General features: G+C 66.4%; 45 protein-coding genes and 2 pseudogenes (1 of these 47 running past the window's edge). 13 read left to right on the top strand and 34 right to left on the bottom strand.

What is annotated here, in order from left to right:
• The first annotated feature begins 9 nt into the window (after positions 1-9).
• From GVV77_RS10575 to GVV77_RS10565, 3 genes are all read left to right on the top strand, one after another.
• On the top strand, positions 10-1,569 hold the full coding sequence (locus GVV77_RS10575; RefSeq protein WP_159618116.1) for an APC family permease: 1,560 nt from the start codon (positions 10-12) through the stop codon (positions 1,567-1,569).
• Complete coding sequence (locus tag GVV77_RS10570; protein ID WP_159618115.1) at positions 1,569-2,801, top strand: saccharopine dehydrogenase family protein; 1,233 nt, start codon at positions 1,569-1,571, stop codon at positions 2,799-2,801. Before GVV77_RS10575 ends, GVV77_RS10570 begins: the two co-directional genes overlap by 1 nt.
• Before the next feature lie 169 nt (positions 2,802-2,970).
• Positions 2,971-3,363, top strand: coding sequence for a hypothetical protein (locus GVV77_RS10565; protein WP_159618114.1), 393 nt, complete (start codon positions 2,971-2,973; stop codon positions 3,361-3,363).
• A gap of 267 nt (positions 3,364-3,630) precedes the next feature.
• Here GVV77_RS10565 and GVV77_RS10560 read toward each other — a convergent pair whose 3' ends face one another.
• The 4 genes and pseudogenes from GVV77_RS10560 to GVV77_RS10545 all read right to left on the bottom strand — a co-directional run bounded on the left by GVV77_RS10560 (position 3,631) and on the right by GVV77_RS10545 (position 7,725).
• Positions 3,631-4,749, bottom strand: a complete 1,119-nt coding sequence (locus GVV77_RS10560) for a ComEC/Rec2 family competence protein (RefSeq protein ID WP_159618113.1) — start codon at positions 4,747-4,749, stop codon at positions 3,631-3,633.
• Positions 4,750-5,291: 542 nt separating this feature from the next.
• Positions 5,292-5,750 (bottom strand): annotated as a pseudogene (locus GVV77_RS10555) (ATPase, T2SS/T4P/T4SS family); the annotation flags it as partial.
• A gap of 50 nt (positions 5,751-5,800) precedes the next feature.
• The gene (locus tag GVV77_RS10550; RefSeq protein WP_246199757.1) at positions 5,801-7,204 is read right to left on the bottom strand and encodes an MFS transporter; all 1,404 of its coding nucleotides are present in this window, start codon (positions 7,202-7,204) and stop codon (positions 5,801-5,803) included.
• Positions 7,201-7,725, bottom strand: coding sequence for a winged helix-turn-helix transcriptional regulator (locus tag GVV77_RS10545; RefSeq protein WP_159618112.1), 525 nt, complete (start codon positions 7,723-7,725; stop codon positions 7,201-7,203). Before GVV77_RS10545 ends, GVV77_RS10550 begins: the two co-directional genes overlap by 4 nt.
• A 290-nt stretch (positions 7,726-8,015) precedes the next feature.
• Here GVV77_RS10545 and GVV77_RS10540 point away from each other — a divergent pair, with 290 nt between their 5' ends.
• Positions 8,016-8,378, top strand: a complete 363-nt coding sequence (locus tag GVV77_RS10540; RefSeq protein WP_159618111.1) for a cupin domain-containing protein — start codon at positions 8,016-8,018, stop codon at positions 8,376-8,378.
• Positions 8,379-8,549: 171 nt separating this feature from the next.
• On the opposite strand, the gene GVV77_RS10535 is transcribed toward GVV77_RS10540, so the two are convergent.
• The 13 genes and pseudogenes from GVV77_RS10535 to GVV77_RS10480 form a co-directional block, all read right to left on the bottom strand.
• Positions 8,550-9,845: an FG-GAP-like repeat-containing protein gene (locus GVV77_RS10535; RefSeq protein WP_246199756.1), complete on the bottom strand. Its 1,296-nt coding sequence runs from the start codon at positions 9,843-9,845 to the stop codon at positions 8,550-8,552.
• Between the two features lie 776 nt (positions 9,846-10,621).
• Entirely contained in the window at positions 10,622-11,275 is a 654-nt protein-coding gene (locus tag GVV77_RS10530) for an HNH endonuclease family protein (protein ID WP_159618110.1), read from the bottom strand.
• A gap of 719 nt (positions 11,276-11,994) precedes the next feature.
• Positions 11,995-12,525 carry a cupin domain-containing protein gene (locus tag GVV77_RS10525; RefSeq protein ID WP_201293212.1) on the bottom strand — a complete coding sequence of 177 codons (531 nt, stop codon included), beginning with the start codon at positions 12,523-12,525 and terminating at the stop codon, positions 11,995-11,997.
• An 81-nt stretch (positions 12,526-12,606) separates the two neighbouring features.
• Complete coding sequence (locus tag GVV77_RS10520) at positions 12,607-13,047, bottom strand: DUF5956 family protein (protein ID WP_159618109.1); 441 nt, start codon at positions 13,045-13,047, stop codon at positions 12,607-12,609.
• A gap of 28 nt (positions 13,048-13,075) precedes the next feature.
• The gene (locus GVV77_RS10515; RefSeq protein ID WP_159618108.1) at positions 13,076-13,792 is read right to left on the bottom strand and encodes a hypothetical protein; all 717 of its coding nucleotides are present in this window, start codon (positions 13,790-13,792) and stop codon (positions 13,076-13,078) included.
• 439 nt (positions 13,793-14,231) lie between these two features.
• Positions 14,232-14,472 (bottom strand): annotated as a pseudogene (locus tag GVV77_RS18325) (CpaF family protein); the annotation flags it as partial.
• A gap of 25 nt (positions 14,473-14,497) precedes the next feature.
• Complete coding sequence (locus GVV77_RS10510; RefSeq protein WP_159618107.1) at positions 14,498-14,968, bottom strand: pilus assembly protein TadG-related protein; 471 nt, start codon at positions 14,966-14,968, stop codon at positions 14,498-14,500.
• 7 nt (positions 14,969-14,975) lie between these two features.
• Positions 14,976-15,449, bottom strand: a complete 474-nt coding sequence (locus GVV77_RS10505; RefSeq protein WP_246199755.1) for a hypothetical protein — start codon at positions 15,447-15,449, stop codon at positions 14,976-14,978.
• Positions 15,430-15,828: a TadE family protein gene (locus tag GVV77_RS10500; RefSeq protein WP_159618106.1), complete on the bottom strand. Its 399-nt coding sequence runs from the start codon at positions 15,826-15,828 to the stop codon at positions 15,430-15,432. The genes GVV77_RS10505 and GVV77_RS10500 overlap by 20 nt, the downstream gene beginning before the upstream one ends.
• A complete protein-coding gene (locus GVV77_RS10495; protein WP_246199754.1) occupies positions 15,829-16,041 on the bottom strand; it encodes a hypothetical protein in 213 nt (70 codons plus the stop codon). It abuts the gene before it with no gap.
• 44 nt (positions 16,042-16,085) lie between these two features.
• On the bottom strand, positions 16,086-17,030 hold the full coding sequence (locus tag GVV77_RS10490) for a type II secretion system F family protein (RefSeq protein ID WP_246199753.1): 945 nt from the start codon (positions 17,028-17,030) through the stop codon (positions 16,086-16,088).
• The gene (locus GVV77_RS10485; protein WP_159618103.1) at positions 17,027-17,884 is read right to left on the bottom strand and encodes a type II secretion system F family protein; all 858 of its coding nucleotides are present in this window, start codon (positions 17,882-17,884) and stop codon (positions 17,027-17,029) included. Before GVV77_RS10485 ends, GVV77_RS10490 begins: the two co-directional genes overlap by 4 nt.
• A complete protein-coding gene (locus GVV77_RS10480) occupies positions 17,881-19,107 on the bottom strand; it encodes a TadA family conjugal transfer-associated ATPase (RefSeq protein ID WP_159618101.1) in 1,227 nt (408 codons plus the stop codon). Before GVV77_RS10480 ends, GVV77_RS10485 begins: the two co-directional genes overlap by 4 nt.
• Before the next feature lie 535 nt (positions 19,108-19,642).
• Here GVV77_RS10480 and GVV77_RS10475 point away from each other — a divergent pair.
• From GVV77_RS10475 to GVV77_RS10460, 4 genes are all read left to right on the top strand, one after another.
• Positions 19,643-22,552 (top strand): hypothetical protein, encoded by a 2,910-nt coding sequence (locus GVV77_RS10475; RefSeq protein WP_159618099.1) that lies wholly within the window; start codon positions 19,643-19,645, stop codon positions 22,550-22,552.
• Between the two features lie 315 nt (positions 22,553-22,867).
• On the top strand, positions 22,868-25,864 hold the full coding sequence (locus GVV77_RS10470; RefSeq protein WP_159618097.1) for an FG-GAP-like repeat-containing protein: 2,997 nt from the start codon (positions 22,868-22,870) through the stop codon (positions 25,862-25,864).
• A gap of 101 nt (positions 25,865-25,965) precedes the next feature.
• Entirely contained in the window at positions 25,966-28,872 is a 2,907-nt protein-coding gene (locus GVV77_RS10465; RefSeq protein ID WP_159618095.1) for a GH25 family lysozyme, read from the top strand.
• Between the two features lie 68 nt (positions 28,873-28,940).
• Positions 28,941-30,728: an ABC transporter ATP-binding protein gene (locus tag GVV77_RS10460; protein WP_159618093.1), complete on the top strand. Its 1,788-nt coding sequence runs from the start codon at positions 28,941-28,943 to the stop codon at positions 30,726-30,728.
• A 128-nt stretch (positions 30,729-30,856) separates the two neighbouring features.
• On the opposite strand, the gene GVV77_RS10455 is transcribed toward GVV77_RS10460, so the two are convergent.
• Genes GVV77_RS10455 through GVV77_RS10445 form a run of 3 tightly spaced genes read right to left on the bottom strand, consistent with a single transcriptional unit; the run spans position 30,857 to position 32,926 of the window.
• Positions 30,857-31,900: a glycosyltransferase family 4 protein gene (locus GVV77_RS10455; protein WP_159618091.1), complete on the bottom strand. Its 1,044-nt coding sequence runs from the start codon at positions 31,898-31,900 to the stop codon at positions 30,857-30,859.
• Positions 31,878-32,255, bottom strand: coding sequence for a DUF2304 domain-containing protein (locus tag GVV77_RS10450; RefSeq protein WP_120165098.1), 378 nt, complete (start codon positions 32,253-32,255; stop codon positions 31,878-31,880). The genes GVV77_RS10455 and GVV77_RS10450 overlap by 23 nt, the downstream gene beginning before the upstream one ends.
• A 5-nt stretch (positions 32,256-32,260) precedes the next feature.
• Complete coding sequence (locus GVV77_RS10445) at positions 32,261-32,926, bottom strand: glycosyltransferase family 2 protein (RefSeq protein WP_201293211.1); 666 nt, start codon at positions 32,924-32,926, stop codon at positions 32,261-32,263.
• A 123-nt stretch (positions 32,927-33,049) separates the two neighbouring features.
• Here GVV77_RS10445 and GVV77_RS10440 point away from each other — a divergent pair, with 123 nt between their 5' ends.
• Together GVV77_RS10440 and GVV77_RS10435 are read left to right on the top strand one after the other, a co-directional pair.
• Positions 33,050-34,207 carry a glycosyltransferase family protein gene (locus tag GVV77_RS10440; protein ID WP_246199752.1) on the top strand — a complete coding sequence of 386 codons (1,158 nt, stop codon included), beginning with the start codon at positions 33,050-33,052 and terminating at the stop codon, positions 34,205-34,207.
• Between the two features lie 167 nt (positions 34,208-34,374).
• Complete coding sequence (locus GVV77_RS10435; RefSeq protein WP_159618087.1) at positions 34,375-36,336, top strand: DUF6541 family protein; 1,962 nt, start codon at positions 34,375-34,377, stop codon at positions 36,334-36,336.
• A gap of 130 nt (positions 36,337-36,466) precedes the next feature.
• Here GVV77_RS10435 and GVV77_RS10430 read toward each other — a convergent pair whose 3' ends face one another.
• The 4 genes from GVV77_RS10430 to glf are packed head-to-tail and all read right to left on the bottom strand — an operon-like array spanning position 36,467 to position 41,309.
• Complete coding sequence (locus GVV77_RS10430; protein ID WP_159618085.1) at positions 36,467-37,195, bottom strand: ABC transporter ATP-binding protein; 729 nt, start codon at positions 37,193-37,195, stop codon at positions 36,467-36,469.
• A gap of 3 nt (positions 37,196-37,198) precedes the next feature.
• Entirely contained in the window at positions 37,199-38,098 is a 900-nt protein-coding gene (locus tag GVV77_RS10425; RefSeq protein ID WP_246199751.1) for an ABC transporter permease, read from the bottom strand.
• Complete coding sequence (locus GVV77_RS10420; RefSeq protein ID WP_246199750.1) at positions 38,095-40,125, bottom strand: glycosyltransferase; 2,031 nt, start codon at positions 40,123-40,125, stop codon at positions 38,095-38,097. The genes GVV77_RS10425 and GVV77_RS10420 overlap by 4 nt, the downstream gene beginning before the upstream one ends.
• Positions 40,122-41,309 carry a UDP-galactopyranose mutase gene (gene glf, locus GVV77_RS10415; RefSeq protein ID WP_159618083.1) on the bottom strand — a complete coding sequence of 396 codons (1,188 nt, stop codon included), beginning with the start codon at positions 41,307-41,309 and terminating at the stop codon, positions 40,122-40,124. Before glf ends, GVV77_RS10420 begins: the two co-directional genes overlap by 4 nt.
• Positions 41,310-41,550: 241 nt before the next feature.
• On the opposite strand from glf, the gene wecB reads away from it, so the two are divergent.
• Positions 41,551-42,603 (top strand): non-hydrolyzing UDP-N-acetylglucosamine 2-epimerase, encoded by a 1,053-nt coding sequence (gene wecB, locus GVV77_RS10410; protein WP_159618081.1) that lies wholly within the window; start codon positions 41,551-41,553, stop codon positions 42,601-42,603.
• Here the strand turns inward: wecB and GVV77_RS10405 are convergent.
• Genes GVV77_RS10405 through GVV77_RS10375 form a run of 7 tightly spaced genes read right to left on the bottom strand, consistent with a single transcriptional unit; the run spans position 42,584 to position 50,000 of the window.
• A complete protein-coding gene (locus GVV77_RS10405; protein ID WP_159618079.1) occupies positions 42,584-43,735 on the bottom strand; it encodes a glycosyltransferase family 4 protein in 1,152 nt (383 codons plus the stop codon). The two genes, wecB and GVV77_RS10405, sit on opposite strands and share 20 nt — an antisense overlap.
• Positions 43,732-44,724, bottom strand: coding sequence for a Gfo/Idh/MocA family protein (locus GVV77_RS10400; protein ID WP_159618077.1), 993 nt, complete (start codon positions 44,722-44,724; stop codon positions 43,732-43,734). The genes GVV77_RS10405 and GVV77_RS10400 overlap by 4 nt, the downstream gene beginning before the upstream one ends.
• Position 44,725: 1 nt before the next feature.
• A complete protein-coding gene (locus tag GVV77_RS10395; RefSeq protein ID WP_159618075.1) occupies positions 44,726-45,817 on the bottom strand; it encodes a DegT/DnrJ/EryC1/StrS family aminotransferase in 1,092 nt (363 codons plus the stop codon).
• A complete protein-coding gene (locus tag GVV77_RS10390; RefSeq protein WP_133405022.1) occupies positions 45,814-46,410 on the bottom strand; it encodes an acyltransferase in 597 nt (198 codons plus the stop codon). The genes GVV77_RS10395 and GVV77_RS10390 overlap by 4 nt, the downstream gene beginning before the upstream one ends.
• Entirely contained in the window at positions 46,407-47,783 is a 1,377-nt protein-coding gene (locus tag GVV77_RS10385; protein ID WP_159618073.1) for a hypothetical protein, read from the bottom strand. Before GVV77_RS10385 ends, GVV77_RS10390 begins: the two co-directional genes overlap by 4 nt.
• Positions 47,767-48,705 (bottom strand): glycosyltransferase family 2 protein, encoded by a 939-nt coding sequence (locus GVV77_RS10380; RefSeq protein ID WP_159618071.1) that lies wholly within the window; start codon positions 48,703-48,705, stop codon positions 47,767-47,769. The genes GVV77_RS10385 and GVV77_RS10380 overlap by 17 nt, the downstream gene beginning before the upstream one ends.
• A 5-nt stretch (positions 48,706-48,710) precedes the next feature.
• Positions 48,711-50,000 carry a nucleotide sugar dehydrogenase gene (locus GVV77_RS10375; protein WP_159618069.1) on the bottom strand — a complete coding sequence of 430 codons (1,290 nt, stop codon included), beginning with the start codon at positions 49,998-50,000 and terminating at the stop codon, positions 48,711-48,713.
• A 262-nt stretch (positions 50,001-50,262) separates the two neighbouring features.
• Between GVV77_RS10375 and GVV77_RS10370 the strand changes: the two genes are divergently transcribed.
• Positions 50,263-54,165, top strand: a complete 3,903-nt coding sequence (locus GVV77_RS10370; RefSeq protein ID WP_159618067.1) for a type VII secretion EssC family protein — start codon at positions 50,263-50,265, stop codon at positions 54,163-54,165.
• Positions 54,166-54,169: 4 nt separating this feature from the next.
• Here GVV77_RS10370 and GVV77_RS10365 read toward each other — a convergent pair whose 3' ends face one another.
• Entirely contained in the window at positions 54,170-54,592 is a 423-nt protein-coding gene (locus GVV77_RS10365) for a hypothetical protein (protein WP_159618065.1), read from the bottom strand.
• A 237-nt stretch (positions 54,593-54,829) separates the two neighbouring features.
• On the opposite strand from GVV77_RS10365, the gene GVV77_RS10360 reads away from it, so the two are divergent.
• Entirely contained in the window at positions 54,830-55,078 is a 249-nt protein-coding gene (locus tag GVV77_RS10360; protein ID WP_086994524.1) for a WhiB family transcriptional regulator, read from the top strand.
• Positions 55,079-55,234: 156 nt separating this feature from the next.
• Here GVV77_RS10360 and GVV77_RS10355 read toward each other — a convergent pair whose 3' ends face one another.
• Positions 55,235-56,710, bottom strand: coding sequence for a sensor histidine kinase (locus GVV77_RS10355; protein ID WP_159618063.1), 1,476 nt, complete (start codon positions 56,708-56,710; stop codon positions 55,235-55,237).
• 13 nt (positions 56,711-56,723) lie between these two features.
• A protein-coding gene (locus tag GVV77_RS10350; RefSeq protein ID WP_159618061.1) for an NAD-glutamate dehydrogenase crosses the window boundary here: on the bottom strand, positions 56,724-57,671 show its end. Its footprint extends 3,870 nt past the window's final position; only the last 948 of its 4,818 coding nucleotides appear in the window; the start codon falls outside the window, past its right edge — the gene reads right to left on this strand; its stop codon occupies positions 56,724-56,726.

The following is a 57,671-nucleotide window of genomic DNA, read 5'->3' as shown; positions in this document are numbered from 1 at the left end:
AGGCGCACGATGAGTTCCACAGCGACTGGAAGAGATGCTCAGGGCACGCCGTCGGGTGAGGGGAAGGGACTCGCGGCCGGGACCCTGGGCGTGTGGGGGTCGGTGGTCATTGGGCTGGCATCGACCGCGCCCGCGTACTCGCTGGCGGCATCGCTCGGCTTCGTGGTCCTCGCGGTCGGCGCACAGGCTCCGATCGCCTTCATCCTGGCGTTCATCCCGATGCTGTTCATCGCCTTCGCCTACCGGGAGCTCAACCGGGACGTCCCCGACTGCGGCACCTCCTTCACCTGGGCCACCAAGGCGTTCGGCCCGTGGGTGGGCTGGATGGCGGGCTGGGGGGTGGCGGTAGCCGGCATCATCGTGCTGGCCAATCTTGCCCAGATCGCCGGGCTCTACCTGTGGCTGCTGGTGGGCGACGGCTCACTCGCCGAAAATTCCTTCCTGGTCACCGCCACCGGCGTCTTCTTCATCGCGCTGATGACCCTGGTCAGCTACCGCGGCGTCGAAATCGGCGCGAAGCTGCAGAACGTCCTCCTGGCGGTCCAGTACCTGGCGCTGGCGCTGTTCGTCGTGTTCGCCCTCATCGGGGTGGCCAACGGCACCGCCGAAAACGCCACGGCGCCGTCGCTCGACTGGTTCAACCCCTTCGCGTTCGACAGCGTCGCAGGGTTCACCGAGGCCGTCCTGCTGGCCCTGTTCATCTACTGGGGCTGGGACACCTGCCTGGCGCTGAACGAGGAGACCCGTGATGCCCGCCGCATCCCGGGCCTGGCCGCGCTGGTCACCACGGTGCTGCTGCTCATCACCTACGTCGGGGTCACCGTGGCGGCAATGATGTACGCCGGGGTGGGCGAGGAAGGTACCGGGCTGGGGAACGAAGTCAATGCCGAGGACGTGTTCTTCGCACTCAAGGACGCCGTGCTGGGCCCGGCCGCCTGGCTGCTGGTGGTGGCGGTGCTCGTCTCGGCGGTCTCCTCCACCCAGACCACCATCCTGCCGACCGCGCGCGGCACCCTCTCGATGGCGGTCTACCAGGCGCTCCCCCGCCGGTTCAGCACGGTGCACGACCGTTTCCGGACGCCGTCCTTCTCCACCCTGGTGATGGGGATCGCCGCCGTCGCCTTCTACGTGGTGATGACCATCGTCAGTGAGAACATCCTCGCCGACTCGATCCTGTCCCTCGGCCTGGCCATCGCCTTCTACTACGCCATCACCGGGTACGCGTGCGTCTGGTACTTCCGCCGGGACCTCTTCACCTCCCGGCGCAACTTCGTCTTCCGGTTCCTGCTCCCCCTCCTGGGCGCATTGATGCTGACGGCAGCGTTCATCCGGTCGGCGATCGACATGCTCGACGTCGACTACGGGTACAGCGTGCTCCTCGGCGTCGGAGGCACCTTCGTCGTCGGCATCGGCGCCCTCGCCCTCGGTCTGGTGTTGATGCTGGCCTGGCGGACCCGGAAGGGATCCCAGCCGTTCTTCCGCGGCGAGAGCCTCAACGCCGATACGCCCGTCCTGGTGCCGGACTCCCCCGACACCTATAGGCGCTCGGTCGACGGGGGCCTGGCCTGATGCGCATCCTCATCGTCGGTGCCGGCGGCGTCGGGTCCGCCGCGGTGCGGATCGCCGTCCGGCGCCCATTCTTCGAGCTGCTGGTGGTGGCCGACTACGACCCCGCGCGGCCGCAGGCCCTGGTGGATTCGCTCGACGACGGCCGCCTGATGGCCGCGCAGGTGGACGCGTCGTCGGCGGAGGCGGTCGCCGCGCTGGTGCGTGAGCATGGCATCACCCACGTGCTCAACGCCGTTGATCCCCGGTTCGTCATCCCCATCTTTCACGGCTGCTTCGCGGCGGGAGCCACCTATCTGGACATGGCGATGAGCCTGTCGGTCCGGCACCCGGAGGAGCCGTACGCGAAGACCGGGGTGATGCTCGGCGACGAGCAGTTCGCGTTCGCGCAGCAGTGGGAGGACGCCGGCCGGCTGGCCCTGGTCGGGATGGGGGTGGAGCCGGGGCTGTCGGATGTCTTCGCGCGCTACGCGGAGGACGAGCTGTTCTCCTCGATCGACGAGCTGGCGGTGCGCGACGGCGCCAACCTCGTGGTTGCTGGGGCAGACGGCGAGCCGGCGTTCGCTCCGTCCTTCTCCATCTGGACCACCATCGAGGAGTGCCTGAACCCGCCGGTGGTCTTCGAGCGCGGGGCCGGCTGGTACACCACCGAGCCGTTCAGCGAACCGGAGGTGTTCCGGTTTCCCGAGGGGATCGGGGACGTGGAGTGCGTCAACGTTGAACACGAGGAGGTCATCCTCATGCCGCGCTGGACCAAGGCCCGCAGGGTGACGTTCAAGTACGGACTGGGTGATGAGTTCATCGGCGTGCTGAAGACCCTGCACAAGCTGGGCCTTGATTCCACCGAGCCGCTGATGGTCAAGGGCGTCGCCGTGGCGCCGCGCGACGTCGTCGCCGCGGCGCTCCCCGATCCCGCGACCCTCGGCGACCGGATGACGGGCAAGACCTGCGCCGGCGTGTACGTGACGGGAATCGGCCGGAACGGCGAGCCCCGGGCGGTGTACCTCTACCACGTCGTGGACAACGAGTGGTCGATGGCCGAGTACGGATCGCAGGCGGTGGTGTGGCAGACCGCAGTGAATCCGGTGATCGCACTGGAGCTGCTCGCGAACGGCACCTGGCAGGGCGCGGGCGTGCTCGGGCCCGAGGCCTTCGACGCGCGGCCGTTCCTCGAGCTGCTGGCTGCCGATGAGCCGGCCGGCTACGGGTCGCCGTGGGGGCTCGAGGAGCGCTGAAACCCAAAGGACTTGGTGTGCCAGGACCTTCCGGGCAGCGTGATGTCGAGTTCGCGTATGCGCGGGCGGCCCGGGGAAAACAATTCGTTGACGCAACTGTCCGCGGCCCTTAGGCTTCGGTCACTGGTGCTGGGGGCAGTCCGACAGAGAAGCGGAAGGACCCCCAACCATGAAACATCTGACCCGATTGGTCGTCGCCTCAGGCGCCGGCCTCGTTCTCGCCGTCACTGCCTCGCCGGCCCTGGCCGCGCCGTCCGACCCGGGCAGCAACCGCGCCCAGGTGGAGCACGTCGAATTCAGCAGCCCCGATGGCTCATTCACCTACGAGCGCCGCGGCGTGACCCGAAATGCCGACGGCCACTACACGACCAACACCCGCGAGAAGACGACCATCGGTCAGTCATCGTTCGACTATAAGACCCACTACACCGTGACCGACAAGGTAACGAAGCTCAGCAGCCAGAACACTGTCGCCGAGAATGGCGAGACCTGCCGCACCAACTCTCAGGTTGTCGTCGTGAACGGTGAGACCCGCAGGGAGAACAGCGGTTCGGGCTGCTAGCACGCACGAAGGCAAACCCGCCGTGACCATACCTTCCGGGTCCGGTCTCCCTCGGCCTTCATGCAACCACCATCTCGACGTCGCAGTGCCCATGGAGCCACGCGCATCCGGCCACCAGGTGGACCACATCGACCGACATCGCGATTTAGCAAATATTCGAAACCGCTCCGCAGGTGAAACAGGTCGCACTTGAATCTGGCCTTCATTCCATCCCAGAAATCACCGGTCCATGGAAAGATCGAGCGTGAAGGGACGTTACTCTCCATCTCAGTACCGCAGTGTCTCTCCATGAACCGATTTGAAATGTGCGCCTGATAAACCGCCATGGACATGAAATACTATGCTTTGCCGCTTAGCATCGGAATCTGTATACGTGGCGCGGACGTTTCCTGCATCGGCTGAAAGATTCCAACTGCTGTGATTCCATCCCGTGTGGTCCCATCCCATAGATGCGTGGTCAGATAACGCCTTCACAAAGGGGTGTTTATATCTATTGTTGGGGCCGAACGAGTACACAAGTCGTGACGACAAGCGGGAGGCCGGTCGAGGGAGTTTTGAGGTTCCTTTGGGATCAGCGCCATGGTGGGAAGCAACCAGAAATGCTACCTCGGGGGGAGGTGCATCACACATCTCGTATCTTGCGTCCCCCGGGAAAAACAGCGTGTGAGGAGGGCATGAAAAGTTGCAAGTGAGCGTGAGACTCAATCCTCCATTGTTACGGTCCGCCCCCTTCCCGTATTTCAGGTCGATGCGCTGTCCAGAGGGCAAATTTCTTCCTGGTTTAGAACTTCGTTTCACGACAAATATCGACCCTCCTTGTTGCAGGATCAGTGCTGCAAACTTCGCATGAGTTCCAGCAATTCGCTGGCTCGGAACCACCCAGCGACTCTTTAGCAGGCCCTGCTTGCCGTCTTTAGCGGCAGCCCAGTGGTCTCGGTCCCAGTGGGAAAGAAGCACCAGCGGAGAGTTGCAATCACATAGATCTAAGCCGGCGCGTGCAGACGTCCCCTTCCCGCCTCGGCCGACGTCAAAATAGATGACCGCCTTGCCGGAGGTGTCAAAAAGTGCATTAGCGGAACCCTGGCCAACGTCGTGCACGACTACTCCCTCGACTGAGGGGGTTTCGTCGAGCACTGCACGGAGTTCCGGCGCAGGAACCCGAGGCCAGTTCACCATGTCCAGGACTGCAGACAATTTCCTCGCTATTGTTGCAGGAACGATCTCAAAATCGACCACTTGATAGGCCACTGGTTCCTCTGCGTCGAATGCATTCGCTGGAACTTTCAGCTGCAGCCAGGTATCCTTTGCCATAAGTTCCTGCCAGTGCGCCGCGTTCTCAACCTGCGCAACGACCATAGCCGTAGGAACTTCGCTCAGAATATCCATGGATAGATTCGTTGACCCTTCGGCGAGACGGAAGGAACGCCTCCACCGCTTTCTCAGCTGCTGGTGAGACTCATTCATGAGTTGCAGGAGCGTGGGCGAGCTGGCCGCTGTACAGTCAAGGAGGACTTGATTTGTTCCCGCCTCTACTTCTTCAATTCGGGCGTAAACTTGCTTTGGCTCCATCTTCGCCTCAGATGTCAAGAACTATTCCTCGTTGATTGGGCCCTGTGATTTGTTCCGGACTTAGGGCATTTTCTATTGCGGCCTCATCTTATGAGGAAGCGTCTAAAGCAGCATAGTATGTTCCTTCAGTGTTGATGCAGAAACGATTCCGAAAGTATCCAGTGTGTGGCCGGACCCTCGCTCCTGTAAGTCGAACTAATTCATGCAAGCGCTGCGGCATCTCGCCCGTAAGAAAGGCGTCACCGCGACCAAGTGTCGACCGCGGTATGCCCGATGTGGCCTCCGTTATGTTGCCAACTCAAGCGCGAGCGCCACTACGCGGCGACCCGCAGAGCGAGGAAACTGTTTGATGTAAGTTACGTAAATTTGGAGACGAGGATGTTCAGGCCGGCCCCGACTGCGGCGCCAAGGAACCGGGCCGCTTGAGGGGTCAGCGTCCCCAGCCCGATGAGGTGCTCCAGCCGGGTAGCGCGGGCGATGAACCGGCGGATATTGACCGCCCAGTGCCGACGGGTGACATCCGGGATCACCACATGCAGCCTCGAGCCGTCAGGCAGGGAGGCATCGACAAAGGGCGAGGAGAGATCAAGGCGCCGCCCCGAAGACTTCAGCATCCGCTCCACGAGGTCCCGGACCTGCTGGGCGGTCAGAGTCAGCTACGTCAGCTCGGACTCCCCTCCCCGGGCGACATAGATCTCCGAGGGAGCGTTGATCCACAGCTCCTCGACCGTCGGATCATCAAGGAACGGCTGCAGCACCCCGAACCCGGCGACGGCGTCATACACCTGCCTGCGCGCATTCTCAAGGTGCCCAGCCGGGGCTTGGGCAGTGGCGGTGATGGCGTCCCCGCCGACTTTACCGACTTGGGCTAGGCGGCTGCGCCCTCAGTCGCCTGCTGCCCGATGTTGCGCTGCTTGCGGATCGTGGCGCTGATGACTGCTGCGATGGTGCACATGGCTGCCGCCCCGAACCAGGCGTAGGTGTACTGGCCCGTGGCGTCCCTGATGGCCCCAGCGCCCAGTGCTGCCGCGGCCGCTCCGAGCTGATGGGCCGCGAACACCCAGCCGAAGACAACGCTGCCGTCCGCGCCGAAGGTTTCCCGGCAGATAGCCGCCGTGGGGGGCACCGTGGCCACCCAGTCGAGACCGTAGATGACGACAAAGACGATCATGCTGGGCTGGACTTCGGCGCCCAGGAGCAGCGGGAGCGCCAACAGGCCGAACCCGCGGAACTGGTAGTAGACGGCGAGCAGGATCCTCGGGTTGAACCGGTCCGTCAGCCAGCCGGAGGCGATGGTGCCCACGATGTCGAAGATGCCGACGACGGCGAGCAGGCCGGCGGCGGTGGTTTCGGGCATGCCATGGTCGTGCGCCGAGGGAATGAAGTGGGTGCCGATCAGGCCGTTGGTGGTGGCGCCGCAGATCGCGAACCCGGCCACCAAAGCCCAGAACGTCCGGACGCGGCTGGCCCTCCTGAGGACCTGCAGAGCGCGGACCGCGGCGTTCCTCCGGGGACCGGTCTCGGGCGCCGGGGTATCCATCAGTGTTCCGGCGGCGGGTGCGGTTTCGCCGTATGGCAGCACGCCGGCATCGGCGGGGGAGTTCTTGAGAAACTTCAGCACCAGCGGAACCACAGCCAAGGCGCCGGCGGCGATCAGCAGGGACGCCTGCCGCCAGCCCGGATCCTGGGCGAGCAAAGCGATGAACGGCAGGAAGACCAGTTGGCCGGCCGCGCTGCCCGCCGTGAGGATGCCGATCACCAGCCCCCGGCTCTTGACGAACCAGGTGTTGGCGATGGTGGCGGCGAAGACCAGCGCCATGGACCCGGTGCCCAGCCCGATCAGCAGGCCCCAGGTAAGGAGGATCTGCCATGCCTGGTTCACCAGCACGGTGAGGGCGCTTCCCGCACCGATCAGCACCAGCGCCGTCGCCGTCACCGCCCGAATACCGAACCGCTCCATCAGGGCAGCTGCGAACGGTGCCGTGAGCCCAAAGAGGACGAGGTTGATGCTGACGGCTGCTGACAATACGGTGGTGGACCAGCCGAACTCCTCCTGCAGCGGCACCATCAGGACCCCCGGCGCCGCTCGGAAGCCGGCGGCACCCACCAACGCGAGGAAGGCCACGGCGCCAACAGTCCAGGCGGGGTGGAAGCGGCGGGGACGGGACGGTGCGGGGGCGCCGCCGGCGGCGGGGCTGCGGGTTCCGACCGCCGCGCCCCGGCCGGCTTCCGCGGCCGTTGCGTCGACGTCGACGGAACGGTCCGCACTCATACCGCCGCCGCCTTCGTCGCTTCAGCGGACGGCGCCGTGGCGGTGGCCAGTCCCACCGGCGCATCGGTCCTTGTCTGGCTGTGCCAACTCGTGGTGGCGGCAGTCAGCCGTTCGCCGCACCCGGTGCAGGTGTCGGCGGAGCTGGTGCGCTGGCCGCAGACCGAGTGGATGACGTACATATGCGCCTGCTCCGAAGGCGCAGGGAGGTGTTTCTCGGACCAGATCGTGACCGCATTCAGGACCGGAAGGGCATCCTCGCCCTTGGGGGTGAGGACATATTCGCTTCTGGTGCGGCCGCCGTCGTTGTACGCCCTCTTGGTGAGCAGCCCGGACTCCACGAGATCCGCAAGACGCCTGGTGAGGACGGAATCGGACACTTCCAGCCGGAGCTTCATGGCATCGAAGCGCCCGTTCCCGAAGAACACCTCCCGGAGCACCAGGAGGATCCAGGGATCACCAAGGACGTCAACGCCGCGGGCCATGCTGCAGTCGCGTTCGGACCAGTCTGATCGGAGTGCCATACCGGCACTCTAGCTGACTTTCTTCAAGATAGGCAGGTCATGGCCGAACAGTAGGCAAAACACCCGGCCAGCGACGGGGCCTCCCCGGACCCGGCTGATCCGGGGACCATGTGCCCTAGGCAGCAAGGGGCGACCGGGTCTATACCTTTTGGCATCAGCCCAGTGCATGGGCGGCCCTTCCGCAGCGGGCACCATCAGCTGCATTCCATTCCCATCCGAGGAGGTGAAAATCACCAGAGAGCAGTCACCGCAACCTAAACAACGAGCAGGATCATCCACAGGAGGTCAAGATGCCAGGGCTAGTTCGAAAAAGCCTCGATTCGCCCGAGGAGACGCGCCCCTTCGAGGGCGGTACGGGCCAGCTTCAACTCGTCAACCTGGAGCAGGGCGCCGTGGGCCGCGCCACGTTCCATCCGGGATGGCGCTGGTCCGAACACGTCAAGCCGATCGCCAAAACCGACAGCTGTCAGGCCGCCCACATGGGCTATTTCGTTTCCGGCCGGATGAAGGTCGTAATGAACGACGGCGAAGAAATGGAGTATGGGCCGGGCGACTTCGCCACCATGGCGCCCGGGCACGACGCCTGGGTACTGGGAGACGAACCCTGCGTGATCATTGACTGGCAGGGTTTCGCGGACTACGCCAAACCCTAAAGTCACGTGCGCAGCCCGCCGGAGATGAGAAGTCCGCGTCGGCTCAGGCTCGGACTTCTCACCGGCGGCAGCAACCGCGGCGGTGAAAAGATCCGGAACGCAGGCAAGGCTGCCGGCGTGGCCACCGGTTGGTGCGTTGGGACTCTCTTTGCGTTGGAGCTGCGATGAAGTTCAGAAGATCGAGTTGAGTCCGTTCCACCCGCTGCCGATCTGCACCCGGGGCAGCCACCCGCCTGACCCATTGCCCCGGTAGAGCCACAGATTGCCCTGACGGTCCCGTCCCACCACGTCGGCGGTACGGTCGCCATCAAGATCCCCTGGACTCATCACCGCGGTCAGTGAATTCCAGCCTGTTCCCACCCGGACCCGCGGCAACCATCCACCGGTACCGTTTCCCGGATACAGCCACAGGTATCCCGTCGAAGTTTCGCGTGCCAAGAGGTCCACACGTCCGTCAGCGTTGAAGTCCCCCGGTCCGACAATCGAGTTGAAAGAGTTCCAGCCAGTTCCCGCCCGGACCCGCGGCAACCATCCACCGGTACCGTTACCCCGGTACAGCCACAGGTACCCGGTCGACCGCTCCCTCGCCAGAACATCGACAAACTGGTCTCCGTTGAAATCGCCCGGGCCCACGATGGAATTGAACCCGTTCCAGCCGGTTCCCACCCGGACCCGCGGCAACCATCCGCCGGTACCGTTTCCCCGGTAGAGCCATAAGTACCCAGTGGCGGCTTCACGAGCCAGCACGTCGGCTTTTCCGTCACCGTTGAAATCTCCTGGTGTCTCGAGCGCGTTCAGCGGACCCCAGCCCACTCCGATGCGTGTACCAGCCCATACCGCCCCGTTCCCCTTCCCCCGATACAGCCGGAGATCTCCGGTCGCAGTCACCCGGGCCAGCAGGTCGTTGTTCCAGTCACCGTCGAAGTCGGCGGTGGACCGCGAGAGGGTCGATGCCGGGACGGCCAGGGGCGTGAAGGCGTACGGTTCGCAGGTTAGATCGTAGTCCCGTGTGTCGTCGTACCACTGGGAGAGGTACACCCGGCCGCCGGAGAAGCTGGGCTGCCGGCACCGATCCAGCGCCTCGCCCGGATAATCGAGCCTGCCGGCGGTGGCCCACACCGGCACCCCGGGCAACCGCCACGACCCCGTGATGTCAGCCCACCCCGCCGCATAGGAGTACAGCCCATAGGAGAATCCCGAGTCACGGAGGCCGCGCATCAACCCCTCGATAATGAGCCGATTATCCCGCTGCTGAGCGGCGGTGCTCGTCGGCCAGGGTTGAGCCGGACGCGGCTCGACGTCGATCCATACGACCGCCGGACGGAACCCGACTCGGCTCACGCTGGCGACGGCGAACTTCGCCTCGGCGTAGCCCACGTTGGACAATCGTCCGGCCCGGGTGGTGGCAGACCACGGTCCCCGGGCACCGTGCGTACTCAACTGCGCTGCGGTGGGAAACGCAGCCATTGCGTAACCATGGGCCTTCTTGTTGTTGGTTCTGGCCCAGTTGACCTGGCTCGCCAGACAAGGATTCTCAGTGAAGGGCAGACCCTTCGTCAGCCCAATGATGACGAATTGGGTGGAGACCGGAGGCAGAGGCAAACCAAACCCGCCGACTGAGGACGGACACTGAGGCCAGGACACATCGTGGCCATAGAGGGGCGCGGCGTGAACCGGCGGTGCGACGGTCACGAACCCAGACAAGAGGGCAAGCGATGTTCCAAGTGCTAGAACCATCCGGCGGAGCGAGCCAACCACCATGCCAACCACCTCATCCAAGGTGAATATTTTATCGCCGGCCGCGGGTCTTGGTCGGTTGAAGGCTCATCACAATTGAGGGTGCAATTGGCCCCGAAGACTTCAGCATCCGCTCCACGAACGTGGACCTCACCGTGCCGGGGTCAACCACCGACCGTCGGCTGGCCTCCTCTGCGGAGTCGATGGTGATCCTTGACAGTGGTGGTAGTTCTCATTTGCACCACGACGGACTGAAATTCTCAGGCGCTCGCAGGACGCGCCTGCGCTAGGACCCCGCGCGCCGCCCGCGACCCCATCGCCGTCGACGCCGCATGCGAAGCACCTCGATCCCACTGCGGCGAGCGAACCCGCCGGGACACGCACCCTTCAGGCGGTCTGGCCCGTCCGGGCCACCAAGCGCCCCACTGAGGAGCTGTACTGGACGCCGCTTACATCGCGGTCCGTCGCCGCCAGGCACCGCTCCGCCCGGATGCGGCTGCGGGAGATCAGTACTTGATGATCGTGAGTGAGGCGGCGGGGCACTGGTCGGCCTTCTGGACCAGGAATGCCTTCTCTCGTGAGTCGACGGTCATGCCCCACCGTGTCTTCACCATGACCCACTGGGCGATGTAGGAGCACTGGTTGGCCGGCGGCATCCAGTCCTCGGGGCCCTTGGCCTGCTTCTGCTGGTTGAGCAGGTTCGTCTGCGCGCTCAAGGAGTGAGGGTAGAGGTCGTTGTAGAACGTGACCCTGCGGGCCTGCGTCCAGTTCCGGGCACCGGAGCCCCAGGTCTCGGCCACCGGGACCAGGTGGTCGATCTGCACCGTGGTGGGCGAGGTGTGGACCTTGTTGTCCCAGCTCGTGACCCACCGGCCGGCAGTGACAGTGCACCCGCCGGAACTGTAGGTCGGCGCCACCCTGGTTTCGGAGATGAGGACCTCGGCGCGGGTGTACTGGCAGTCCCTGTTCGTGTCGATCCAGCCGCTGCCAAAGTACCGGGCCCGGTCATAGCCAAGATTGTTCTCTGCGGCGAGGGGCAGGGCGCGGGCCGCAGCCCGCAGATTTGTGGTGTAGGTGGTCCCTGCGTCTGCAGGAACGGTAATTCCAGTGAAGAGGAGCCCCGCGGTGAACGCGGCGATGAGACCAGCTTTAATTTTCATGATTTCCCAGCCTTCGGGCGCCTCCAGCAAGCGCCATATCCAAAATCCTGCGGGCAACCCCGCCTAAGAGGTCCTCCAATGACAGAAATACAGAGGTCAGGCCCGCGCAATACGGTGTCACCACGAGGTCCAGCTGTTCCGCTTATTCCGGGCACCGATCCACTGCCACTGCCTCCGGGATGGTGTCTTAAATCCGCACCGTAGTCGGGGAGATGCGCGCCCTATTGTCCAGGTGATCATCTTCGGGTTCGGCTTCAGCACATGAACATCCGCCACACCGCGCATTCACCGATCCCACATTCCCTCCGGAAACACGATATCCCGTAGCCCGCCACCCGAAACCAAGGAATTACAGAGGTTTTATGCAGTTTTAGCGCACCAACCGATCTGTCACAACCCGCGCGGGAAAGTGAAGCAGCGTTTAGGAGAACGCTGAAAATTTTCGTGCGAATGGGGAAATATGAATAGTCAAGTCTCGCCCCGGTGCATGCTAACACTCGCTTCAAAGGCCGAGACGCCACTGGCGGAATACGGCTTCACGGAGAGCTTCCTACCCAGCGTGGAGAAGCTCCAGGGCGTTGACCGGTCCAAGATCGCCGCCGTCGCCGTGGAGGTCTTCACCAGCATCGCCGAGACCAGTCAAATCGAAAGGCAGAGGCAACCTGTCGTGGACGGGCCTCTACTGAATCCTCGGGACAGAGGCTCGCTCTCGGGCTCCGTCACCTGGGAGCTTCACCGTCCATCTCCAGCGGGCGGGCAAGACCGAACCGCTCAATGAGCACCGGCAGGGAATCGAAGTCCATCTGCAGCCCGTACTTGGCACTCACCTGCGCCATGGCCTTAAGGTCAGGCGGAGCGTTCTCGGGAAAGAGCGGTTCGATCTCCTGGAAGTAGCGTTCAAATCCAGCCGGCGAGATGATCTCCAGGACGCGCGCCGGCTCATTTCCGTCGTTCCAGAATGTGTGCCACTGGTTCCTTGGCTTGCGGACCAGCTCACCGGGACCGGCGGAGAAGACTTCCTCACCCAGCAGGAAGCCGATCCTCCCATGGGTGACAATGGTGAATTCGTCTTCGCGGCTGTGCCTGTGGAGCGGTGCAGCAAGCTCCTTCGGCCCCAGCAGGTGCTCGACGACTGAGAATCCGCCTGCTGAGGACTGGGCGTCGAGCATCATGCGGGCGGTCATTGCTTCACCGAAGCGCACGACGTCGCCGACATCAGAACCGACGGGTCCAAAGCTGGCTTGGCTCATTCCCGAATTGTCCGCCCGCCGGAGTGGCGAGGCAATGTATTGCCACCCATTCGAGCACTGGATCACGCGGCAGGTCGCCGCTCAGCCGTACAGGGAACGCATTACCCCGTCGAGGACCAGCCGGAGCTCGAGCGGGCGGACGGCTTCCGGTGCCGCCTCTTGGACGCCGCGGTTGATGGCGGACCAGAACGCATCGTCGCTGCTGATTCCTGCCGGGCGCCGGATGTACCAGCCGTAGCCGCGCGGCAGCGGCGGGACGTCGGCGTCCGCCAGGTAGGAGTCGATGTCGTCGTCGATCGAGGCCAGGTCAGCATCGCTGAGGACGCTGGGCTGGTGTACTTCCACACCGCCGGTCAGGATGTGCACCTCGATGTGGCGGTCACGGGCAGGCGCCGACCAGCGGCACACGTTCGATGGACCGGCGACCCAGGCCACGAGGGCACCCCAGCCGTTGGCGGTCGCTTCGACCCACCCCTCCGGCTTTTCGCTGTCCCGCACCTGGTTCCACGACCGATCGCTCACCAGTCCAGTCTGGAGCAGGCGGGACCGATCAGTCTCCATCGCCACGCTGGCCCCGGCGGCCGGCGATTCTCCTCCCTGGCACGGTCTCCTGATCGGCTCGAACCTCCGGCGTTTTGGTGCGGTAGGTCAGGGCCAGGGACTGGTCGGAGGTGGAGCGTCCACTGTTGAAGTCCGCCTTGAACTCAAGGCTGTCCGCCGTCGCAATGTTCGTGATGCGGACCAGCTCGCCCAGTTCATCGCCGGCCTCGGTGAAGAAGGTCCGGCCGAAATGGTGGTGCTTGAGGCTCCTGGCCGGCAGCGTAGTCCAGCCCTTCCTGCCGGGGCGCTTGACGATGTGGTCCAGAGTGGGAGCGCAGGTAGGACACGACTGATACCTGCTGAGCGCCTCGACCTGGTGCCGCTTGAGCAGGTGCGGGAATTCAGGTGCGTTGTCGCCGCCGTGCCAGTCGCGGACCCGTTCGAGGTCCTGAAGGTAGGGAGCCCAGGCAGCGTCCCGGTCGACCCTTTGGCGCATGCTTGGGCAGGCCGGGAGATGGATCTTCCCAGACTGGGCCCGGATGAAGAACTCGCCCTCGGCGTGCCAGCGGTCCAGGGTCTGCTTCTCGCTGCGGACCGTCTTGGCCAGCAGGGCCAGCAGATCCGCATCGGACAGGTACTCCTGGCGCCGAAGGTAGTCCTCCTCTTCGTTGAGCCGCTTCACTGAGTCCTGCGCCTTCGCGCGGGCCTCTTCCTCGGTGGTGGTCATGGCCGCCTTTCTGTCGCAGATAATTTATCCCACGCCACCAAGCCCGGTGAGCAGGACCGGCCCCGCCCTACACATGATCGGCCATGACTTCGAACCCACGAGTAGACGCCGTCATCGCCTCCACCGGAGTTACCCGCGAGCACCTCGACAGCGAGGGGAATCAGTGGACTGCGATAGGAGGCCGCATGGGGGCCGCCCTCGCGGATCGCCTCAATGTCGCCGAGCTGGCCGCCGCCGTTCAGAACCTCGCATTCCGGCTCTCTCAGATCCAAACATCGCCGGTCGATACACCTGGGCAGAGGGCGCTCTTGGAAGGGTCGGCCGCCGCATCCTCGCCATCGCATCCAAGGAGGCGCTGGATGTCAGGAATATGGTCCCGCCCAGCGACCACCCTATGGGCCAGTTCACAATCTACGCCCAGCGAGAACGCCTCCTGGTGCGGGAGAGTTACATGGACATGAATGCCCACCGGATGGCTGCGCCGACCACATCGTCCACCCCGCCTCATAGAGGCATCGACAAAGGGCGAGGAAAGATCAAGGCGCCGCCGCGGACTTCAGCATCCGCTCTCCGAGGTCCCGGACCTGCTGGGCGGTCAGGGTCAGCGAGGTCAAGGTGGGTCTGCCGCCGCGGGCGACATAGATCGCCGGGGAAGCGTTGATCCACTGCTCCTCGACCGTTGTTCTACGCGTCTTCGCGGTGCCATCAGCGGGTGAGTTCGGAGCGGGCGTCTGCGGTGGCCGAGATGGGAATCCCGTCGGGCACCAGGACGGTGACCAAAGGCGGATGGACCACGGCGGTGAGCACCACCTGCGCCGTCCTGCCATCAGGTGTGCCGGTCCCCGGATCCACGGCCAGGGACGGAAACCGCTGCCCGGCGGCGGTGCGCTGCAGATACCCCTCGGCCGTGGACCGCACGGTGCCGGGGTCGAGCACCGGCTGCGGGCCGGCCTCCACTGAGGAGTCGATGGTGAAGGTGTCCGCGGCGGCCAGGGCGGCGCCGTCGGCCGCCGACAACAGGCGGGAGTGGCCGAGGTAGACCGCCGAGGCCGCAAGCACCACCGCCAGGACCAGCAAGAGCAGCAGGAGGTAGCCGATGATCAGCACCCCCACCTGACCGTCCTCGCCCGCCCAGTCGATCCCGCGTCCGGGTCCGGCCTTTCCTCCTGCCTTCATGCCGGGCTCATCCGAACCGCTCCACCGACTGGGTGGCACTCGAATCCACCGTGACGGCTGAGTCATTCACCCCGGGCATGGTGGCAATCAGCGGCAACGGCACCGCCAGGCGGACCACGACCGTGACGGTGGATCCCGGTGAAAGACAGACACCGTCGCAGGACATCTCGACCTGAGCCTGCTCCGGGGAGAAGCCGAAGTTCTCCAGCGCCACCAGGGCTGCCTGCCGCGCCCGGGCCTGACCCTGTTCCGGAGTCTCGGCCTCCACGAAGACCTTGGCCGCGTGGTCGGCCGCCCCCACTACGGCGAACGATCCGCCCTGCAGCTGCCCCGCGGACAGGATCAGGTACACCACCGGGACCAGCAGGATCAAGCCGAGGAACGTGAACTCAAGCACCGCGCTGCCCGCCTCATCCCCCAGCCGGAAGCGTGCCCGGCGGACCCGCCCGAACCGGGCGGGCTTACGAAGGAAGGACCGCACGGCCCTGCACCTCCAGCATCCCGGCCGGACCGAGCAGACCTACCACCGGAAGCGGGGCCCGAACCACGACCTCCACGAACTGCGCCCCCGCGGCCCCCGAGCGGTGGACCGTCACATCCGAAGCGAAGTCCTCCCCCACCCCCGCGGTGATCAGCTCGGTGGTGCGCTGCCCGGCATCCTCGGGACTCCGGTCGGCGAGGGTTCCGTACCGGGCACCGGAGGCCGCCGCGTCGATCAGGGTGTTGCGCACGTGCAGGACCAGCATCAGCTGGACCACCGCCAGGAAAATCACGGTGAGCAGCCCGCCGATCAGCGCGAAGTCGACAACCGCCGATCCCGCCTCACCGCCCAGGCTCCGGCGCCCTCGTGACCAGAGCACCTACGGGGACACCTGGTTCATTGCCGCCTCGAACAGGCCCTGCAGCGCGGGCCCCGCCAGTGCCAGCAGCCCAGCGACAAGCACCGCCGACATCAGCGTGATCATCACCCAGCCGGGCACGTCCCCGCGCTCGGCGTCGGGGTCGGAGACCACCCGCCGATAGATGGCGGCGAGGGCCAGCCAGACGCGGGCACCGTTTCGATCTCTTGCCATTGTCGTCTCCATTCTCTGAGCGGTCGGCTGTCCGGTCGTGCGGTTCAGAATCCAAGGTTGATCAGCGCAATGCCGGGATACACGGCGAAGAGGACGGTCAGGGGAAGCACTCCGAAGACCAGCGGCACCATCATGGCGATCTCCTTCTTTCCGGCCGATTCCATGAGCTCCCGTTTGGACATATCGCGCACGTCCTGCGCCTGGGCCCGCAGCACCTCGGCCAACGGTGTGCCGCGCTGGACTGCGACGGTCAGCCCGTCAACGAACCGGGCAAGCGGGGCCAGCTGGGTGCGGCGGGAGAACTCCTGGAACGCCTCGATGACGGGCGTTCCGGCCCGGGTCTCGGCAAGCACCCGCCCGAACTCCCCGGCCAGGTCGCCGCGGGCCGTCCTGCACACCCGCTCCAGGGCGCCGGTCGCGCTCTCTCCGGCGCTGACGGCCAGCGCCATGAGTTCGGCGAGGCTGGGAAATTCCGCGAGCATCCGCGCCTCCCTGCGGGCGATCTGCCGGGTCAGGAGGTAGTCGCGGAACAGGTACCCTCCGGCGGTGCAGGCGGGAACCAGGAGCGCAGCGAAGAGCGCGTTCGACCGTCCGGAGCCGGCCGCCAGGACCACCAAAGCAGTGGACGCACCGAGTCCGAGCGCCGCCCAGAGGAGCTGCTGAGCCCGGAAGTCGGTAACGCTCATCCCTCCACCGGCCTGCACCAGTCGACGGGCCAGCAGGGTCGAGGCAGGATTGAACCGGTTCAGCCTGCGCACCGCATCACGGAGGACCGGCTGCAGGATGCGGCCCAGGGGCCCGAAGAGTGCCGGGCGGCCTGCGTCCGCTCCGAGCAGGCGGGACCGGACGTCGACCACCTTCAACTGCGGGCTGATGCGGTCCACGAAGCGGACGCTTCGCGCCGACGGCAGCCCCACGAGCACCATCCACAGGCCCAGTCCGAGCGCACCGCCCGCCAGGAGGGACACCGCCACCACCTGCGCGGTCACCGGAGCACCCTCTCGTCCTGAGGAAGGGCGCCGATGCGCAGCATCATGCGGTAGCAGACAACCGAGACCGCAAGGCCTCCGGCCAGGACCAGGGCTCCGGCACCGGAGTTGTAGGCGCGGACTGCTTCAGGCCGGGTTGCCAGCAGCAACAGCACAAACCACGGCGCGGCCACGGCGAGCCGCGCAGCGTTGACCGTCCAGGACTGCCGCGCCTCAAGTTCATTGCGGGTGCGGGCGCTGTCGCGGAGGAACTCGGACAGGGTGCCCAGCAGCCGGCCGAGGTCTGACCCTCCCACCTCGCGGGTCATCCGCAGGGCCTCGACGATGCGGTCGGCCACCGGGTCGGCGAGCCGATCCTTGAGCCTGCTCAGCGACTCATCGAACTGCCCACCCGCCCGGTAATGCGCCGCGAACTCCCGAAACGCGCCGCGCAGTTCGGCCGGCCCTTTGTCGGCGAGCTGCATCAGCGCCTCGGGGAGCGAGAGACCGGCGCGGATTGCGGAGCGCAGGTGATCGACGACGTCGGGCCAGAGCTCCCGCAGCGACGCCGTCCGCTTCGCGGCCCGCCACCGCACCAGGGCATACGGAGTCCAGGCGCCGAACAGGCCGAAACAGACAGCGATAGGCACCGAGCCGATCAGGACAACGGCAATCAGGAGGATGAGCAGCCCGGTGACCGCGCAGGCACCCAGCAGGCCCCGCACCGAGACCGAGCCAACCCCGGCCCGCACGAGCAGCTCCCGCAACCGTGGGGTTCGCCGCTGGCGGGCGGAACTGCGGGAAGACGGGCCCCAGCACGCCCACCAGATCAGGAAGAGCCCGGTCCCGAGCATCACGCCCAGGAGCGCGCTCACCGGCCCTCCTCGAGGAGCGCCGCGATATCGACGCCGGCCGCGGCAAACTTCTCCTCCGCGGGCATGGCCGTGGCGCAGACCTGCAGCGCGCCCTCGACCCGCCGAAAGACGGGCGAGGACTCGATGATGTTGTTCTCAACCCGGGCGCCCACGGCCATGATCTCCGTGACCTGCCGCTGGCCGTCACCGGCTCGTGCGCAGTGCACCACGAGGTCGAGGCAGGATGCGACGGTGGGCACCACGAATTCACTTGAGATGTTCTTGCCCGCCAGCAGCGGCAGGGTGCAGATCTTGGTCAGGGCGTCGCGGGCGCTGTTTGCATGGACGCTGCACATCCCGGGAAGACCGCTGTTCAGTGCGATGAGCATGTCCAGACTCTCCGCCTCCCTCACCTCCCCGACGATGAGCCGGTCCGGGCGCATCCGCAGGGCTTCCTTCACCAGGTGGCGGAGCGGAATTTCCCCGGTGCCTTCGAGGTTCGGCTGCCGGCACTGGAGCCCGACGACGTCGCGCAGCGGCAGCTTCAGCTCGAAGATCTCCTCCACCGTAATCACCCGCTCGCGCGGTGGAATCGCCGCACCCAGGCAGTTGAGCAGAGTGGTCTTCCCGGCCTGGGTGGCGCCGGAGACGAGGATGTTCAGCCCGGCCCCGACTGCGGCGCCAAGGAACCGGGCCGCTTGAGGGGTCAGCGTCCCCAGCCCGATGAGGTGCTCCAGCCGGGTAGCGCGGGCGATGAACCGGCGGATATTGACCGCCCAGTGCCGACGGGTGACATCCGGGATCACCACATGCAGCCTCGAGCCGTCAGGCAGGGAGGCATCGACAAAGGGCGAGGAGAGATCGAGGCGCCGCCCCGAGGACTTCAGCATCCGCTCCACGAGGTCCCGGACCTGCTGGGCGGTCAGGGTCAGCGAGGTCAGCTCGGACTCCCCTCCCCGGGCGACATAGATTTCCGAGGGAGCGTTGATCCACAGCTCCTCGACCGTCGGATCATCAAGGAACGGCTGCAGCACCCCGAACCCGGCGACGGCGTCATACACCTGCCTGCGCGCATTCTCGAGGTGGCCCAACGGAGGCAGCGAGCCCAGGACCGCCCGCTCATCGTAGTCATTCACCGCGTCCTCGACCAGGCGCAGGATCTCCGGAGCCTGCTCCGCAGGGTCAAGGCCACGGCGGCGGATCAGCTCGCGCACTTCCTCCTCGACCATGCGCACAGCGTCCATCTGAACCCCCGACCTAGGACTTCCACGAGAAGCACCCCCAGCCGGCGCACCATCAGCCTAAGGAGTGGCACGCGGCAGGACCAGTGCCGATTCGGCAATGTGGACAAATTTCTTCCGCCGCTCCACGAGGGCCCCTCAAAGAGGAGCAAAGTAAAAACGCTCTCCCGCCGTCGTCAATATGGGTTACTCTCTGAGAACCCGACGCGCTAAGTGCCTGCGGCAAGCAACCGATTGCTCCATCGATGTTTGCCCAAGCGACTGCAAAAGAGCGTCCAACAGCACCTCCGGTGCTGCGGTCGGGCAGAAAACGGTCTCGGAGCATCTAGTTGGGGAACTAATGAATTCAGCACCTTGGGCGCCCATGCCCGGATTTCGCACGCCCGCATCCCGGCAGTCAGCATGGGGGAATGCGAACCAATTCGTAGCCCACGGCAGAGCGCTGGTCGTACTGCTCACCGCCGCGGCCCTCCTCGGCGGATCTTTGACGCCGGCAAATGCCCAGGAAGTGCCCCCGGCCCCGGAAACCGGAAGCGAGATGCCGACGCCGGAGCCGTCGCCGTCGCCGTCGGCCGAGCCGGAGCCGTCGCCGTCGTCCGAACCTACGTCCGAGCCGGAGCCCACCCCGGACCCGGAGCCGATGCCGTCGGAGGAACCATCGGAGGAGCAGCCACCCTCGACCACCATCGATGAGGCAATCGCCCGGTTCAACTCGGCCAGGAGTGAGCTGGAGTTTGCGCCGGTCGAACTGAGTGACGACGCGGGAGTGTTCCTCGAAGCCGTCCACGGCCTGACCGACGAGGAAAAGGCCCCGAAGATTGCGGCCTTCGAACTCGACCACGCGCTGACTCCCGTGCCGTTGTCCTACTTCGAGCAGGAGGGTTCCGCTCCGGTTCCGGCTCCGGAACTCCTGGACAGCTACTTCGCGTCCCTCCTTGAGCCGCCCCTTTCCGAGGACGCCGGGTGGAAAGACGCCATGAAGGCCGCGACGGCAGTGGGCTGGTTCTCGAAAGAGGAGGCCGACACGGAAGACCCCACCACGCAGAGCAGCGGGTTCAGCCTTTTCGGCAAGCCGACTCCGGCCTTCTCTGAAGCACCTCAGCTGAACGGGCTCAGCCAGGTTGGCCAGACAGTCACCCTCGAGCACTCCGGTTACACGGCCGGCGCCACCTTGTCGCTTCAGTGGTTCCGCGGCTCCGTCCCGATCGACGGCGCCATCAACCCGGGTTACACGCTGCAGCCCGAAGATCTCGGCCAGGAGATTTCCGTTCGGGCGACGCTGTCCAGGGAGGGCTGGATCGACGGCGTCTCGGTTCACCCGCTGGCCGAAGTGGTGGAGCCGGGAGGCCTTGTGGCACCAACAGTCACCATCTCCGGTACCCCTGAAGTGGGGAGCACCCTCACCGCGGTCCTTGGGGACCCGGGGCCCGTGCCCGCCACCATCACCTATGAATGGCGGCGCGGCAGCACCGTCATCCCCGGCGCCGCAGGCGCGTCGTATGTTGCCACGGCGGAGGACATCGGCCACCGGATCAGCGTTGTCGTCACTGCGTCGGCGCCCGGCTATACCCCGGCCACGTCGACCTCCACGCCCACCGAACCGGTGAGGGGACTGCTCACCGCGCCGGTGCCCGTCATCAAGGGCGCCGCCGTCGCTGGGTCGAAACTGGTTGCCTCCCCCGGCGCCTGGGCGCCGGAGCCGGTAACCCTCACCTACGCCTGGTATGCCAACAACGCGGCGATCCCGGGCGCCTCGTCAAGCACCTATGTACCCTCCCCCGACGATGCGGGAAAGCGCCTTACGGTCCGGGTGACCGGCCAGAAGCCCGGCTATGTGACCCGCACCCGCACCTCCCCGGAAACCGCCGCAGTCCTGCTTCCGCTGGTCTCCCCGGTGCCGAAGATCACCGGCGCCGTGATTGCCGGTTCGAAGCTGACAGCATCCGTCGGCACCTGGGGTCCGTCGCCGGTGTCCCTCACCTATGCCTGGTACGCCAACGGCGTGCGGCTCTACGGCGCGACCTCCACGTCCTATGTCCCCTCGTCCGCCGTGGTGGGCAAGCGCATTACGGTGCAAGTGACGGGATCAAAAACCGGCTACGCCCGCGCGGTGAAGGTATCGGCCGCCACAGTGCCTGTGGCTCCGGTCGAAGAGATCCCGCCAACACCCACCGAAGCGGGATCACGCAGCGGCTGGAACTCCATCGCGAGGGACATGTTCAACCGGATGGAAAGCGACCCGGACGGACAGGAGGAATATGCCTCCTGGACGTACGCCTATCAGGCCCGGATGGCAGCGGAATACCGCGGGTGGCAGCACCCGACGACCCAGCAGTACCTCGCAAAGGTCTACAGCCTGAACAAGGCCGACGGCGGGTACGGGCTCGGCAAGTCCTGGGACGCCTTCGGCGACGGCTCTGTCAACCCCGCTTCCACGACCTACACCGTCTCCACGGCGGATCATGTCGGGGAAGTCCTGCTCGCCGGGCACCTCGCCGGCGCCGTGCCCAGAGAGAAGCTGGTCGAGGCGGTGGACTCCCTCCTCAGTACGCCGATCGACGATACCCCCAATGGACGGTGCATGGCCTATTCGAAGAGTCCCTCGGATCGTGCCTCAAAATCCGGATGCGTCGTGAACGTCTCCCTCGGGGCCGCGGCCTTCCTTAGCAAGGTGGCGGATTCGGGCGTGCTTGACGACGACCCGACCAGGCTGGCGCAGGCCTACCGGGTGGTGTCGCAGCTGAAGTGGCTCGGCATCAACACCTATAACGAAACCCTCGGCGGCTGGGCCTACCTCTACCTTCCCTCCGGAAAGCCTCCCTTCGGCCGGCTCCCCGTCCAGGACGCGAACCACAACGCCTACACCTTCGAGTCAGCGGTCACCTTGTACGGCAGGAAATGGCTCGACGACGGAATGGCGCGCTGGCTCGCGAAACCTCCCGCATTTCCCGCGTACTTCGACCTCACCGGCCGGGTGAGGCAGCAGTCCCTCGTCCCGTCGGTCCATGCGCAGAACGCACTTAAGGATGCTGCGTTCGTCAGCGGGAATGTCACCCTTAGGACGCAGTACGCGCAGCTGGGCATGTGGTCAATGCGGTTGGCGAAAAATGCCACCCTGCATTCGATGCAATGGCGGCCGACAGCCTCAATCAGCAGCATCGGTATCTTCAACAGCAAAGGGACCCGCCTCACAACGACCGTGCGCAAAGGATCAACGGTCTACCTGCGCTCGACTGTCCTCTCCGGGACCGCCGTTCCCGTCGTGAATCAGACGGTGAAACTCTCGGTCAACGGCTCGTACAGCAGCAGAAAGACGACGGGCCACCAGGGAAACATTGCCTTTGCTGTCACTGTCACCCGAAACTCCTGCTATTCGTTCACCGTCAGCAAGGAGTACACCGCAACGAAGTCACCCGTCGCTAAAACCATATGTTTCAAGGTCATCTGATGGGCCGACTGCGGAGGGCAAGAAAAGCCAAGATTCTTCCCAAGAGGGGTTGACAATGAGCGACACGCCCCATCCTTCACACCAAAATGCCGCGATTAGCAAATAAGATAGCTTTTCACACAAGAAACAATAGTCACAGCTGTAACGCCGTTGTAGTCTTCATGGGACCGCTCGCCCTGGCCTATTGGCCTGGAATCTGGAGAACCCGTGACATTTGCCTCCCTCAGTAGAATCTTGTGCTCCACGGCCCTTTCGATGGCAATCTGCCTTGGCGCAGCTCCATTGACGGCCACGGCACAGACTCAACCCACTCCGGTGGCGCCTCCTGTCTCGGAATCTCAGATCGAACCGGGCGTCGCTCCCGACCCTGCAGGTGAGGCGCCGGTCGGACCTCCGTCTCCCGCCGCCACACAGGAACCTGCGGTTCCTTCGGCACCGGCGTCCGAGGCTCCGGCACCGGCGGACCCCCAGCCGACCGCGGAAACCACTGCTCCTTCAGAGGACGAGATCACGTCATTCGTCCCCGACCTCGACTGGAACCCCCTGCTCGAGCCCGGGACGAATCCCAGGCTCGGAGAAAACCACCCCGAGCCGCACGAGGCCGCCCACGAACATGGGCATGAAGAGGGAAAGCTCGGGGCCGCCGCCTTCGGACCCCGCTACGGAAACTTCAAGGTGAAGCTTGTAACGGTGAAGCTCGCCGACAAGACCCTGGCGGATGTAAACGCCATCAACCTCGACGCCGCCAGGGCTTCAATTGCGGCTGCGGATTCATACTGGCGCTCGGCGTCCATGGGCCGGCTCTCCATCACCACCGTTTCCGAAGTGAGGGGATTCGCTTCGAGGGCCAAGCACACCGATTCCTACGACCAGATCATGGCCACGGTGACGAAAGAGCTGAACTGGCAGTACAACCCCTATGAAGCGCTGGTCCTCTTCATTCCGCACCGGGACCTGAATTCATATGGAAGCTGGGGAATTCTGGGTGGCGGATTCACCGACAGCGCCACAAGCGGCCGCGTCATCATGCCCTACCCCTCGGCGACGACAAAGAACGTGGTTTCACACGAATTCGGTCACGTGTTGGGCCTGCACCACTCGAATTCCCTGAACTGCACCAACGGACGCGTCGACGTCGCTCGAATTACGGGAGCCCAGTGGGGCGATCCCGCCTGCAGGTCCTGGGAATACGGCGACACTCTCGACATCATGGGCTTCGCCCAGCTCCATACCCCAATGATCAACTCTTTCATGTATGAATTCGGTGGCTTTGGCCGCGGTGATGAAATACGGAACGCCGGTATTGCGAGCGGATCGAAACAGTACACGCTGAAGGCGTGGGCCGGAGGCGAGGCAAACCGGGCCGTGAAATTCACCGATCCGGGCAGCGGCGAGGTCTACTACATCGAACTGCGCCTGCCCGTCGGCCGGGATGCCAGCAGCGCCGTCGGCGGTAACCGTGGAGTCAAGATCATCAAGAAGGACCACCTTGGGTGGAACGGCAATGCGTCGGTGGTGCTGACCCCCAACAGCAGGTGGGTCGGTTATTACAACGAAAACCACACGTGGCAGGCCGGATCCATCTTCACGACGCACCGGGGCACCCGCGTGCACATCAACTCAATCGGAACAACCAGTGCCTCCATCACCATCACCGCACTGACTTCCACGGTGGCTCCTGCTCCTGCGCCGGTGGTGTTGGATAAGACCCTGGCTGCGGTCAATGCCGGGGATTTCAACCGTAACGGCACCCATGACCTGGTTTCCCGGCGTCCGGATGGGACGTTGTGGTTCCATGACGGCTCCGGCACCGGTTCGTTCCGGGCCCCGGTGAAGATCGGCTCCGGATGGGGCATCTACAGCCAGCTCATCGGCGGCCAGGACTTCAACGCCGATGGACGCCCGGACCTGATCGGCCGCAAGACCGATGGCACCCTGTGGTTCTACGCCGGCACCGGCGCCGTCTCGTCCACCTCCCAGGGCTATAAACCGGCCGCGAAGGTCGGCTCGGGATGGAACATCTACGACATTATGGTCTCCCCCGGGGACTTCACCGGTGACCGCCGGGCGGACCTGATCGCCCGCAAGCCCGATGGAACCCTCTGGCTCTACCGCGGCACCGGCACCAGCCCGGCCCTGCTGAGCGCCCCGGTGCGGATCGGCACCGGCGGCTGGACGGCCTTCAACCTGCTCTCCGGCGCCGGGGACTACACCGGCGACGGACGCGCTGACCTGCTCGCCCGCAAACCCGACGGCGGCCTCTGGCTCTACCAGGGCACCGGAAACGTGAGCACCACCAGCACCGGGTACCTGCCCGGACGGAAGATCGCCTCGGGCTGGGCCGGCTACACCGACATCGTCGGAGCCAGCGACTTCAACCGCGACGGCAAGACCGACCTCGTGGGATTCAAGGCCGACATGAGCCTGTGGTTCTTCGCCGGAACCGCCATGAAGGACGACGGCTACCGCCCCGGCACCCGGATCGCCTCCACCGGCTGGCAGGGCTACAACACCGTCGTGGGCCCCGGGGACTTCAACGCCAGCGGCACCAAGGACGTCATCGCCCGCCGCACGGACGGATCCCTGTGGTTCTACAACGGCAACGGCAGGGGCGGCTACGGCACCCCCATCCGGATCGGCAGCTCCGGCTGGAACGCCTTCATCGACGTCCTGGCCCCCGGCGACCTCAACGGCGACCGCCGCCCCGACCTGCTGGCCCGGCACCGGGACGGCTCCCTCTGGTTCTACGCCGGCACCGGAACCGTCAGTTCCACCAGCGAAGGCTACAAACCCGGACGGAAAATCGGTGCCGGCGGATGGCTGGGCTTCTCCCAGCTCATGGCCCCCGGCGACTACAACGGTGACGGCAGGCCCGACCTGCTCGGACGCAAAACCGACGGCACCCTCTGGTTCTGGGCCGGCACCGGCACGATCAGCGCCACCAGCGAAGGCTACTCAACCGCGGTCCAGATCGGACGCAGCGGCTGGCAGGGCTTCAACCACGTGATCACCCCCGGAGACTTCACCGGCGACAAACGCAACGACCTGCTCGCCCGCAAACCCGACGGAAGCCTCTGGCTCTACGCCGGCACCGGCGCCGCCTCAACCACCCAGGAAGGCTACAAACCCGCCGTCCGGATCGGCACCACCGTCTGGTCCACCTTCACCACCATCACCGGCCCCGGCGACTTCAACGGCGACACCAAAGCCGACCTCCTCGCCACCCGCCCCGACGGCTCCCTCTGGTTCTACGCCGGCACCCACGGCACCAACGCCGGCTACAACCCCGCAAAACCCGCCGGAAAACTCTAAACCATGCCCCCATCTACCCACTCGACCGGCCCGGAGGTCTCCTCCGCCTGGGGCAGCCTCCGGGTTCCGGTCGAGCACCTGTGCAATCTGGAGAATGACCTGTGAAACTGACCCGCCCGGCCAACGTGTTGGCCGCCTCCCTCCTCACGGCAGCGCTGGTAGGAGGAACGACCCCAGCCCTGGGCCTCGTCCTGCCCGAGTCGGAACCGCAAGCGACGACGTCCCCCGAACCGGCCCCGGCCGACGGCACGGCGCCGGTGCCGGTGCCGGCAGTTCCACTGGAAAGCTCTCCATCCCCGGCACCCGATCCCACTTCCCCGGCCGAAGGCCCCACCGCTCCCACGCAGCCTGCGCCTCAGACGCCGGGCCCCGACGAAGTCCCCGGCGGGAATGACGAGGCGCCCACCGATGCCGCAGAAATGTCGCCTGAGGAACTGGCCCGGAACGCGTCCGCACTGGCGGACCTCATCGGCCCCCTTGGAGCAAGTCTGGGCCAGGGAGTCGAACGCATTGCGGAGACCGGAGACCCGCAGGTACCCACCGACGAGGAGCTCACCCAGATTGCGCAGGAGGAACGGTCGACCTCGGGTGACGGAGCCGCGCCCGGCGCGGACCAGGCCGTTCCCGAAGCCGACCAGGCGGGGGTCATGAACCAGTCCACGGCCACCGATTTCCCGATGGCCAGGACCGCCTTCCAGCCCCTGGTCAACTACTGGAAACCCGCAGGAATCCTGGGGGTGGATGTGAGCAGCCACCAGGGCAACGTCGACTGGGCGGCCGCGTGGCGTCAGGGTTCCCGGTTCGCCTATACGAAAGCTACCGAGGCACTCGTCTACAAAAACCCCTATTTCGCCTCCCAGTACAAAGGGGCGGAAGTGTCGGGGATGGACCGGGGCGCCTACCACTTCGCCATCCCCAATGTCTCGAGTGGTGCGGCGCAGGCCGACTACTTCATCCGCAACGGCGGAGGGTGGTCCGCGGACGGGAAAACCCTGCCTCCGCTCCTGGACGTCGAGTACAACCCGTACCCGGAGCTCGGCAACACCTGCTACAACATGAGCCCGGCCCAGATGGTCAACTGGATCCGTGACTTCTCGAACACCATGTTGAGCCGCACCGGGCGCCTGCCCATGATCTACACCACCACCGACTGGTGGAACCGCTGCACCGGATACAGCACCGCCTTCGCCAACCACCCCCTCCATGTCGCCTCCTACAACAACTGCTGCGCCGGCCCCCTTCCGGCCGGGTGGCGGGTGGACAGCCTCTGGCAGTACACCAGTGATGGGCCGGTAGTCGGGGACTGGAACCGGTGGAACGGGACGGCCGCAGCATTCGACCGGTTCGTCAGGGGCGGCTATACCGCTCCTGCTCCTGCTCCTGCGCCGGTGGTGTTGGATAAGACCCTGGCTGCGGTCAATGCCGGGGATTTCAACCGTAACGGCACCCATGACCTGGTTTCCCGGCGTCCGGATGGGACGTTGTGGTTCCATGACGGCTCCGGCACCGGTTCGTTCCGGGCCCCGGTGAAGATCGGCTCCGGATGGGGCATCTACAGCCAGCTCATCGGCGGCCAGGACTTCAACGCCGATGGACGCCCGGACCTGATCGGCCGCAAGACCGATGGCACCCTGTGGTTCTACGCCGGCACCGGCGCCGTCTCGTCCACCTCCCAGGGCTATAAACCGGCCGCGAAGGTCGGCTCGGGATGGAACATCTACGACATTATGGTCTCCCCCGGGGACTTCACCGGTGACCGCCGGGCGGACCTGATCGCCCGCAAGCCCGATGGAACCCTCTGGCTCTACCGCGGCACCGGCACCAGCCCGGCCCTGCTGAGCGCCCCGGTGCGGATCGGCACCGGCGGCTGGACGGCCTTCAACCTGCTCTCCGGCGCCGGGGACTACACCGGCGACGGACGCGCTGACCTGCTCGCCCGCAAACCCGACGGCGGCCTCTGGCTCTACCAGGGCACCGGAAACGTGAGCACCACCAGCACCGGGTACCTGCCCGGACGGAAGATCGCCTCGGGCTGGGCCGGCTACACCGACATCGTCGGAGCCAGCGACTTCAACCGCGACGGCAAGACCGACCTCGTGGGATTCAAGGCCGACATGAGCCTGTGGTTCTTCGCCGGAACCGCCATGAAGGACGACGGCTACCGCCCCGGCACCCGGATCGCCTCCACCGGCTGGCAGGGCTACAACACCGTCGTGGGCCCCGGGGACTTCAACGCCAGCGGCACCAAGGACGTCATCGCCCGCCGCACGGACGGATCCCTGTGGTTCTACAACGGCAACGGCAGGGGCGGCTACGGCACCCCCATCCGGATCGGCAGCTCCGGCTGGAACGCCTTCATCGACGTCCTGGCCCCCGGCGACCTCAACGGCGACCGCCGCCCCGACCTGCTGGCCCGGCACCGGGACGGCTCCCTCTGGTTCTACGCCGGCACCGGAACCGTCAGTTCCACCAGCGAAGGCTACAAACCCGGACGGAAAATCGGTGCCGGCGGATGGCTGGGCTTCTCCCAGCTCATGGCCCCCGGCGACTACAACGGTGACGGCAGGCCCGACCTGCTCGGACGCAAAACCGACGGCACCCTCTGGTTCTGGGCCGGCACCGGCACGATCAGCGCCACCAGCGAAGGCTACTCAACCGCGGTCCAGATCGGACGCAGCGGCTGGCAGGGCTTCAACCACGTGATCACCCCCGGAGACTTCACCGGCGACAAACGCAACGACCTGCTCGCCCGCAAACCCGACGGAAGCCTCTGGCTCTACGCCGGCACCGGCGCCGCCTCAACCACCCAGGAAGGCTACAAACCCGCCGTCCGGATCGGCACCACCGTCTGGTCCACCTTCACCACCATCACCGGCCCCGGCGACTTCAACGGCGACACCAAAGCCGACCTCCTCGCCACCCGCCCCGACGGCTCCCTCTGGTTCTACGCCGGCACCCACGGCACCAACGCCGGCTACAACCCCGCAAAACCCGCCGGAAAACTCTAAACCAGCATCGGCAGTGCACAGGCACCCGGGGAAGGACAATCGCCGCTTCGAGTATTGTGAGTGGCAGAATGAAAAATCTCCTTAATACCCTTCGGCCCCTCCTTGCGACGTTGCCCTCGGGAAGCCGCAGGTTCCTCATTGGCTACGGGATCGCTACGGCCTGCCTGTCACTGCTGGACATCGTCTCCCTGGGGCTCATAGCCGTCCTGCTCCCGTCCCTCGTGGGCGGGGCGGACGTGCAGCTGCCGGTCCTGGGGAACGTGGGTGAGCAGAGCCAGCTGCTCACCCTGCTGGGGATCGCCTGCACGCTGGTCGTCGCCAAGGGTGTCTTCGCCGTGATGATCCTGCGGTCCGCCACCGCGCGGTTCGCCAAGCACGAGGTTGCGATTGGTGATCGGCTCCTTGCCTCCTACCTGTCGTCGCCCTGGGAGAAGCGCCTGCAGAAGAATTCAAGCGAACTGGTGCGGACCGTCGACGTGGGAGTGGGCCTGTCCGTCGCCGGCGTCCTCATTCCCGCAATGACTCTGTTCGGCGAACTTGGGACCCTCCTCGCTGTCGCCGTGGTGCTCGTTGTGGCGCAGCCGCTTATCGCCCTGGTCAGCGTTCTCTACCTGGGTCTCGTCGCAATGCTGCTCGCCCGGGTCATCTCCCCGCTGTCGGTCAGGATGGGCCAGGAGAACCTGAGGTGGTCGGCCAAGACGGTGAAAATCCTCACCGAGGCGCTGGCCGCGCTGAAGGAGATCACCCTCGCCGATCGGGCCTCCGAAGTGCGCGCCCAGGTCCATGAGACCCGCAGCCACTCTTCCGTGGCCCGCGCGAACTCGGTCTTCCTGGCCCAGGTGCCCCGCTACGTGCTCGAGTCGGCCCTGATTGTCGGATTCCTCCTGGTGGGAGGAGTCGGTCTGGCCAGCGGCGGCACCGAGGGCGCCGTCAGCGCCGTCGGCCTGTTCGCGGTCGCCGGTTTCCGACTGGTCCCATCCCTGACCCGGCTTCAGGCGGTCCAGTCGCAGGTCAACTCCAACTCGGCCTTTGCACTGCAGGTCGCCACGGACATCCGGGAAAGCGAAGAACTCCTGGCGGAAAGCTCGAAGGAGCACCCGCAGCAGGACCTGACGTCGAAGCGCGTCGACATCGTGCTGCGGGACGTAGGATTCACCTACCCCGGTGCGGCCCAGCCCGCCCTGCGCGGCGTGAACGCAACCATCCCCGCGGGCAGCCACGTCGCCTTCGTCGGCTCCTCCGGGGCGGGCAAATCGACGATCATCGACATCCTGCTCGGGCTTCTGAAGCCCACCGCCGGTCACATCGAGGTGGACTCGGAACGCATGGACCGGGTGCTGACATCGTGGCGGAAGCGGATCGGATATGTCCCCCAGGACGTCTCCCTCTTCGACGCGTCGGTCGGCCAGAACGTCGCCCTGTCCTGGGATCCGGCGAATGTCGATCACGCCAAGGTGGAGGCGGCCCTGCGGCGGGCCCAGATGTACGACGTTGTCATGAGCCGCGAGGGCGGGCGGGACGCCCTGATCGCCGAGCGCGGGCTCGCCCTCTCCGGAGGACAGCGCCAGCGCCTCGGCATCGCCCGGGCCCTTTACAACGAACCGGACGTACTGGTGATGGATGAGGCGACGAGCGCCCTCGACACGGCCACCGAATCCGCTGTCACCACCGCGATCCGCGAACTCCACGGCGAAGTCACTGTCATTACGGTGGCCCACCGCCTCTCGACCATCCGCTCGGCGGACATCGTCTTCTTCATGCAGGACGGCCGGATCGTCGCCCAGGGGACCTTCGATGAGGTCGTCGCCGCCGTCCCCGACTTCGCACGGCAGGCGCAGCTGGCCGGCCTGAGCTAACCGGCCCGGCTACGGCGCAACCCCGGCCCCGTCTCTCCCGGACAGGGGTTGCGGGCGGAAGGCGGACCGGGCCTCGCCGCGAGGATACAAGCCCGGCCCCGCGGCGCTCCAGCGACCGTCCGGAAGTGCTACCTGGAGGCGGCGGCGTAGATCTCCCGCAGAACCTCAACGGCCCGTGCGGGGTCGTGGTGCTCGGCGATCCACTGCCGCCCCTGCGCGCCCCGCCGCTCGAGAACGTCCTGGTCCTTCAGTTCTGTGGCAATCAGCTCGGCCATGGCAGCGGGTGACTCGGCCGGTTCGCGGCCCACCGGAATGTCGTCCGGATACAGGCCCGGGGTGAGCGAAATGTAAAGGGGCACGCCCAAAGCCATTGCCTCGAGTTCACTCGCGGCAAGAATGCCAGCGGCCTGGCCGACCGCAATGTTTGATGCATTCAGGAAATCAAGGTAGTCGGAATGGCTCATTCGTGGAACGAGCTTCACACCGGCCTTCTCGGCTTCGCCGGCCATGGGCCCCCAGTCCAGCCCATAGACGTCGAAGGTGCCACCGCTCCGCAGGACAAGCTGGCGCGCTGTCTCCAACTGGCCAGCCGCATTCTTTGAATCGTCCCACCGGGACACGAAGAACACCCGCGCCCTCCCCTGCTCGCGGGGAACCGGCGGCGGCAGCTTGGTCAGATCGATCGACACCGGCAGATACACGGCGTCGGGCCGGTGGGGCAGGATGTGCTCGCGCAGGTCCGGGGTCGTGTACATCACCGCGGCGGCGTTCCGGACGCCGCGCAGGATGGTGTTCCTCCACCGCTCATCGTATTGAAGGGTGCGGATGTCGGTGCCATGCAGGGTGAGCACGTAGGTCTTTGGAATGAACCGGGTGTGCTGGGTGACGCCTCCGGAGTGGATATGAAGCAGGTCCGAGGAGACGGCCCGGCGGGCCAGACCGCCAAGCCACGCCGCTCCATCGAGGGCATACCGCGCGCGGCCGTTGAGGCCTGTCAGCGGATAGCCGGCGACGGCCCGTGGGTAGAAGCTCCAGGGCAGTTCCTGCTCCGATGCCTTCGCGAGGATCCGCTGGGCGTAGAAGGCGCAGTCGTTGACGTGCACCACCTTGAGATCGGACGCGGTGGTCCCGGCCGGGCGTGCCGTGGGGTCAGTACCGTCCGCCGGAGGCATCCGTTTCATCCTTCCGCTCCCAGGGACGCTCGGCCTCGTCCAGCGCGATGCGTCGCGCGAGCTTCGTCAGGGTCGTCTCCATGGAACGGAAGCGCTGGTGCGTGGTCGACATGTACACCAGGAACGAAACGATGAGGGCATAGAGCACGAGGTCGGTGCCCCGGCCGACGCCGACGATCCCCGCCACCTGCGTCAGGATCGTGGGAAAGAAGATGGACAGCACCGCGGCGAACGCGAACAGCAGAATCATTATTCTGCGGATGGCCATGTGCTTTGCATTCGATCCCCCGCGAATGAGCACAAGGGAGAACACGACGACGACGAGAACCAGGACAAGCTGAACGACGATTAGCATGTGAATTACCTAAAGAGCAGGTCCGCCACAATATTGACGGAGTTGAGGAGGGATTGCCCCTTGGATTTTGAATAGTCGGTGTAGATGATTTCCACCGGATGCTCGGTCCACCGCGGCTGCATAGAGGCGATCATCTGGACCAGTTCCGAGGCGTGCGCCATGCGGTTCTGGGTGATGTGGATGTTCTGGGCAACGCCGCGGTCGAAGGCCCGCAGGCCGTTGTGGGCATCCGTGAGCGGCATTCCCGTGCTCCACCGGGTCTGAAGGGCGGCTGTCCGCAGCACGAGTCTCTTCAGGGCACCGATCTGGGTGCGGCCGTCCAGGAACCGGGAGCCGAGGACGACGTCGGCCTCGCCGCTTTCGAGCCGTGCCACCATGTCGGCGGCGTCGGACACGCGGTGCTGGCCGTCGGCGTCGAAGGTCACCACGCTCGTCATGTCGGGATCCTGCAGCGCATACTCGAGGCCGGTCTGCAGGGCCGCTCCCTGGCCGAGGTTTACCGGGTGGTTGACCACCACCGCTCCGGCGGCCCGCGCCACCTCCGACGAGGCATCGGTGCTGCCGTCGTTCACGCAGACGACGTGGGGAAACACCGGGAGCAGGTCTTCAATTACTGAGCCGATGATGGAGGCCTCGTTGAACAGCGGGATCACAATCCAGGTACGACTCACAAGCCCAGTATCGCATAACGGCCCCCGGGAGACACATCGACAGCCGGGCGGAGGCCGGGGCGGGATAGGTGACCAAGTAAGCTGAATTCATGAATGAATCTATCCCCGCGGAGCTCTGAACGAGTGGCCCCCCGAATACTTTGCATTTCTTTTTCGGACATTTCCGCCGACTCGCGGGTCCTGCGCCAGCTCGGACTGCTCGCTGAGGCCGGAGACGTCACGACGCTCGGTTACGGAAGCCGGCCGCCGGGAGTGAAGGAACACCTGGAGATCGACTCCGCGCTTCCGTCCCTCCCCCAGACCGTTTCGGGGGTGGCGCGGCTGGCGGCACGACGTCATCGTTCGGTCGAACTGGCGGCCCCCGCCGTCAATGCTGCGCTGAGCCTGCTCGAGGGCCGGGAGTTCGACGTCGTGATCGCGAACGAGGCCCGGGCCCTCCCCCTTGCCCACAAGGTCAGCCGGGGCGCTCCGATCTGGGGTGACATGCACGAGTGGGCGCCGGAGGAACGCACCCAGCTCCTCTCCTGGCGCCTGCTGGTGGCACCCCACATGCGTTACGTGTGCCGGACCTACCTTCCCAAGACCGAGGCCGTCACGACGGTCAACCAGTCGATCGCCGACCTTTACGACGCGCAGTTCGGGCTCCGGACCGAGGTGGTGCGCAATTCCCTTCCTGATGCCGGGCTGCCGCCGTCGGCCCTCGCCGATGGCAGGATCCGGCTGGTCCACAGCGGTGGAGCGGTGCCGGGCCGGAATATCGAAAGCCTCATCTCCGCAGTGCGGGAACTCGACGAACGGTTCACCCTCGATCTGTTCCTCGTCGAAGCCCGTGATGGAGGTAAGTACCTGGCCAAGCTCAAGCAGATCGCCGGAGACTCCCCCCGCATCACGTTCCATCCTCCTGTGGCTCCTGCGGCGCTTCCTGCGACGTTGAACGCGTTCGATATCGGGGTCTATCAGCTTCCCCCGGCCACGACGAACCAGAGGCTGGCCCTGCCGAACAAGTTCTTCGATTTCGTCCAGGCGCGCCTCGGCATGGTGTTTGGACCATCGGAGGAAATTGCACGGCTCATCCGGCAGCACGACCTCGGCCGGATCACCGCTGACTTCGGCCCGGACTCACTCAAGGAAACGCTGGCGGGCCTTACGTCCGACGACGTTGCCGGGTTCAAGGCGAACGCCCACCGTGCAGCGCCGGCCTTGAGCTCGGAAGCGGACGAAGCCGTCGTCCGCGGCATCCTCCGGCGCCTGGTCGAGATGGGCCGCAAACCCGGCCGCTGACCCGCCGCGCAGTCCTGACCGCGGGCGCACGGCCGCCTCGACAGTTCTCCCGTTCCGGCATGGCCGCGCAGGCCCGTGATACCGTCAACAGGTTCGCCGGAGCCCGGTGATCCTTCCCCTTCGCCCGCGCGGATCAGCGCGGCCGCACCTCATTTGCAGGAGTGTCAATGTCCTGGTGGGATCTGCTCCCAACCATCACCGTCGCAATAGCACTGCTCACCCTTCCGGGTCTGGCGCTTTCAGCGGCGCTCAACGTGCGGGGGCCCCTGTCACTCGGCCTCGCACCGGTCTTCTCGGTGGCGTTGGCCGGGGTGTCCGCCGTTGCGTTGTCAGTGCTCGGAATCCGCTGGTCGCTGGCCAGCTTCCTCGTGGCGTGCGCGGTCTTCCTGGCCGTGGCGGTCGTGGTCAAGCGTTTCGCCTTCCGGGCGGCATGGGGCGAATTTTCCTTCCGGATCGACCGGGCGACGGCACTCGGGGGGTCGGCCGGGCTGATCCTGGGCGGCCTTGCATCCGCGTACAACCTGGTCCGGGTCTTCGACCACCCCGACAACATCGCCCAGCGGTATGACAATGTGTACCACCTGAACGCCGTGAGGTGGGTCCTCGAGCAGGGTGATGCGTCGACGCTGACGCTGGGCCGGATGCTCAACCCCTCCGCGGAGATCGCCATCTACCCGGCCGCCTGGCATGGCTTTGCGGCCCTCCTCGCCGAGATCGCGGGCCAGCCGGTGCCGGTGGCCACCAACGGGCTCAACCTCGTCGTGGCGTCGGTGGTCTGGCCGATCGGAGTGATGCTCCTGGCCCGCGTGGTTTTCGGGGCCCGGGCAGTGCTGATCGGGTTCGCAGGGGTCTTCTCTGCGGGCTTTGCCGCGTTCCCGCTGGGACTGATCGACTTCGGCCCGCTCTACCCGAATCTTCTCTCCTACTCGGTGCTGCCGGCCGCCCTTGCGCTGGTGATGCTCGTCCTGCGGATCCGTCCCCGGGGGGACTCGCACTACGGCGTCGTCGTGCTGGCCCTGCTCGTCTCGATTGCGGCGCTCGGGCTCGCCCAGCCGAACGGTTTCACTGCGCTGCTGGCCCTGACTCTGCCGATGGCCGTCTTCGCCTGGTGGAGATGGACCGGCATCCGGCTGGCACGGAACGGCGCCCGGGGACTGCTGGCGCCCGCCCTCACCGCCGTCGTCTTCGTGGCCGGCTTCGTCGTCATCTGGCAGGCGCTACTCATCGGCTACAACACCTGGCTGCCGTTCACCCGGTACGCAAGTGCGATCGGCCAGGCCGTCACCAGCGCTCCCCATAACCGGAGTATTCCGGTCGTCATTGCGATCTGCACGGTGGCCGGACTGGCCCGGTTGGTCAGGACTCGCTCGCATGGCTGGCTGTTGGGGGTTTACGCGGTGGCGGTCACCCTCTATGTGATCTCCGCGGCCGAACCGCGCGGCACCCTGCGCATTATGGCCACCGGCAGCTGGTACCAGGATCCGCAGCGCCTCGCCTCGCTCCTTCCTCTCCCTACGGTGCTGCTGGCGTCCTTCGGTGCCGCCTGGGTCCTGGCCTGGCTGTGGAAGGGTCTGCTGCGGTTTCCCCGCACGCCCTCCACTGCCCAGAAGGTGGCTGCCGGGGCGGTGGTCGCCGTCGTGGCGGCCCTGGGCGTGCTGGAGAGCCAGCGCGGCGCGATCGATGAATTCGTCCTCGAAGCCCGGACCCACCACACCTTCGAGGGAAACCCCACCATCCTGTCACTCGATGAACTCGCGCTGCTCGAACGGGTCGACGAAACGGTGCCTGAGGACGCAGTGATCGCCGTCAATCCGTGGAACGGGGGTTCCCTTGCCTACGCGATCAGCGGCCGCAGTGTCACCCAGTACCACATGAGCTCCGGCGCGATGCGCCCGGAACTTGCCGTCCTGGCGGAGGAACTCGACGACGCCGCGGCCGGCTCGGAGGCCTGCACCATTGCCCGCGAGGAACGCGTGGAGTATGTGCTGGACTTCGGCGACTACTACCTCCTCGACCGTGAAGAGGCTTATCGCTATCCCGCCTTCGACGAGGCTGCCGGCGCTGCCAACCTCGAACTCGTCGACAGCGAGGGCGATGCCAGGTTGTACCGCGTGGCGAACTGCTCCTAGGACGTGCGGTGCCGCCGCCTGCGGTGCCGCCCGGTCCTTCCCGGATCGCATTGAGGGTGGAAACAAAGAATGCGGAGGCCGCAGCGGCCTCCGCATTCTTTGTTGCCGGGGTGGAACCCCGGTGTTGACTTCAGCTGGCGCGGATGTGGGCGATCGCGTCTCCCACTTCGCCGTCCATGACGACCCGGCCGCGCTCGAGCACGATCCCGCGGTCGCAGACCTTGCTGACCATGTCGAGATCGTGGCTGACCACCACGAGCGTCTTCCCGGCCTCGTTCAGCTCCTTGATCTTCGCCAGGCACTTCTTCTGGAACGGCTCGTCGCCCACCGCGAGGATCTCGTCGATGAGGAAGATGTCCGGGTTGGTGTGCACGGCCACGGCGAATGCCAGGCGCAGGTACATGCCTGAGGAGTAGAAGCGGACCTCGGTGTCGATGAACTCGCCGATCTCCGAGAACTCGACGATCGAGTCGAACTGCTCCCGGATTTCCTTTTCGCTCATCCCGAGGATCGAGCCGTTGAGGAAGACGTTGTCCCTCCCGCTCAGGTCCGGGTGGAATCCGGCACCGACCTCGATGAGGCCCGCCACCCTGCCCCGGGTCCGGACGCTGCCGGCGTCGGGCAGCATGACGCCCGAGATGTGCTTGAGCAGGGTTGATTTGCCCGAGCCGTTGAAGCCGAGGAGGGCGACGGTCTCACCCTGTTCCACGGTGAAGGAAACCCCTTCGAGGGCGGAGAACTTCTTATAGAGGTCGCCGCGCCTGCCCTTGAGCAGCCACAGGAAGGTCTCCTTCATGGAGCGCGTATGGCGCAGCACGAACCGTTTTTCGATGCTCTTGATGTCGATCGATATGGGCATTGTCTACAACTCCTGAGCGAAGCGGCCCTCGAGCCGGCGGAAAAGAAGCTGCCCGAAGACCAGCGTGGCGATGGAGAGGGCCAGGGCGATCGGGACCCAGAGCGAAAGGAAGGAGGGCGGCAGCCCCTGCGTCTGGTCGGCGGTCGGCATCCAGAACGCGTAGTGGAAGGTCTCCACTCCAACGGTCAGCGGGTTGAGCAGGTAGATGTTCAGGGCGGTCTGTCCCAGCTGGTCCCGCACCGTGGTCCAGGCGTAGAGCACCGGCGATGCCCAGGTCGCCACCATCAGCAGCAGGTCCACGAGGTTCTCGGCGTCCCGAAAATAGACGTTGACGGCACCGAAGATCAGGCCGAGACCTGTGGCCATCAGCGCCACAATGAGAAACCCGACCACGGCGGCGGCAAGCTGCAGGACGGACGGTGTCCAGCCGGCGAACAGGCAGGCGACGATCAGGATGATGATCTGGGGAAGGAAATGGATGGCGGACACCCAGATGGCGGACACCGGGAACAGTTCGCGCGGGAGGTAGATTTTCTTGATCAATCCGCCGTTCATCACGATCGACCTCGACGCATTGCCGAGAGCTTCCGAGAAGAAGTTGACGAGCACGATCCCGGAAAAAAGATAGATGGCGTAGTTCGGCAGCCCTCCCGGGTTGCGTGCGCTCTGCTCGAGGCCGAGGAAGATACCCAGCGCGATGTAGAAGACGATGAACTGCACGCCCGGTTTGACGTAGGACCACAGCAGACCGATGACCGAGCCGCGGTAGCGGACCTTGATCTCCTTATCGACGAGCAGCTTCAGGAGGAACCTGCTGCTGATGACGTCCCGGAGTCCGGCACCGCGCCCTGGCGAGACCAGGCCGACGGTGCCGTCATCCGGCGTTGAGACATCCGTCTTCACTCTTTAGTCCCTCCGGCGGGGTTGTCCGGTCCGTTGACGGCGAAGGTCTCCTTCCAGGCCTCCTGCGAGGTGAACTGGGGTAGCGCCTTCTGGTACTGCTCGGCCAGCTCGTTCCAGTTCAGGAGCAGACGCCGGTGCAGGTCGGCACTCCTCAGTGCCAGTTCCCGAACCTTCTCTGCGTCGCGCTTGTGCCAGGAGGCCCCGGTGCCGTCGGAGGAGGTGACCAGCGCCGAGTCCAGCTGGGCGAGCCGCCACCACCGCGCGTCCATGGCCGCGACATGCTCCTCGGGGTTGCGCACCGCGCTGGCCGCAACGGGCTTCAGCTGGTGCACGGCGCTCGCAAGCAGCTTCACCACGGCCGCGGGCCGGGTGCGGGCCGGCGTCGCGCCCTTCCCCTTTCGAGGGGGCTTGCTGCGCTTCACCGGCGGGAAGTCGACAAGATCCTTCGACACGCGGGCGTCGTCGAACTGCGCACGGGTGGCGCGGACCTCACCCAGTTTCGTGCCGATGGTGCGGTGGAGGTGGTCCGGCCCCTCGAGCACATCCGCCAGGGCCTGGAGCCGCAGCTCCACCGCCGAGTACTGCATGGACAGCAGGTGGCGCACGTCCACGGCGAAGCTCTCCTTCGGCATGCGCCCGCCCCGCTTGTACGGCGAGTAGATCATGGTGGCCACCCACCGGTTGCGCTGGTGGTAGTAGGCCTGCCAGTCGATCGTGTCGTCCTTCTCGGTCCACGGCATGTGCCATACGGCCGCGCCCGGAAGCGTCACCGTCGTGAACCCGTGGGACTTGGCCCGGATGCCGTACTCCACGTCATCCCACTTGATGAAGACGGGCAGCGCCAGGCCGATTTCCTTAATAATCCGGGTGGGGATCAGGCACATCCACCAGCCGTTGTAATCGACGTCGATCCGCCGGTGCATCCACGGCGTGGTCCGGAGGTTGCTTGAGGCGAAGTCGTGGGCCTCCCGGGTGTTTTCGGTGCCGCCGTAGGTGAAGCGGTACTGCTGCACGGCCTCGCCGAAGTTGTGCATCACCGAGCGCTCGAACAGGTTGAACATGTGCCCGCCCACGATGGTGGGGTTGCGGGTGAAGTCGGCGAACTGGACCGCGCGGAGGATCCCCTCGGTTTCCATCTCGACGTCGTCGTCGAGCAGCATGACGTAGCGGCTGCGGCCGTCCTCGACGGTCTCCAGCATGCCCCTGGCGAATCCGCCGGATCCACCGAGGTTGGCCTGCTCCACGATCGCCAGGCGGTCGCCCAGCGCGGACGTCGCCTCGTCGATCCCGGCCTCCTCCCGGACCTTCTGGGTGCCCTGATCGGTGACGATGACCCGGTCCAGCACCTCGAGCAGTTCGGTTGAGGCTCCGAGGATCCCCAGGTTGCGGACGCAGTAGTCGGGCCGGTTGAAGGTGGTTACGGCGATCGAGAGCGTCCCGGGTTCGAACCCTTCCGGCTCGGGAACGCTCCACTCCGCCTTGGTCAGCCGGACGGCGCTGCCGTGGGCCGCCAGGTCGAACCAGTACCAGCCACCGTCACCGAAGTTGGTGATGGGAAGATCGACGACCACCGGGATGGCTCCGGTGGCATCGGCGCGCACGCTGCTCACACGGTTCGCCGCGCCGCGGGAACTCGACCGGTAGACCACGACCGTTGCCTCGCCGCTCAGCTCGATGGTCAGGCGGACCGTCCGGACTGCGGTGTGCGCCTGCCAGTAGCTCGCGGGGAACGCGTTGAAGTAGGTGCCGAGCGAAACCCGCTCATGGGCCGGCAGCGACAGGCTGCGCCGGTCGAGGACGTAGTCGGGGTGCACCTCGGCCCCGGCGGCCGCAACGGCCGCGGTTCCCGGGGTGGCGTTGGACGGAGAATCCGCGTCCACGACCCGCTGGGAGTTGTTGAAGTCGACATAGAGCGGCATGGTGTCGATGTCGGCGGCTTCGGGGAAGACCACCCGGTGGACGGTTTTCCACTTCATGTCCTGCGCGCTGCGGGTCTTCTTGGTGTCAGCCTTAACCGTCGTGCTCACGCGTCCACTCCTCCACTTTCAAGCCGGGCGCCGCCACTGAAGTGCGGCTTGATCTTGTTGTCGTACATCGCGAGGGCGGAGCCGATGGCCATGTGCATATCGAGGTACTTATAGGTGCCGAGGCGTCCACCGAACAGCACGGACTCCTCGCCGCTGGCCAGGTCGCGGTAGGCGAGGAGTTTGGCGCGGTCCTCGGCGGTGTTCACCGGGTAGTACGGCTCGTCGCCCTTCTCCGCGAAACGGGAGAATTCGCGCATGATGACGGTCGCGTCCTTCGTGTAATCCCGCTCGGGATGGAAGTGCCGGAACTCGTGGATGCGTGTGTAGGGCACGTCCTCGTCGGGGTAGTTCATGACGGAGCAGCCCTGGAAGTCCTCTATCGGCAGGACTTCCTCCTCAAGATCGATGGTGCGCCAGGACAGGTTCCCCTCGGCGTAGTCGAAATAGCGGTCAACGGGGCCGGTGTAAACGACCGGGACCTGACCGAGCGTGGACGTGCGCGAGAAGGCGTGCCCGTCGTCGAAGAAGTCGGTGTTCAGGTGCACCTCGACGTTGGGGTGGGCCGCCATGCGTTCGATCCACGCTGTGTAGCCGTCGGTCGGCAGGCCCTCGTACTTGTCATTGAAGTACCGGTTGTCATAGGTGTATCGAACCGGAAGCCGCGAAATGATGTCGGCCGGGAGGTCCTTGGGGTCGGTCTGCCACTGCTTCCCGGTGTAGTGCTTGATGAACGCCTCGTAGAGCGGCCGTCCAATCAGCTGGACGCCCTTGTCATTGAGGTTCTGCGGATCGGTTCCGGCCAGTTCCCCCGCATGCTCCTGGATGAGCGCGCGCGCCGCAGCGGGTCCGTGCGAAGAGCGGAAGAACTGATTGATGGTGCCCAGGTTGATGGGCATCGGGTAGACCTCGCCCTTGTGGCTCGAGTACACCTTGTGCTGGTAACCCGTGAACGAGGTGAACCGGTTGACGTACTCCCAGACCCGTTCGTTCGAGGTGTGGAAGAGGTGCGCCCCGTAGCGGTGTACTTCGATCCCGGTTGACGGCTCATTCTCGCTGTACGCGTTGCCGCCCACATGGTGGCGGCGGTCCAGCACAGCGACTTTCAGTCCGAGTTCGGTGGCGGCCCGCTCCGCAATTGTCAGGCCAAAAAAGCCCGACCCTACGACGACGAGGTCAGCATTCACGTAATCATTCCTCCAAGATGAGCCCGCCTGCTCCCGGTCCGCACCCGGCGCCCGGAGCGGGCGAAAGGCATGCGGCGGCCCCCAGATGCACGGCAATAGGCGAATAGGTCCAACCGCAAGGCTACCGGAAGTCCGTCGGCATCGTGGACCCTGGGCCGGGGCTCCGCACCGCGCCTTCTGCCGTCCCGGCGCCCGCGCCGCAGGCCGTCCAGGCGCCGGGGTAAACGATAGGCTGGGCACCATGCGTATTCTCAGCGTCGTCGGCGCACGCCCTCAGTTCGTGAAACTTGCCCCCATCGCAGCGGCGATGAAAGGCCGTGCCGACCACTTAATTGTCCATACCGGCCAGCACTATGACGCGTTGATGTCGGACGTCTTCTTCAGTGACCTGGGCATTCCCGAGCCGGACTTCAATCTGGGGGTCGGGTCAGGGAAGCACGGTCAGCAGACGGGCGCCATGCTGACCGGGCTTGAAGAGATTTTCGAGCAGGTCCGCCCCGACTGGGTGCTCGTCTACGGCGACACGAACTCAACCCTCGCCGCAGCGGTCGCGGCCGTGAAGATGCACATTCCGCTTGCCCACCTTGAAGCAGGGCTGCGCTCGTTCAACCGCCGCATGCCGGAGGAGCACAACCGGGTGCTGACCGACCATGCCTCCGACCTGCTGCTTGCGCCGACCAGGGTCGCCGTCGACCATCTCAGCCGTGAAGGTCTCGCCGAGCGCACGGTGCTCGTGGGAGACGTGATGACCGATGTCCTGTTCCGAACCCGTACCGCTGTTGAAGCACGCGGCGAAGCGGTGCCCTTCGGGATGAGCTCCGGGAACTACTACGTCAGCACCATCCACCGTCCTGACAACACCGACGATCCCGACCGGTTGAAGCTGATTATTGAATCCCTGGCCGCCCTGGATAAGCCGGTTCTCCTGCTGGCCCACCCGCGGCTCGTCGGCCTCGCGGAGCGCCATGGCCTTCAACTGGAGACCGGGTCCATCCGGGTCGCGTCGCCGCTGGCCTACCCGCAGCTGGTGAACGCCGTCTCCCACAGCGCCGGCGTCGTCACCGACTCGGGCGGGCTGCAGAAGGAGGCCTTCCTGCTGCGGGTGCCGTGCACCACCATCCGCCCGGAGACCGAATGGGTGGAGACGGTGGACCTGGGCTGGAACGTCCTGGTGTCGGAGGACCTGGGTTCGCTCACCTCAGTGGTGCAGCGCCCTGCGCCCCAGCCGACCGATGCCACCCCCTACGGTGAAGGGGCAGCGGCCCAGCAGGTGGTCAGCGCCCTTCTTCGATAGCGCGCAGCACCTCGGCGGCGGCGTGCCGCCCCGAGGTCCGGAGCGAAGCGTTGTCCTCGACCCACGCGGCCCGCGCCTCCCGGCCATGGTCCGGCTCCTCGAGAAGCCGGATCATGGCCTTGGCGACCTCCGTCGGCGAGAAACCGCTGGCGTACCCCAGGCCGCCTTCCGCCACCATTCCTGCCGATGCGCCCTTGCCGGCGTAGATCACCGGTGTCCCGCAGGCCGCCGCCGCGTAGATCTTCGTCGGTTTGGCGAAGTCGTAGCCCTGGTCGGGAACAATACTGACGAGTGAGCCGGCTGCCCCCCTGATCCATTTGGCCGCTTCGGCCGGCGGCACGACCCCGCCGAAGCGGATCCTGTCGTCGGCGATGCGGGCGGCCTTTTCCTTAAGTGCGGTCTCGGCCGATCCCTGGCCGAAGAAGTGAAGCCGCACATCGGGGAAGCGCAGCAGCACTTCCTCCATCGCATCGATGAAAATCTCCGCGCCCTGCCACTCCGACATCGTCCCCGTATAGACGAAGTACCTGTAGCCCGGCTCGGCCGCCGGCCCGTCCGGGGAGAAGGTTTCGGTGTCCACGCCGTTGCCGACGACGACGACCCGGTCCGGATCGACCGAAAACTGCCGCGTCTGGTCGGCAACACCCTGTGAGATGGCAATGACCTTTCGAGCCTTCCGCAGCGCCACGCCCTCGATGGAGCGCATGATGCTCACCACCGGCGCTGGAGCGCTCGTTGCGGCCAGGGCATCGGTCCAGATATCGGCGGCGTAGTAGACGTAGCTGCGGCGGCGGAGCCATGACGACAGCGCGACCATCAAACCGGTGGTCGGAGGCGGTTCGGAGACGACGATATCCGCCCGCGCGGCAAGGAGCCGGAAGAAAAGCGGAAGGTCGAAGCTCATGTACTGGACATAGCCACGGACGTTTCCCCCGCTGTCGCGGAGCACCGGCCACCGCTTGACCCCCTTGGCAGGGCGGGGGTCATCGGTGCCGTGTGGCGGACGCGTGGTGAGCACCGAGACGTCGGCACCGGCGTCGTTCAGGCCCCTCGTGAGCGCCTGAAGCCGGAACGCGGCCGCCCCCACCTCAGGCGGATACAGCCGGGTGGCCAGCAGTACCTTGAACCTCACAGACGGATACCAATCGTCGAATTGGTATTGGCCGCCTCGATCATCGCCTCCGCCACACGGAGCGTATTGAGTCCCTCCCGCATGGTCACGGTGTTGTTCGAGATACCCAGCACGGCGTCGCGGAACGCCTCGTGCTCCACGCGCAGCGGCTCGCGCTTTGTCAGCGCCAGACGGGTGATGTTGCCTTCCGACACGCCGCGGAAGTTTGAAACGGCCTCCCACTCGGTGGTGAAGGTGCCGTTTTCGTAGAACGTGAGATCAGCGGTGAGCGTGTCGGCGACGAAGGCGCCCTTCTCCCCCGTGACCACGGTGAGCCGTTCCTTCATCGGGGAGAGCCAGTTCACGAGGTGGCTGGTGATCACACCGTTGGCCAGCTGGCCCGAGGCGGTGACCATGTCCTCGTGCGGCCGCCCGGAACGGGTGCTCGTGCGGGCCGACACCGAGGTGAAGGGAGACTGGGCGAGCCACGAGGTGAGATCGATGTCGTGGGTTCCAAGGTCTTTCACGACGCCGACGTCGGCGATGCGCGCCGGGAAGGGACCCTGCCTCCGGGTGGCGATCTGGTAGACCTCCCCCAGGTCGCCCGCTTCGATGCGCGTCCGCAGCGACTGCAGCGCGGGGTTGAACCTCTCAATGTGCCCGACGGCGCCGATCAGGCCGGCGTTCTCGAACGCTTCGACGAGACGCTGGCCGGCTTCGACAGTGTCGGCGATCGGCTTTTCCACGAGGGTGTGGACGCCGGCGCCGGCCAGGGCCAGCCCGACCTTCTCGTGCAGACCGGTCGGCACGGCGCACACCGCCATGTCGATGCCTTCGGCGATGAGTTCATCGACGGAGGCGCAGACCGGGAGCTTTCCTGCGACCCCGTGCGGATCGCCGTACGCGTCGGCGACGGCGACCAGTTCGAGGCCCTCGACCTCCCGGATGACGCGAGCATGGTGGCGCCCCATCATCCCCAGTCCGATCAGCCCGACCCGGAGATCCGCCATGTTAGGCACCCGCTTTCGCCAGGGCGTTGACGGCGGTCACGATCCGGTCGAGATCCTCGGAGTCCAGGGACGGATGAACCGGCAGCGACAGGACCTCGCGGGCGGCGGTCTCCGTGTTGGGCAGGTCCTCGGTACGCTGGAACGAGGGCAGGCGGTGGTTCGGGATCGGATAGTAGACGCCCGAGCCGATGTTGTATTCGTCCTTGAGGGCCGCGGCGAAGCCGTCCCGATCGCCCCCGACACGCACGGTGTACTGGTGGTAGACGTGCACTGCGCCTTCGGCCACCGTGGGCGTGGCCACGCCTTCGATATTCGCGGAAAGGAAGGCGGCATTCGCCTGCCGCTGAGCGGTCCATCCGCCGACCTTGGTCAGCTGAACGCGGCCGATCGCGGCGTGCAGGTTTGTCATCCGGGCGTTGAAGCCGACCAGCTCGTTCTCGTACTGGCGCTCCATGCCCTGGTTGCGCAGCAGGCGGAGCCTGCGTTCGATTTCGGGGTTGCCCGTTGAGACCATGCCGCCCTCGCCGGAGGTCATGTTTTTCGTCGGGTAGAGGGAGAACATCGCGAAGTCGCCGAAGGTGCCGACCTGGCGTCCGCCCAGTGATGCGCCGTGGGCCTGGGCGGCGTCCTCGAAGAGGGCGATCCCGTGTCGGTCCGCCAGCGTCCGGTAGGCCTCGATGTCGGCCGGATGTCCGTAGAGGTGGACCGGCATGATCCCCTTGGTCTTCTCCGTGATCAGGGAGGCGACATGGGCGATGTCGAGGCAGTAGTGGTCGAGCTCGATGTCGGCAAAGACGGGCGTGGCGCCGGTGAGCGCGACGGAGTTCGCCGTGGCAGCGAAGGTGAAGGACGGGACGATCACCTCATCACCCGGGCCGATGCCCGCGGCCAGAAGCCCCAGGTGGAGTCCTGCCGTTCCGGAGTTCACGGCGACGGCCGCGCGGCCGTCGAGGAGGACCTCGGAAAATTCCTTCTCGAACGCGGCGACCTCGGCACCCTGTGCCAGCATTCCGGAAAGGAGGACGGCGTCAACGGCCGCGCGCTCTTCGTCTCCGACGATCGGTTTTGCTGCTGGAATGAAGTCCTTGCTCATGCCTCTACCCCTACTGGTTTCAGTGTGTCGTTCGTTTCCTCGTACCGCTCCCCGGTCTCCGGGCAGACCCAGAGGGATCCTTCAGCCTTCAGCGGGTGTCCGGCCCGGCCCACCCAGCCAAGGCGCTTGGCCGGAACTCCCGCGACCAGCGCGTAGGGCGGAACATCCTTCGTGACCACGGCGCCCGCCGCGACCGTCGCCCACGCGCCGATGGTCACCGGAGCCACGCAGACTGCACGTGCGCCGATCGCCGCACCCTTTTCGATGGTCACTCCGACGGGCACCCAGTCGTGGGCGCTCTTGAGGCTTCCATCGGGAGAGATGGACCGGGGGTAGGTGTCATTCGTGAGTACCACAGCCGGGCCGATGAACACGCCCTCTCCGAGCACTGCGGGTTCGTAAACCAGCGCGTAGTTCTGGATCTTGGTGTTGGCGCCGATTTCGACGCCGGTTCCCACGTACGCTCCCCGTCCCACGATGCAGTTCTCGCCCAGCCGGGCGTTCTCGCGCACCTGCGCCAGGTGCCAGATCTTTGACCCCTGCCCGATCACGGCATCGGGCGAGACGTCCGCGGTTTCAGCGATATAGCTCATGACACACCTGCTTTCTCTAATTCGACGGGCACCGATGCCTCATGCCTTCCGGTTTCGAGTGCGCTGCGGCGCCTAAGCGTCGTGACGGCACACGCGAACAGTGCGATGCCGAGTGCGGTCGGCACCCCGCGATAGGTGAAGAACGAGTGGATCTGGGAGTGGTTGCTCAACGCCTCGTACCACACCGGCACCACCAGGGCCGGAAGAGCCAGGACCAGGGCCGCGCCGAGCCGGCCGGCACCTCCGCGGCGCACCGCGACCGCCAGAAGGGCGACCGCGAGGAGCGCCACCGCCACCAGAACCCAGGGTGCGGTGGGCACCTTGTCCCACCAGTACAGAACGTTGATCTTGGTGGGCGCGCCCAGGGAGCTGTCAATGAAGGGCTCGTCCCCGGTCGCGCGATATGCGACATTGCTGCGGACGAAGGACATGACTTCGTTCCAGCCCAGGAACAGGGAGGCGATGATCCACCGTGAGACCCACGTCAACGCGAAGCTGATCGGCCAGAGGACGGCCACTCCGACGCCCACGGCGGCGGCCCGGCCGAGCGACCTGTTCCTGCTGTAGGTAATCGACGCTGCCACAGCGGATGCGAGGGCCCACGGGATGGCGGGCGTGGTCAGCAGGTCGACGAAGCAGAAGAGCGCGGCCCCGAGCATAGTCGAACCGGCCAGCCGCAGACGCCCTCCGCCCGCACCCCAGGCCACGAGTGCGGTGCTCAGGAAGATGAAGGACAGCGAGATGGCCTGGCTAAAGGACGTCGAAGGGGTCGACGTGATGTTGGTGGCTAACAGGATCGGGGCGGTCAACGCGACGGCTGCATACGTGCTTGTTCTGCGCGCAACCTGTGAGAACGCCAGCGCCAGCGATCCGAGCAGCATGGCGCCCGAGACGATCCTCAGGCCTTCCAATCCGGCCAGGGCAAGGACGGGGCGCGTGATGATGGTGTAGCCGGCCCAGTATTTGTAGTAGGAGCCGTGGGCCGACTCACCACCCACTGCGAGGGCGCGGATGTCGTCCGCACCGCCGTCGCAATGCGAAATGCGCGGCATGTAGACGGCCCGCTCGAACGCATTTTCGCCATCCAGAGCGCCGAGCCCGGTGCCGACGACCACGCATTCGGTGAACGTGTCGGAGATCCCTCCCTGCCGGTCCGGAACCGACGCGGGCCCGTAGGTTCCCGCCTCAACGGACTGGGCGAGATGCGCGACGATGGGTCGGTCAGGAACTGCCTGCCCGACCACCAGGAGCAGGAAAAACACAACCTGAAGGGCAGCGAATCCGCCGACGAGGTAGGCGCCGAGGCGCGCGTAGCCGGGGCCGGGACGCGGGTCCGCCGAACGCCGAGCGCGGACGCTAACGCCGCCGCTCATAGTCGACCACCTCCCAGGAGAGGTAAGCGAGGCGGGAGCTTTCATCGCGCATCTTCTTCAGCACATCCATCAACGTGCCGCTGATCATGGCGAGTACGGCAAGGATCACGAGCGAGGAGGCGAGCAGGGCCGTCGGAAAGCGCGGCACCAGGCCGGTGTTCAGGAAATCGATGATGACCGGGAGGCCCAGGATCAGCGCTGCCACTGCAAGCACTCCGGAAATCAGGCCATAGGTGGGAACCGGCCGCTCGTGCAGGGCAAGTTTCAGCACCGTCCGAAGGATCCGCTGACCGTCATGGTAGGTCCGGAGTTTGCTTTCGGTGCCCTCCGCCCTGTCGCGAAAGGCGATGGGCACCTCCGCCTGAGGAATGCGGGCGCTGATGCTGTGGACCGTCAGTTCGGTCTCGATCTCGAAGCCCCGGGACAGCGCGGGAAATGACCGGACAAAGCGCTTCGAGAAAACACGGTAGCCACTCAGCATATCCTCGACCTTGTACCCGAAGATCAACCCGACAATGCCGTTGAAAAAACGGTTCCCGAGCTCATGTCCGGACCGGTACGCTGAGTCGCTCTCCTGCCGGCGCACGCCGGTGACCTGGTCGTAGGGACCGTCAAGGAGTTTATTGATCAGCTCCGGGGCGGCCGCGGCGTCATAGGTGTCGTCGCCATCGATGAGCACATACACATCGGCATCGATGTCGGCAAAAGCCCGCCGGATGACATTGCCCTTGCCCTTCCGGTCCTCGAACCGCACCACAGCGCCTGCGGCCCGTGCCACCTCCGCGGTGTTGTCGTCGCTGCAGTTGTCGTAAACGTAGATCGTGGCCGTCGGAAGCGATGCCTGGAGGTCGGTGACCACCTTGCCGATCGCTCCCGCCTCGTTGTGGCAGGGAACGATGGCTGCAATTCTCACGTTCGACACGGCGGCTAGGCCTTGCCGATGACGCGGTAAACCACGCCGTCCCACTTTTCGGCACTGCTGACGCGGCGTCCGTCAATGAACGCCTTCACGCCGGGAAGGTCGGAGGGGCTCAGCGAGGCGTATTCGGCATGGTTGGCCTGAACGACGGCGGCGTCGATGGGCTCCCCGAAGTGGTAAGGCGTGAATCCGAGCTTCTCGAGTTCCTCGTCCGTGTACAGAGGGTCATTCACGAAGGCGGTGGCCCCGCGGGCCTGCAGGGCGTCAACTGCGGCAAAAACTCCGGAGAATGCCGTTTCCTTGACTCCGCCGCGGTAGGCGGCGCCGAGGACAACCACCCGTGCTCCCTCGAGGGAGCCGTAGGCCCCTTCGAGTAGGCCGATGGTGTAGTCGGGCATTCCGGCATTGGCTTCCCGCGCCGCGCGCACGACGGTGGCGGCGGGGTCGTTCCACAGGTACAGCCGGGGGTACACGGGAATGCAGTGGCCGCCCACGGCGATGCCGGGCTGATGGATGTGGCTGTAGGGCTGGGAGTTTGAGGCGTCGATGACCTGGTAGATGTCGATGCCCACTGTTGAGGCGTAGCGTGCGAACTGGTTGGCAAGCCCGATGTTGACGTCGCGGTAGGTGGTCTCGGCGAGCTTGGCCAGCTCGGATGCCTCGGCGGAGCCGAGGTCCCAGACGCCGTTGCCGCGCTGCAGGTCGGGGCGCTCGTCGAAGTCCAGGACGGCCTCGTAGAACTCCACCGCGGCCTTTGCGCCTTCGGGAGAGAGCCCGCCAACCAGCTTGGGGTACTTCCGCAGGTCTTCGAAGACCCGGCCGGTCAGCACGCGCTCGGGGGAAAAGACGAGGTGGAAGTCCTTCCCTTCAACGAGGCCGGAACCCGACTCAAGCGCGGGCTTCCAGCGGCTGCGGGTGGTTCCCACCGGCAGCGTCGTCTCGTAGGAGACGAGGGTTCCGGGCGTGAGGTGTCGGGCGAGCTCGGCGGTCGCCCCGTCCATCCAACCGAAGTCGGGGTTGGCATCCGCGTCAACGAAGAGCGGCACGACCAGGACGACGGCGTCCGCCCCCGGGACGGCATCGGCGTATTCGGTGGTCGCCCTCAGGCGGCCTGCGGGTACGAGCTCCGCCAGTTTGTCCTGAAGGTGGGCTTCTCCGGGGAACGGCTCCCGGCCGCTGTTGATCAGATCGACAACTGCGGCATTGACGTCGACGCCAACAACATCGTGGCCTTTGGACGCGAACTGGACTGCCAGCGGCAATCCGATCTTTCCGAGCGCGATAACAGCAATCTTCACAGCAGCATGACCTTTTTCTAGGATTTTGAGGGCTCACCCTTCGAGGGCATCGAGGCAAGCCTATAGGTTGTGCCCGCAATTAACCGCCTCGGCGGTACCGGGCGCGCCACCGCACCGCCTCCGTCCGGCTTCCCCTTAACCCCGGCTGGCCCCGGGTATCCAGGACGCTCCGGCCGCGTTGTCCACAACACCTGCCGCCCGCATCCCTGCTGCCCGGACGCTGCCTATTCTCGCCGGAGGAGCATTAATCTTTGGAGCGGATATGCAGCTTCACCTTTCTGTCGTGCCCGGCCCCGGCGCCCCTGCCGCCACCGCGTCACACCTCCCCTGCGAGCTCGTTGTCGACCTGCGGCGGCCGATGTCCGGACGGGACCTGGCCGGGCACCTCGCCTCGCGCTTCGGGAGGGAAAGCCTCTCGGTCGCGGGAATACCCCTTGCCGCACTGGAGCCGGGCGTCCCTCCCCTGGTCAACGGGGCCGTCCTCGTCGCCGGAGGCGGCCGTGCCGGTCCGGGGTCGTCGCCGGCCCGTTCCGTCCTCGTGCTTGTCGTGCACTCCGGACCGGACGCTGGGCGCATCTTCCCCTTAGTACGGGGTTCCTACTCGATCGGCCGGTCGGGCTGCGATATTTCGCTGCGCGATCCGGCGCTGTCCCGGCGCCACGCAATGCTGGCCGTCGGGGAGGACCGCGTCCTGCTGCGGGATGCGGGCTCGGCGAACGGCACGTGGGTGGACGGACGCCGCATCACCGAGGCACCGGTCACTTCCTCCTCCTCGCTCGTCATGGGCGGTTCGCGGTGCGCCCTCGCCCTCACCGGAGCCCACCGCCCGGAATTCCTCCCGGCGGACCTCGGGGAACCACTGTTCGTCACCGCCGAGCCTGTGTCGGAGCGCGAGCGCTTCCTCGCACCGACCGTCCTGCTGCCGGTGGTGGGCGGGGCGGTCCTGGCCCTCGCCCTGCAGATGTGGCTCCTGCTTGCGTTTGCCGCGGTCGCCTCGCTGACCGGGTTGCTTTCGATCTGGGCCGTGCGTCGACGCCGGCGGCGGTTCCAGGCCGCCGTCCGGAGCGCCGCCGATGCCGATGCAAAGCGGCGGTGTGCGGCGGTGATGGATGCCGGGTCGGTCGCCCTCCAGACCTACGGGCGCGGCCAGGAGAACCGGTGGACGAACGCGGGCACGGCCTCCCCGTCCGCGGCCGATGGGGCTTCCCGGACCGCGAATATCCGGTTGGGCGAGGCAGACCAACGGGCGAACCTCCAACTCAGCCGCCGGGGATTGGAATGGACGCCGCCCATCCTCAAGCGGATGCCCGTGGTTCTCCCGTTCCGGCCGGCATCCGAACGCGCCCTTCCCTCACGGATCCACCTGCACGGCTCCCGGGAGGATGTGCTGGGCATGGGGCGGCTCATCCTGCTCCAGTTCTCAGCGGTTCTCGGATCCGACGCTGGGGTAGTGTGCCGCGGCCTGCCGTCGGAACTGCCCACCGCGGCGCGGTTCCTGCCCGGGGTCCGCCTCGTGTCCGTCCCCGCCGCGCTTGAGTGGGTGATCCGCGAAGGACCCGGCTCGGTTCTGGTTGAATTCTCGGCCGCTCCCGGGCCCGTTCCGGCGGTCGAGTGGGCCGAGGCGGTTCACCTCTCTGTGCGGCCGGGCCGGGCCACCATGGTCCGGGGCTCCGGCCGCGTCGGATTCGTTCCGGATCGGGTGGGCGACCCGGCCTTCGAGGCCTGTGCCCGCGCCCTGGGCACAACTCCGTTCCGGACGCCACCGGGCGGGCACCGGGTGCGACCTTCCCCTGCGTTCGAGGAGGGCCTGCGCCTTCCGGTCCCACCCTCCGCCGGGGAAGTGGGAGAACGGTGGGCCGGCGGCGTGGGGCAGGACAGCCTGGAGGCGCCGATTGGTGGTGCACCGGGCGGGCCCCAGGTCTTCGACCTGGTCGGGCAGGGGCCCCACCTCCTGGTTGCCGGCACAACGGGTTCCGGAAAATCGCAGCTGCTGCGGTCACTGGTCCTTGGCATCGCGGCCCGCTATCCACCCCCGCGGGTCAACTTCCTCCTCGTTGACTTCAAGGGAGGCTCGGGCCTCGGCCCGCTGAGCGGGCTGCCCCACTGCGTCGGATTCCTGACGGACCTGTCGGCGGAGTCGGTGGTACGGGCGCTTCGGTCCCTCCGTGCCGAGCTGAGCCGACGGGAGGAACTGTTCGCCGCCCACTCCGTCCAGGACATCGCCGCACTGTCGGCGTCGACGACGGTTTCCCTTCCTCGGCTCGTGGTGGTGGTTGACGAATTCCGCAGGCTGAGCGATGACGTGCCCGGGGCGGCCGACGACCTGATGAAGTGTGCGGCGCTGGGCCGGTCGCTTGGAGTCCATCTGGTCCTGGCGACCCAGCGGCCCACCGGCGCCGTCACGGCTGATCTCCGCACGAATATCACCACGTCGATTGCACTGCGGGTCCAGAACGACATCGAATCCCTGGACCTCATCGGCTCGGCACAGGCGGCCGCCATCGCTGTGGACCTGCCCGGTCGGGGTTTCCTGAAGGTCGGCCCCGGGGAGCCCCAGGAGTTCCAGACGGCGTCGACGGCCGGGCCGCTCCCGGGGGCCGGCCCCGTTTTGGAGCTGGCCGAGTGGCTTCTGGGGACGCGCACGGACGCGGCGAATCCGGCGCCGGAGGAGGATCCGGCTGCGGTTCGGTTGCTCGTCGAAACGATTGCGGAAACGGCCCGGGTGGTCGGCACTCCCGATCAGTACCGTCCGGTCCTCCCGCCGCTGCCGGCGGAGCTGCTCCCTGCGGGCCGCGGGGCGTCGGTGCCGGGGGCCCTCACCCTGGGACTGCTGGATCTTCCTGACCGGCAGTCACAGCCGCTCCTGCGCTGGGCACCCGGCGGCTCGCACCTTGCCTTCATCGGTTCGGCTTCCTCCGGAGCCGTCGGAGCGCTCCGGCACACCCTCACGGAGTGCCTGCTGGTCCTGCCGGACGCGCACCTCTATATCCTCGACGGCGACTTCACGCTCGCCTCCGCCTCCGACGCGCCCCAGACGGGTGCCTACGCCGCCGCTCACGAACCGGTCCGGGCGGAGCGGATCCTCCTCCGCCTCGCCGCCGTGGTCATCGAACGGCTCTCGGCCCCCGCCGTATGCGGCACTCCCCCGATTCTCCTCGCGGTCTCGGGCTGGGGCCGGTGGGCGGGCACCTTCCGGTCCCGCCGGTTTTCCGCCGCCGAGGACCTGCTCCACGACATCGTCCGTGACGGTCCCGCCGCCGGAGTGTCGCTGGTGATCACCGGTGAGAGGGAGCTGACCGCAGCCCGCTTCCTCGGGCAGGTCCCGAACCGGGTCTACCTGCCCCTGGGAACGCCCCCGGAGGTGACCGCCGGCTGGCCCCGGCTGCCGCCGGTCGACCCGGTGCCGGGACGGGGCGTTGCCGTCGGTAGGTTTGGCACGGCCCGGTTCGGCCCGGTCCTGGTCGACGACGGCGCCCCCGCCCAGCTGACCGTCCAGCCCCGGGCGGGGGCAGCGGCGCCGCGGCCCCCGCGGCGGCGCCCCTTCCGGGTTGACCCGCTGCCGGTCCGGGTGCGGTCAAGGGACCTCGCACCGGCCACCGGGGCCGGCGGTGCCTGCCAAATTCCGATCGGGATCGGCGGCGACGAACCGGAGACCGTCTTCCTGGGGTTGCCAGCCGGGAGCCTCTGGGCCGCGGTGGGCCCGCCGGTCTCGGGCAGGTCGACCCTTCTGGCCCTGCTTGAGCACCAGGCCCCGCCTTGGCTGCACCGCCTGCGGCCCCGGGACGATCCGGCGGCCTACTGGCGGGCCGCCGCCGGCCGCCCTCCCCTGGCGACGGACCCGGCGCGGTGCCTGTTGCTGATCGACAACGCCGACACCCTGCCCGACGCCCTCCACCCGATCCTCGAGGCATGCCTCGCCTCCGGGGCCCGGGCGGTGCTGACGGCGGGTCTCCAGTTCCTGCTGACCCAGCGGCCGCTCGCCCGGCTGGCCCGGGCCGCGGGCCGCGGCGTCATTCTGGCGCCGCGGTCCGAGTCCGACGGCGAGGCGTTCGGGGTCCGGCTGGAGGCTCCGGAGGGCATCGGCCCACCCGGACGCGCGGTGGTGCTGGACTCCGGCCGGCAGCTGCCGGTGCAGCTCGCGCAGTTTCCCGAAGGCGGTCCCTGATGCCCTAAAGGGTCCGGGTCTCCCCCGCGGTCCGTGAAGTGTAGTCCAGGACGGGGCGGGTAAAGAGGGCGATCAGGACAACCGCACCCGGCACCAGCATCGCGAGGCCGATCACCACCGACCCGCTGGAGAGGAACGACACCGAAAGGATGACGAGGAAGAGCTGGATCACCAGGGCGGCCGAACGCGGCCAGCGGAAACCCCGCCAGAGCGCACGGGCCAACACCACGAGCCAGATGGCAAGGAGGATCAGGAACACCGCCAGGAAGACCGTTCCCCCGACGGACACCAGGTCGCCCATGGCCAGGGTGCTCAGGAAGAGGGCTCCGACGCCAAGGAAGCCCAGGGCCTCAAGCAGGAGGATTCCCGCAATCGCGGCGACGCCGGCCGGGCGGAGGTGGGGAGCTGGCTCGGTGGGTCTTGACACACTGGCACCCTACCGGAGATAGTTCCAGTACGGCCAAGACCGGACCCCTCCCGCACCCTCTTGTGACCTAACCCTCATTCGTCTGCGCAAGTCTCGGTGTATTAACTCTTGTTTACCGTGACGTAACGTGACAGCCTTGATCTGAGATGAAAGCGGGGGCCGCATACGGCCCCTTTACTATGAGGGCCCTCGTGAATGTTTTCACAAGGATGAGGGCTAAAGGAGAAAGTGGTCAGCATGGATTGGCGTAGCCGCGCTGCGTGTCTGGACAAGGACCCGGAGTTGTTTTTCCCGGTCGGAAATACCGGGCCGGCGCTTCTTCAGATCGAAGAGGCCAAGAGCGTCTGCCGTCGCTGCCCCGTCATCGACACCTGCCTTCAGTGGGCGATCGAATCCGGACAGGACGCAGGCGTCTGGGGCGGAATGAGTGAGGACGAGCGCCGTGCGCTCAAGCGCCGGGCCGCCCGTGCCCGCCGCGCCTCGTAACTAGGCGCAGGGCGGCTGCCAGGCCGCAGCCAGCACATGCAGGAGGGCCGCCCGCGGGCGGCCCTCCTGCTTTTAAGCCGGACCTCTGCGGCCAGGCTTCGGGGAGATGACCGGCGGGCGGCCGGAACCGGCCGCCCGCCCGACCTATCCGACCGCTCAGGCGCACCGGTCGTTGTCCAGGCCCATCTCAAGGTGCACCGTCGTGCCGCCGCCCTCCCGGGCACTCCACTCGATGGTCCCCCCGAGCTCGCTGTTCACCAGCGTCCGGACGATCTGCAGGCCGAGGCCCTGGGGAAATTCCCCGGCGGGCAGGCCTACGCCGTCATCGGCGATCGTGACGTCAAGGAGCTCCTCGCCGTCGCGGTTGGTGCGACGGTTCGCCGCCAGCCACACGGTGCCGCTGCGCTCGGCCAGTCCGTGCTCGACGGCGTTGGTCACCAGCTCATTGATGACAAGGGCCAGCGGCGTCGCGAAGTCGCTCGGCAGCTCCCCAAAACTGCCGCTGCGTTCGGTGCGCACCGCGTGGGACGGCGAGGCGACCTCCGCCGAGAGCCGGAACTGCCGCTCGATGAGCTCATCGAAGTCGACGCTCTGCGCAAGCCCCTGGGACAGGGTCTCGTGGACCAGGGCGATGGTCGCAACCCGCCGCATTGCCTGCTCCAGGCCCTGCTTGCCCTCGTCGCTGACCATTCGCCGCGACTGCATCCGGAGCAGGGCGGCAACGGTCTGCAGGTTGTTCTTCACCCGGTGATGGATCTCCCGGATGGTGGCGTCCTTGGAGACGAGTTCCATCTCCCGGCGGCGCAGTTCCGAGACGTCCCGTACCAGCACCAGCGCCCCGAAGCGGTTCGTCTCGTCCCGCAGCGGGATCGCCCGCAGGGACAGACTGACGCCGCGGGAGCTGATTTCGGACCGCCAGGGCATGCGCCCGGTCACCACGAGCGGCAGGGTCTCATCAACCATCCGCCGGTCCTTCAGCAGCGGGGTCGTGATTTCGGCCAGCGACCGCCCCTCGAGGGTTTCCACGTCCCCGAGCCGCCGGAACGCCGAGACGCCGTTGGGGCTGGCATATTCGACAATCCCGTCGACGTCGAGGCGGATCAGTCCGTCACCGACGCGGGGGGCGCCCCGCCGGGAGCCCGTCGGCGTCGCGAAGTCCGGCCAGAGGCCCAAGGTTCCCATCCGGAGCAGATCCTGCGCACACTGCCGGTAGGTGAGCTCCAGCCGGGAGGGCATCCGCGGCGTGGACATGTCCATATGGGTCGTCACGATGGCCAGTGTCCGGCCGTTGCGCACCATGGGGACCGCCTCGACGCGCATGGCGGTCTCCAGGCACTGTTCGTCCGGCGTGCATTCGATCCGCTGACTCTCCCAGGCCCGGTTAACCAGCGGAAGCAGGTCCGCCCGGATCCGCTCCCCCACGAAGTCGCTGTGGAAGACGGTATGCGAGGTCGAGGGCCGGGCATGCGCCAGCGCGACGTACCCCCCGTCGTCGAGCGGAAACCACAGGGCGAGGTCGGCGAACGCGAGGTCCGCCACCATCTGCCAGTCCCCCACCAGAAGGTGCAGCCACTCCGCGTCCCCCGGCGCGAAACCCTGATAGTCGCGGATCGGGTCGGTGAAGATAGCCATGAATTCCTGTCAATCAGCGGACGATGGAGCGCAGCAGGCGCAGCGCCACCGAGAGCGAAGAGATATCGTCCTGTTCGAGGCTGTTGACCTCGTCGAACATGTTCCGGGCCCGCGCCAGCTGGTCGGCGTGCTGTGCCTCCCACTCATGCAGGCGCGCCATCGGCTCGCCCCCGCGGAGCCTGTCCGAGGCCTTGAGCACCGCGACCGTGATGTCGGCGACGGTCGAATAGAGATCATCGCGCAGTGCCGCCCGGGCCAGCGCCTGCCACCTGTCCTTGCGGGGAAGGTGAGTGATGCGCTCAAGGAGGTTGTCCACGTCGAAGTAGTCGTAGACGGCGTAGTACACGCGGGCGATGTCCTCAACCGGTTCGTCGACCCGCCGGGTGCTGAAGGCGATGTCGAGGAGGGCGAAGGATTCGAACTGTTCGGCCCAGGTGGTCACGATGGACTCGGGCAGCCCCCGCTCCTGCGCCACCGCCGTCCACTTCCGGACGCGCTCGAGGTCGCCGCCGCGCACGAAGGATGAGAGCCGGGACCGCAGCGGGTCCATGAGTGGCTTGAACGCCGCGATGCTTTCCTCCACCGGCGTGCCGGCTTCGACGTGGTTCACGAACCAGCGGACGGCCCGGTCGAGCAGACGCCGCAGGTCCAGGTGGACCTCGCACCAGTGCTCGGTCGGGAAGTCTGCCGGCAGTGCCTCGAGCGCGGTGACGATCGAGTCGAGCTCGTAGATCTCGCGCAGCGCGACGAAGGCCCGCGCGACAGCGGCTTCGGGAACCGAGGTCTCCTCCATGACGCGGAAGGCGAAGGTGATTCCGCCCATGTTCACCATGTCATTGGCGATGGTGGTCGCGATGATCTCCCGGCGCAGCGGGTGGGTGTCAAGCAGGTCGCCGAAGCGCTCCACCAGCTGGTGCGGGAAGTACCGGCGCAGGGTGCCGGAGAAGTAGGGGTCGTCGGG

The sequence above is a fragment of the Arthrobacter zhaoguopingii genome (genome assembly GCF_009828605.1).
GTDB classification, from domain to species: domain Bacteria; phylum Actinomycetota; class Actinomycetes; order Actinomycetales; family Micrococcaceae; genus Arthrobacter_D; species Arthrobacter_D zhaoguopingii.
This window is presented reverse-complemented; position numbering and strand designations above follow the sequence as displayed.

Bases quoted from the DNA above. Each gene is read 5' to 3' on its own strand.
- GVV77_RS10575 (WP_159618116.1), top strand. From the start codon at position 10: ATGAGTTCCACAGCGACTGGAAGAGATGCTCAGGGCACGCCGTCGGGT.
- GVV77_RS10570 (WP_159618115.1), top strand. From the start codon at position 1,569: ATGCGCATCCTCATCGTCGGTGCCGGCGGCGTCGGGTCCGCCGCGGTG.
- GVV77_RS10565 (WP_159618114.1), top strand. From the start codon at position 2,971: ATGAAACATCTGACCCGATTGGTCGTCGCCTCAGGCGCCGGCCTCGTT.
- GVV77_RS10560 (WP_159618113.1), bottom strand. From the start codon at position 4,749: ATGGATATTCTGAGCGAAGTTCCTACGGCTATGGTCGTTGCGCAGGTT.
- GVV77_RS10550 (WP_246199757.1), bottom strand. From the start codon at position 7,204: ATGAGTGCGGACCGTTCCGTCGACGTCGACGCAACGGCCGCGGAAGCC.
- GVV77_RS10545 (WP_159618112.1), bottom strand. From the start codon at position 7,725: ATGGCACTCCGATCAGACTGGTCCGAACGCGACTGCAGCATGGCCCGC.
- GVV77_RS10540 (WP_159618111.1), top strand. From the start codon at position 8,016: ATGCCAGGGCTAGTTCGAAAAAGCCTCGATTCGCCCGAGGAGACGCGC.
- GVV77_RS10535 (WP_246199756.1), bottom strand. From the start codon at position 9,845: ATGGCTGCGTTTCCCACCGCAGCGCAGTTGAGTACGCACGGTGCCCGG.
- GVV77_RS10530 (WP_159618110.1), bottom strand. From the start codon at position 11,275: ATGAAAATTAAAGCTGGTCTCATCGCCGCGTTCACCGCGGGGCTCCTC.
- GVV77_RS10525 (WP_201293212.1), bottom strand. From the start codon at position 12,525: ATGAGCCAAGCCAGCTTTGGACCCGTCGGTTCTGATGTCGGCGACGTC.
- GVV77_RS10515 (WP_159618108.1), bottom strand. From the start codon at position 13,792: ATGACCACCACCGAGGAAGAGGCCCGCGCGAAGGCGCAGGACTCAGTG.
- GVV77_RS10510 (WP_159618107.1), bottom strand. From the start codon at position 14,968: ATGAAGGCAGGAGGAAAGGCCGGACCCGGACGCGGGATCGACTGGGCG.
- GVV77_RS10495 (WP_246199754.1), bottom strand. From the start codon at position 16,041: ATGGCAAGAGATCGAAACGGTGCCCGCGTCTGGCTGGCCCTCGCCGCC.
- GVV77_RS10480 (WP_159618101.1), bottom strand. From the start codon at position 19,107: ATGGACGCTGTGCGCATGGTCGAGGAGGAAGTGCGCGAGCTGATCCGC.
- GVV77_RS10475 (WP_159618099.1), top strand. From the start codon at position 19,643: ATGCCGACGCCGGAGCCGTCGCCGTCGCCGTCGGCCGAGCCGGAGCCG.
- GVV77_RS10460 (WP_159618093.1), top strand. From the start codon at position 28,941: ATGAAAAATCTCCTTAATACCCTTCGGCCCCTCCTTGCGACGTTGCCC.
- GVV77_RS10455 (WP_159618091.1), bottom strand. From the start codon at position 31,900: ATGCCTCCGGCGGACGGTACTGACCCCACGGCACGCCCGGCCGGGACC.
- GVV77_RS10450 (WP_120165098.1), bottom strand. From the start codon at position 32,255: ATGCTAATCGTCGTTCAGCTTGTCCTGGTTCTCGTCGTCGTCGTGTTC.
- GVV77_RS10435 (WP_159618087.1), top strand. From the start codon at position 34,375: ATGTCCTGGTGGGATCTGCTCCCAACCATCACCGTCGCAATAGCACTG.
- GVV77_RS10430 (WP_159618085.1), bottom strand. From the start codon at position 37,195: ATGCCCATATCGATCGACATCAAGAGCATCGAAAAACGGTTCGTGCTG.
- wecB (WP_159618081.1), top strand. From the start codon at position 41,551: ATGCGTATTCTCAGCGTCGTCGGCGCACGCCCTCAGTTCGTGAAACTT.
- GVV77_RS10400 (WP_159618077.1), bottom strand. From the start codon at position 44,724: ATGGCGGATCTCCGGGTCGGGCTGATCGGACTGGGGATGATGGGGCGC.
- GVV77_RS10395 (WP_159618075.1), bottom strand. From the start codon at position 45,817: ATGAGCAAGGACTTCATTCCAGCAGCAAAACCGATCGTCGGAGACGAA.
- GVV77_RS10390 (WP_133405022.1), bottom strand. From the start codon at position 46,410: ATGAGCTATATCGCTGAAACCGCGGACGTCTCGCCCGATGCCGTGATC.
- GVV77_RS10385 (WP_159618073.1), bottom strand. From the start codon at position 47,783: ATGAGCGGCGGCGTTAGCGTCCGCGCTCGGCGTTCGGCGGACCCGCGT.
- GVV77_RS10370 (WP_159618067.1), top strand. From the start codon at position 50,263: ATGCAGCTTCACCTTTCTGTCGTGCCCGGCCCCGGCGCCCCTGCCGCC.
- GVV77_RS10360 (WP_086994524.1), top strand. From the start codon at position 54,830: ATGGATTGGCGTAGCCGCGCTGCGTGTCTGGACAAGGACCCGGAGTTG.
- GVV77_RS10355 (WP_159618063.1), bottom strand. From the start codon at position 56,710: ATGGCTATCTTCACCGACCCGATCCGCGACTATCAGGGTTTCGCGCCG.